44 protein-coding genes, 4 tRNA genes and 2 pseudogenes (2 of these 50 only partly in view) are annotated in these 57,671 nt (G+C 70.1%); 22 read left to right on the forward strand and 28 right to left on the reverse strand.

The genetic code is table 11. From position 1 onward, the window contains the following. Together LIV37_RS21845 and LIV37_RS21855 are read right to left on the reverse strand one after the other, a co-directional pair. On the reverse strand, positions 1–1,694 hold the beginning of the coding sequence (locus tag LIV37_RS21845) for a type I polyketide synthase (RefSeq protein WP_121824651.1). The gene continues 6,397 nt to the left of window position 1, outside the view; 1,694 of the gene's 8,091 nt are visible here — the first part of the coding sequence; it begins with the start codon at positions 1,692–1,694; its stop codon lies beyond the left edge, outside the window. 44 nt (positions 1,695–1,738) lie between these two features. Further along, a complete protein-coding gene (locus LIV37_RS21855) occupies positions 1,739–10,192 on the reverse strand; it encodes a type I polyketide synthase (protein ID WP_121825340.1) in 8,454 nt (2,817 codons plus the stop codon). Between the two features lie 336 nt (positions 10,193–10,528). Here LIV37_RS21855 and LIV37_RS21860 point away from each other — a divergent pair, with 336 nt between their 5' ends. Beyond that, entirely contained in the window at positions 10,529–11,410 is an 882-nt protein-coding gene (locus LIV37_RS21860) for a TIGR03621 family F420-dependent LLM class oxidoreductase (protein ID WP_121824650.1), read from the forward strand. 74 nt (positions 11,411–11,484) lie between these two features. Here the strand turns inward: LIV37_RS21860 and LIV37_RS21865 are convergent, their stop codons facing one another. The 5 genes from LIV37_RS21865 to LIV37_RS21885 form a co-directional block, all read right to left on the reverse strand. Continuing rightward, a complete protein-coding gene (locus LIV37_RS21865; RefSeq protein ID WP_121825339.1) occupies positions 11,485–12,699 on the reverse strand; it encodes a cytochrome P450 in 1,215 nt (404 codons plus the stop codon). Positions 12,700–12,779: 80 nt separating this feature from the next. Next, positions 12,780–16,004 carry a non-ribosomal peptide synthetase gene (locus LIV37_RS21870; protein WP_020869294.1) on the reverse strand — a complete coding sequence of 1,075 codons (3,225 nt, stop codon included), beginning with the start codon at positions 16,002–16,004 and terminating at the stop codon, positions 12,780–12,782. Positions 16,005–16,017: 13 nt separating this feature from the next. Continuing rightward, positions 16,018–16,830, reverse strand: coding sequence for a hypothetical protein (locus tag LIV37_RS21875; protein WP_020869295.1), 813 nt, complete (start codon positions 16,828–16,830; stop codon positions 16,018–16,020). A gap of 43 nt (positions 16,831–16,873) precedes the next feature. Then, positions 16,874–17,467: a hypothetical protein gene (locus LIV37_RS21880; protein WP_020869296.1), complete on the reverse strand. Its 594-nt coding sequence runs from the start codon at positions 17,465–17,467 to the stop codon at positions 16,874–16,876. 92 nt (positions 17,468–17,559) lie between these two features. Continuing rightward, positions 17,560–19,092, reverse strand: a complete 1,533-nt coding sequence (locus LIV37_RS21885) for an FAD-dependent monooxygenase (protein WP_020869297.1) — start codon at positions 19,090–19,092, stop codon at positions 17,560–17,562. 330 nt (positions 19,093–19,422) lie between these two features. Between LIV37_RS21885 and LIV37_RS21890 the strand changes: the two genes are divergently transcribed. Continuing rightward, positions 19,423–21,003, forward strand: a complete 1,581-nt coding sequence (locus LIV37_RS21890) for an FAD-dependent oxidoreductase (protein WP_121824648.1) — start codon at positions 19,423–19,425, stop codon at positions 21,001–21,003. Positions 21,004–21,105: 102 nt separating this feature from the next. Here LIV37_RS21890 and LIV37_RS21895 read toward each other — a convergent pair whose 3' ends face one another. From LIV37_RS21895 to LIV37_RS21940, 10 genes are all read right to left on the reverse strand, one after another. Then, positions 21,106–25,005 carry a DNA-directed RNA polymerase subunit beta' gene (locus LIV37_RS21895; RefSeq protein WP_020869299.1) on the reverse strand — a complete coding sequence of 1,300 codons (3,900 nt, stop codon included), beginning with the start codon at positions 25,003–25,005 and terminating at the stop codon, positions 21,106–21,108. Positions 25,006–25,105: 100 nt separating this feature from the next. Continuing rightward, positions 25,106–28,588, reverse strand: a complete 3,483-nt coding sequence (gene rpoB / locus LIV37_RS21900) for a DNA-directed RNA polymerase subunit beta (RefSeq protein WP_020869300.1) — start codon at positions 28,586–28,588, stop codon at positions 25,106–25,108. 608 nt (positions 28,589–29,196) lie between these two features. Next, positions 29,197–29,586, reverse strand: coding sequence for a 50S ribosomal protein L7/L12 (gene rplL, locus LIV37_RS21905; RefSeq protein WP_020869301.1), 390 nt, complete (start codon positions 29,584–29,586; stop codon positions 29,197–29,199). 84 nt (positions 29,587–29,670) lie between these two features. Further along, a complete protein-coding gene (rplJ, locus tag LIV37_RS21910; protein WP_020869302.1) occupies positions 29,671–30,234 on the reverse strand; it encodes a 50S ribosomal protein L10 in 564 nt (187 codons plus the stop codon). Positions 30,235–30,509: 275 nt separating this feature from the next. Next, positions 30,510–31,400 (reverse strand): SCO4651 family lipoprotein, encoded by an 891-nt coding sequence (locus LIV37_RS21915; RefSeq protein WP_476718414.1) that lies wholly within the window; start codon positions 31,398–31,400, stop codon positions 30,510–30,512. Positions 31,401–31,548: 148 nt separating this feature from the next. After that, the gene (rplA, locus tag LIV37_RS21920) at positions 31,549–32,268 is read right to left on the reverse strand and encodes a 50S ribosomal protein L1 (protein ID WP_020869304.1); all 720 of its coding nucleotides are present in this window, start codon (positions 32,266–32,268) and stop codon (positions 31,549–31,551) included. Between the two features lie 95 nt (positions 32,269–32,363). Next, on the reverse strand, positions 32,364–32,798 hold the full coding sequence (gene rplK, locus LIV37_RS21925) for a 50S ribosomal protein L11 (protein ID WP_020869305.1): 435 nt from the start codon (positions 32,796–32,798) through the stop codon (positions 32,364–32,366). A 180-nt stretch (positions 32,799–32,978) separates the two neighbouring features. Further along, on the reverse strand, positions 32,979–33,821 hold the full coding sequence (nusG, locus tag LIV37_RS21930) for a transcription termination/antitermination protein NusG (RefSeq protein WP_020869306.1): 843 nt from the start codon (positions 33,819–33,821) through the stop codon (positions 32,979–32,981). Between the two features lie 84 nt (positions 33,822–33,905). Continuing rightward, positions 33,906–34,196 (reverse strand): preprotein translocase subunit SecE, encoded by a 291-nt coding sequence (gene secE, locus LIV37_RS21935; protein WP_020869307.1) that lies wholly within the window; start codon positions 34,194–34,196, stop codon positions 33,906–33,908. 107 nt (positions 34,197–34,303) lie between these two features. Beyond that, positions 34,304–34,376: transfer RNA gene (locus tag LIV37_RS21940), tRNA-Trp, on the reverse strand. 181 nt (positions 34,377–34,557) lie between these two features. Here LIV37_RS21940 and LIV37_RS21945 point away from each other — a divergent pair. Continuing rightward, on the forward strand, positions 34,558–35,820 hold the full coding sequence (locus LIV37_RS21945; RefSeq protein ID WP_020869308.1) for a pyridoxal phosphate-dependent aminotransferase: 1,263 nt from the start codon (positions 34,558–34,560) through the stop codon (positions 35,818–35,820). 232 nt (positions 35,821–36,052) lie between these two features. Further along, positions 36,053–37,072 carry an adenosine deaminase gene (locus LIV37_RS21950; RefSeq protein ID WP_121824647.1) on the forward strand — a complete coding sequence of 340 codons (1,020 nt, stop codon included), beginning with the start codon at positions 36,053–36,055 and terminating at the stop codon, positions 37,070–37,072. A gap of 21 nt (positions 37,073–37,093) precedes the next feature. On the opposite strand, the gene LIV37_RS21955 is transcribed toward LIV37_RS21950, so the two are convergent. From LIV37_RS21955 to LIV37_RS21980, 6 genes are all read right to left on the reverse strand, one after another. Then, positions 37,094–38,149 carry a UDP-N-acetylmuramate dehydrogenase gene (locus LIV37_RS21955; RefSeq protein ID WP_020869310.1) on the reverse strand — a complete coding sequence of 352 codons (1,056 nt, stop codon included), beginning with the start codon at positions 38,147–38,149 and terminating at the stop codon, positions 37,094–37,096. A gap of 166 nt (positions 38,150–38,315) precedes the next feature. Then, positions 38,316–38,750 (reverse strand): MaoC family dehydratase, encoded by a 435-nt coding sequence (locus LIV37_RS21960; RefSeq protein ID WP_020869311.1) that lies wholly within the window; start codon positions 38,748–38,750, stop codon positions 38,316–38,318. Next, positions 38,747–39,217 (reverse strand): MaoC family dehydratase N-terminal domain-containing protein, encoded by a 471-nt coding sequence (locus LIV37_RS21965; protein ID WP_020869312.1) that lies wholly within the window; start codon positions 39,215–39,217, stop codon positions 38,747–38,749. Before LIV37_RS21965 ends, LIV37_RS21960 begins: the two co-directional genes overlap by 4 nt. An 84-nt stretch (positions 39,218–39,301) precedes the next feature. Continuing rightward, the gene (rpmG, locus tag LIV37_RS21970; RefSeq protein ID WP_009715907.1) at positions 39,302–39,466 is read right to left on the reverse strand and encodes a 50S ribosomal protein L33; all 165 of its coding nucleotides are present in this window, start codon (positions 39,464–39,466) and stop codon (positions 39,302–39,304) included. An 87-nt stretch (positions 39,467–39,553) separates the two neighbouring features. Beyond that, positions 39,554–39,626, reverse strand: a tRNA-Met gene (locus tag LIV37_RS21975). 59 nt (positions 39,627–39,685) lie between these two features. Next, positions 39,686–39,758, reverse strand: a tRNA-Thr gene (locus LIV37_RS21980). 228 nt (positions 39,759–39,986) lie between these two features. Between LIV37_RS21980 and LIV37_RS21985 the strand changes: the two genes are divergently transcribed. Together LIV37_RS21985 and LIV37_RS21990 are read left to right on the forward strand one after the other, a co-directional pair. Continuing rightward, the gene (locus tag LIV37_RS21985; RefSeq protein ID WP_020869313.1) at positions 39,987–41,267 is read left to right on the forward strand and encodes an amidohydrolase family protein; all 1,281 of its coding nucleotides are present in this window, start codon (positions 39,987–39,989) and stop codon (positions 41,265–41,267) included. 24 nt (positions 41,268–41,291) lie between these two features. Continuing rightward, on the forward strand, positions 41,292–41,957 hold the full coding sequence (locus LIV37_RS21990; protein ID WP_020869314.1) for an NAD(P)H-binding protein: 666 nt from the start codon (positions 41,292–41,294) through the stop codon (positions 41,955–41,957). Positions 41,958–42,013: 56 nt separating this feature from the next. Here the strand turns inward: LIV37_RS21990 and LIV37_RS21995 are convergent, their stop codons facing one another. Then, the gene (locus LIV37_RS21995) at positions 42,014–42,481 is read right to left on the reverse strand and encodes a DUF3574 domain-containing protein (RefSeq protein WP_020869315.1); all 468 of its coding nucleotides are present in this window, start codon (positions 42,479–42,481) and stop codon (positions 42,014–42,016) included. A gap of 690 nt (positions 42,482–43,171) precedes the next feature. After that, a complete protein-coding gene (locus LIV37_RS22000; RefSeq protein ID WP_373920641.1) occupies positions 43,172–44,017 on the reverse strand; it encodes a DUF1206 domain-containing protein in 846 nt (281 codons plus the stop codon). Positions 44,018–44,190: 173 nt separating this feature from the next. Here LIV37_RS22000 and LIV37_RS22005 point away from each other — a divergent pair, with 173 nt between their 5' ends. Further along, positions 44,191–45,429, forward strand: a complete 1,239-nt coding sequence (locus LIV37_RS22005) for an amidohydrolase family protein (protein WP_121824646.1) — start codon at positions 44,191–44,193, stop codon at positions 45,427–45,429. 145 nt (positions 45,430–45,574) lie between these two features. Here the strand turns inward: LIV37_RS22005 and LIV37_RS22010 are convergent, their stop codons facing one another. Beyond that, positions 45,575–46,021 carry an MscL family protein gene (locus LIV37_RS22010; RefSeq protein WP_020869318.1) on the reverse strand — a complete coding sequence of 149 codons (447 nt, stop codon included), beginning with the start codon at positions 46,019–46,021 and terminating at the stop codon, positions 45,575–45,577. Between the two features lie 363 nt (positions 46,022–46,384). On the opposite strand from LIV37_RS22010, the pseudogene LIV37_RS22015 reads away from it, so the two are divergent. From LIV37_RS22015 to LIV37_RS22025, 3 genes and pseudogenes are all read left to right on the forward strand, one after another. Further along, a pseudogene (locus LIV37_RS22015) lies at positions 46,385–47,914 on the forward strand (glycoside hydrolase family 30 protein); the annotation flags it as partial. Positions 47,915–48,134: 220 nt separating this feature from the next. After that, entirely contained in the window at positions 48,135–49,088 is a 954-nt protein-coding gene (locus tag LIV37_RS22020) for a helix-turn-helix transcriptional regulator (protein ID WP_020869320.1), read from the forward strand. 153 nt (positions 49,089–49,241) lie between these two features. Continuing rightward, positions 49,242–49,532: an ANTAR domain-containing protein gene (locus LIV37_RS22025; RefSeq protein WP_121825338.1), complete on the forward strand. Its 291-nt coding sequence runs from the start codon at positions 49,242–49,244 to the stop codon at positions 49,530–49,532. 94 nt (positions 49,533–49,626) lie between these two features. Here LIV37_RS22025 and LIV37_RS22030 read toward each other — a convergent pair. Next, a tRNA-Tyr gene (locus LIV37_RS22030) sits at positions 49,627–49,697 on the reverse strand. Between the two features lie 301 nt (positions 49,698–49,998). Between LIV37_RS22030 and LIV37_RS22035 the strand changes: the two genes are divergently transcribed. After that, a complete protein-coding gene (locus LIV37_RS22035) occupies positions 49,999–50,622 on the forward strand; it encodes a DUF4145 domain-containing protein (protein WP_158634894.1) in 624 nt (207 codons plus the stop codon). A 212-nt stretch (positions 50,623–50,834) separates the two neighbouring features. On the opposite strand, the gene LIV37_RS22040 is transcribed toward LIV37_RS22035, so the two are convergent. Then, positions 50,835–51,647 carry a class I SAM-dependent methyltransferase gene (locus LIV37_RS22040; RefSeq protein WP_020869322.1) on the reverse strand — a complete coding sequence of 271 codons (813 nt, stop codon included), beginning with the start codon at positions 51,645–51,647 and terminating at the stop codon, positions 50,835–50,837. A gap of 58 nt (positions 51,648–51,705) precedes the next feature. Here LIV37_RS22040 and LIV37_RS22045 point away from each other — a divergent pair, with 58 nt between their 5' ends. From LIV37_RS22045 to traB, 11 genes and pseudogenes are all read left to right on the forward strand, one after another. Then, on the forward strand, positions 51,706–52,422 hold the full coding sequence (locus tag LIV37_RS22045) for a GntR family transcriptional regulator (RefSeq protein ID WP_020869323.1): 717 nt from the start codon (positions 51,706–51,708) through the stop codon (positions 52,420–52,422). Between the two features lie 687 nt (positions 52,423–53,109). Next, positions 53,110–53,373, forward strand: a complete 264-nt coding sequence (locus LIV37_RS22050; RefSeq protein WP_020869324.1) for a DUF6284 family protein — start codon at positions 53,110–53,112, stop codon at positions 53,371–53,373. Beyond that, complete coding sequence (locus LIV37_RS22055; protein WP_020869325.1) at positions 53,370–53,732, forward strand: hypothetical protein; 363 nt, start codon at positions 53,370–53,372, stop codon at positions 53,730–53,732. Before LIV37_RS22050 ends, LIV37_RS22055 begins: the two co-directional genes overlap by 4 nt. Next, positions 53,729–54,607: a hypothetical protein gene (locus tag LIV37_RS22060; RefSeq protein WP_020869326.1), complete on the forward strand. Its 879-nt coding sequence runs from the start codon at positions 53,729–53,731 to the stop codon at positions 54,605–54,607. The genes LIV37_RS22055 and LIV37_RS22060 overlap by 4 nt, the downstream gene beginning before the upstream one ends. Then, positions 54,604–55,026, forward strand: a pseudogene (locus tag LIV37_RS52105) (DNA cytosine methyltransferase); the annotation flags it as partial. The gene LIV37_RS22060 and the pseudogene LIV37_RS52105, both read left to right, overlap by 4 nt. 58 nt (positions 55,027–55,084) lie before the next feature. Beyond that, entirely contained in the window at positions 55,085–55,657 is a 573-nt protein-coding gene (locus LIV37_RS52110) for a hypothetical protein (protein WP_309471213.1), read from the forward strand. A gap of 23 nt (positions 55,658–55,680) precedes the next feature. Further along, a complete protein-coding gene (locus LIV37_RS52115; protein ID WP_309471214.1) occupies positions 55,681–55,848 on the forward strand; it encodes a hypothetical protein in 168 nt (55 codons plus the stop codon). Then, a complete protein-coding gene (locus LIV37_RS22070) occupies positions 55,845–56,174 on the forward strand; it encodes a hypothetical protein (protein WP_020869328.1) in 330 nt (109 codons plus the stop codon). Before LIV37_RS52115 ends, LIV37_RS22070 begins: the two co-directional genes overlap by 4 nt. 55 nt (positions 56,175–56,229) lie before the next feature. Next, positions 56,230–56,736, forward strand: coding sequence for a hypothetical protein (locus LIV37_RS22075; RefSeq protein ID WP_020869329.1), 507 nt, complete (start codon positions 56,230–56,232; stop codon positions 56,734–56,736). Positions 56,737–56,753: 17 nt separating this feature from the next. Beyond that, positions 56,754–57,311 (forward strand): plasmid transfer protein TraA, encoded by a 558-nt coding sequence (gene traA / locus LIV37_RS22080; protein WP_020869330.1) that lies wholly within the window; start codon positions 56,754–56,756, stop codon positions 57,309–57,311. A 57-nt stretch (positions 57,312–57,368) separates the two neighbouring features. Further along, positions 57,369–57,671, forward strand: partial view of a plasmid transfer protein TraB gene (traB, locus tag LIV37_RS22085; RefSeq protein ID WP_121825336.1) — the start only. It continues 1,725 nt past the right edge of the window; the window shows 303 of its 2,028 coding nt (coding positions 1–303); the start codon lies at positions 57,369–57,371; the stop codon falls past the right edge of the window.

Genomic DNA, 57,671 nt, shown 5'->3' on the forward strand with positions numbered 1-57,671 from the left:
CCCTGGACGAGCTGGGGTGCGGGCCGGTCGTCGGCCAGGGCGGTGAGCCCGTCGCGCAGCTCGGCGGTGGTCGCGCCGGTCACCACGGCCCGGTGTTCGCGGACGGCGCGGGTGGTGGCCAGCGAGAACCCCACGTCGAGCGGGCGGGGCGCGGTGTCCCCGGACATCGCGGTCAGCAGGCTCCGGGCCTGTGCCCGCAGGGCGTCCGGGGTGTCGCCGGAGACCACCCAGGGCACCGCGGCGAGGGTGGCCGACGGCTCCTCGGGTGCGGTGGTCGGCCGGCCGGCCGGGGCTTCCTCCACGATGACGTGCGCGTTGGTGCCACTGATACCGAAGGACGACACGGCGGCCCGGCGCGGGCGGCCGTCCGCCCGGGGCCACTCGCGGGCCTCCGTCAGCAGCGACATCGCACCGGAGGACCAGTCCACATGCGGTGTCGGCTCGTCCACGTGCAGCGTCTTCGGCAGCACCCCGTGGCGCATCGCCATGACCATCTTGATGACGCCACCGACACCGGCGGCGGCCTGCGCATGACCGATGTTGGACTTCAGCGACCCCAGCCCCAGGGGCCGGTCGGCCGCACGCCCCTGCCCGTACGTCGCCAGCAGCGCCTGCGCCTCGATCGGATCGCCCAGCGTCGTCCCGGTGCCGTGCGCCTCCACCGCGTCCACCTCGTCGGCGGACAGTCCGGCACTCTCCAGGGCCTGCTGGATCACCCGCTGCTGGGAGGGGCCGTTGGGCGCCGTGAGCCCGTTGCTCGCACCGTCCTGGTTCACGGCGCTGCCCCGCACCACGGCCAGCACGGGGTGACCGAGCCGTAGGGCATCGGACAGCCGCTCGATCAGCAGCACCCCGGCCCCCTCGGACCAGCCGGTGCCGTCGGCGCCGGCCGCGAACGCCCGGCACCGCCCGTCGGGGGACAGCGCCCGCTGGCGGCTGAACTCCACGAAACCGGCCGGTGTGGACATCACCGTCACCCCGCCGGCCAGCGCCATCGAGCACTCGCCGCGCCGCAGCGCCTGGCCGGCCAGGTGCAGCGCCACCAGCGAGGACGAGCACGCGGTGTCCACCGTGATGGCCGGGCCCACGAGCCCGAAGGTGTAGGCCAGCCGGCCGGACGCGACGCTCGCCGCGCTGCCGTTGCCCAGATACGCCTCGAACTCCTCCGGGACCACCCGGAGCCGGGAGGCGTAGTCGTTGTACATGACTCCGGTGAACACTCCGGTGTCGCTGCCCCGCAGCCGCGCGGGGTCGATCCCGGCGTGTTCGAACGCCTCCCAGGACGTCTCCAGCAGCAGCCGCTGCTGCGGATCGATGGCCAGGGCCTCCCGGGGCGAGATCCCGAAGAACCCCGGGTCGAAGTCGGCGGCGTCGTGCAGGAAGCCGCCGTGGCGGACGTACGACGTCCCCGGCCGGTCCGGATCCGGGTCGTACAGCGAGTCCACGTCCCAGCCACGGTCCGACGGGAAGTCCGATACGGCGTCGACGCCGTCGCGCACCAGCTCCCACAGCGCCTCCGGCGACCGCACCCCGCCGGGGAAGCGGCAGCCGATGCCGATGACCGCGATGGGCTCGTGCTCCCGCTCCTCGTACTGGCGCAGTCGGCGGTTGGCCTTCTTCAGATCGGCGGTCACCCGCCTGAGATAGTCGCGCAGCTTCTCTTCGTTGGACAGCGGCTTCTCTTCGTTGGACATCTGACATCACCCCTGCGGTGGCCGGGCGGCGGGCGCGTGGCGGATCACTGGAGCCCCAGCTCCTTGTCGATCAGCTGGAACATGGCCTCGTCAGTGGCCGCGCCGAGGTCCCCGTCCCCGTCCTCGTCGAGGTCCCCGTCCCCGGAACCGTCCGGGCCGTCGAGGTCCGGGCCGACGGCTTCGTCCCATGTGCGCAGCATCGCGCGCAGCCGCGCGGTGACCGCCGCGCGGCGGCCGTCGCCGGACGGCACCCCGGCGAACGCCCGCTCCGCCCGGTCTAGTTCGGCCAGTACCAGATCGGCCCCCGTGCCCTCCTCCGCGCACAGCTCATCGAGGAGGTGGCGGGCGAGCGCCGCGGGCGTGGGATGGTTGAAGACCACCGTGACCGGCAGCGCCAGCCCGCTCGCCGCGGTGACGCGGTTGCGCAGGTCGACCGCGGTCAGCGAGTCGAACCCCAGCTTCTTGAACGCCTGCTCCTCGTCGACCGCCTCCGGTGTGTCATGCCCCAGCACGGCGGCGGTCTGGGCGCGTACGAACTCCAGCACCACGCGCTCCCGCTCCTCCGGTGCCAGCCCGGCCACCCGCCCGGCGAGCGATTGGTCCGGTGCGGGCGCGGCGGTCACCGCCGCGCCCGGCACCACCCCCGCCACCAGCGGCGACGGATGGGTGCGCAGGGCCCCGGCCACCAGATGCGCCGGTACGGTCAAGGGGCGGCCACTCGCCCGCGCGAGGTCGAACAGCTCCAGGCCGTCGCGGCGGGACAACGGGATCATGCCGTGGCGTTCGATCCGACGCCGATCGGCCTCGTCCAGGTGTCCCGTCATGCCGCCGACCTCCTCCCACAGCCCCCAGGCCAGGGACTGCCCGGCCCGCCCGGTAGCGCTCCGATGGTGCGCGAGGGCGTCCAGGAACGTGTTGGCCGCCGCGTAATTGCCCTGGCCCGCGCCGCCGAGCGTGCCGACGACGGAGGAGAACAGGACGAACCCGGCCAGATCCTGGCCCGCCGTCAGCTCATGGAGGTGCCAGGCCGCGTCCACCTTGGGGCGCAGCACGGCGTGCAGCCGCTCGGGGGTGAGCGCGGTGACGACGGCGTCGTCGAGTACGCCCGCGGCGTGCACGACGGCGGTCAGTGGGTGGGACGGCGGGACCCCGGCCAGTACGGTGGCCAGGGCGTCCCGGTCGGCCACATCACAGGCCACGGCCCGTGCCTCGGCGCCCAGTTCGGCGAGCTCGGCCACCAGCTCCGCCGCGCCGGGTGCCTGCGCGCCGCGACGGCCGGTGAGCAGCAGGCGGCGGACTCCGTGGCGGGTGACCAGATGGCGGGCGACCAGCGCGCCGAGGGCCCCGGTGCCGCCGGTGATCAGGACCGTGCCCTGGGGGTCCAGAGGCGCTGCCGCACCGGTACCGGCCGCTGCGACCCTGGTCAGCCGGGGTCCGTAGGCCACGCCGGAGCGCAGGGCCAGCTGCGGCTCACCGGAGGCGATCGCGGCGGCCAGGGCCGACTCGGACTCCTCGGCGCCATCCACGTCGATCAGGACGAAGCGGCCGGGGTGCTCGGACTGCGCCGAGCGGACGAGACCCCATACGGCGGCCCCGGCGAGGTCGGCGATCTCCTCGTCCGCGCGGACGCCCACCGCCCGGCGGGTGACCATCACCAGCCGCGAGGCGGCGGGCCGTTCCTCGTCCACGAGCCACTGCCGCACCAGCTCCAGTGCCCGTTCGGTCAGGTCGTGCACGGCCCGCGGGCCGCCCTGGCCGGCGCCGGTCAGGGCGGCGGTCACCACCGATGGCGTGTGTGCCGCGGCGGGCAGCTCACCGCCGTCGGGCACGGCGTACGGGGAGTCGCCGAACGGCCCGGTGGGCAGGGCCGCCGACGACCACTCCACCCCGTACAGCGACTCGGCCGGATCCCTCCGGTCGGCGCGCAGCTCCTCGGACGACACGGGGCGCAGCGCCAGGGACTCGACGGTGGCGATGTGCTCGCCCGCCTCGTCGGTGACGACCAGCCTGACCGCTTCCGGACCGGCCGGTGACATCCGTACCCGCAGGGCGGTCGCGGCCGTGGGCCGCAGTGAGACACCGGTCCAGGCAAAGGGCAGCCGGACGTCCGGTGCCCGGTCCGCGGGGTCGCCGGTGAGGTCGCTTGCGGGGGCGCCTGCGGGGTCGCTTGCGGGGGCGCCTGCGGGGTCGCCTGCGGGGTCGAGGAGGACCGCGTGCAGCGCGGCGTCCAACAACGCGGGATGGAGGCCGAAGGAGGCCGGTTCCAGGCCCTGGGGCAGCCGCGTCTCGGCGAACACCTCATCCCCGGCCCGCCACACCGCGCTCAGCCCCTGGAAGGCGGGTCCGTAGTGGTAGCCGGTCTCGCTCAGGGCGTCGTACAGGCCCGCCACGTCCACCGGCGCGCGGTCGGCGGGTGGCGGCCAGGCGTCCGCCGGAGGGGCCGTGGCCATCTGAACCATGTCCGCCGGGTCCGTGGAGACCGCCAGCACACCGGCCGCGTGCCGGGTCCAGGGCGTCTCGGGCGGGGCCTCCTGTGACCTGCTGTGGATCTCCACCGACCGGCGGCCCTCGTCGTCCGGCGCCGACACCCGTACGTGCAGCGCCAGACCGCCGGTCGCGGAGAGCACAAGGGGCGCTTCGAGGGTCAGCTCCTCAAGCAGAGCGCATCCGGCCTTCCGCCCGGCGTGCGCGGCGAGCTCCAGGAAGGCGGTGCCCGGGAACAGCGCACTGCCGAGTACCGCATGGTCGGCCAGCCACGGATGGGACGACAGCGACAGCCGCCCGGTGAGGACGAGACCACCGTCACCGGGCAGATCGACGGCGGCCCCCAGGAACGGATGGTCCGCCCGCGCGAGCCCCAGGCTGCCGGCGTCCTGGCGCCCACCGTGCGCGTCGAGCCAGTAGCGCTGCCGCTGGAAGGCATACGTCGGCAACTCGACCCGCCGCGCACCCCCGAACAACGAGGACCAGTCCACCGCCACACCATGGACATACGCCTCCCCCACAGACCGCAGGAACCGATCCAGCCCGCCATCGTCACGGCGCAGCGACCCCAAAACCACAGCCCCCGCACCCGCCGCGTCAATGCTCTCCTGCACCCCGACCGCGAGCACCGGATGCGCACTGGCCTCGATGAACACATCGAAACCGTCATCGAGGAGCGTCTTGGTCGCGGTCGCGAAACGCACCGTCTCCCGCAGATTCCGATACCAGTACTCCGCATCCAGCTGCTCGGTGTCGATCCAGTCGCCCGTCACCGTGGAGAAGAACGGCACCCGGGACGGCCGAGGCTTCAGCCCACGCAACCGGTCCAGCAATTCCTCATGGAGCTGATCCACATGCGCCGAATGGGAGGCGTAATCCACCTCGATCCGCCGCGCCCGCACCCGCCGCCGCCGGCACTCGGCCACCACCTCATCCAACGCCTCCCCATCCCCGGACACCACAACCGAGGACGGCCCATTGACAGCCGCCACCCCCACCCGGCCACCCCACCGCTCCAACAGCAAACCAACCTCATCAGCGGAAACCGCCACCGACACCATGCCCCCACCACCCGCCAACACCCTCAACGCCCGACTCCGCAAAGCCACCACACGCGCCCCGTCCTCCAACGACAACGCACCCGCCACACACGCCGCCGCAATCTCCCCCTGCGAATGCCCCACCACCGCACCCGGCACCACACCAAAGGACTCCCACAACGCCCCCAACGACACCATCACCGCCCACAACACCGGCTGCACCACATCCACCCGCCCCAACGCAGACCCGTCCTCCAACACCCCCACCAACGACCAATCCACATACACCGACAAAGCCCGCTCACACTCCGCCATCCGCCCCGCAAACACCGACGAAACCCCCAACAACTCCACCGCCATCCCCACCCACTGCGACCCCTGCCCCGGAAACACCACCACCGACCGCCTGTCAGCCCGCACCCCACCCGGGGTCCCGGACGGCGAAAGGCCACGCAACTGATCGAGGAAGTCCGCCCGGCCCCGCCCGACGAGCACGGCACGGCAGTCCAGCGCCGCCCGCGTGGTGACCAGCGACCAGCCCACATCGACGGGCCGAAGCTCCGGCTCACCCTCCACGAACGCGGCCAGCCGTACGGCCTGAGCACGCAACGCCTCAGCGCTCCTCGCCGACACGGCCCAGACCACCGGCCCGTCCGGCGTCGGTCCCTCCACGGCCTCGGCATCATCAGCCGGCGCATGCTCGAGAACCACATGCGCGTTGGTCCCGCTGACCCCGAACGAGGACACCCCGGCCCGGCGCGGACGGCCGTCCACCTCCGGCCACTCCCGGGCCTCCGTCAACAGCGACACCCCACCCGACGACCAGTCCACATGCGGCGACGGCTCATCCACATGCAACGTCCTCGGCAACACCCCATGCCCCATCGCCAACACCATCTTGATCACACCCGCCACACCCGCCGCCGCCTGCGCATGCCCGATATTCGACTTCAACGACCCCAACCACAACGGCCGATCAACCGCACGCCCCTGCCCATACGTCGCCAACAACGCCTGCGCCTCGATCGGATCACCCAGCGACGTCCCCGTCCCATGCCCCTCGACCGCGTCCACCTCACCCGGCGACAGCCCCGCACCCGCAAGGGCATCGCGGATCACCCGCTGCTGCGACGGACCATTCGGCGCCGTCAAACCATTCGACGCACCATCCTGATTCACCGCACTACCCCGCACCACCGCCAACACCCGAAGCCCACGCCGCCGCGCCTCCGACAACCGCGTCACCAACAACACACCCACACCCTCCGCCCACCCCGTACCGTCCGCCGACGCCGAGAACGCCTTGCACCGCCCATCGGCAGCCAACCCCCGCTGCCTGCTGAACTCCACGAACATGCCCGGCGCCGCCATGGCGGTGACTCCACCGGCCAGCGCCAGCTCGCATTCGCCGTTCGCCAGTGCCCGGCTCGCCAGGTGCAGGGCCGCCAGCGACGACGAGCAGGCGGTGTCCACCGTCAGCGCCGGGCCCTCGAGGCCGAAGGTGTAGGCGACCCTGCCCGAGGCCACGCTGGTGGTGGTCCCGGTCAGCAGATACCCGGCGGCGTCCTCGTCGGACTCGTACAGGCGCGGCCCGTACTCCTGGGCGGTGGCGCCGATGAACACGCCCGTCCGGCTGCCCCGGAGCGAGGACGGATCGATCCCGGCCCGTTCGAACGTCTCCCAGGCCACCTCCAGCAGCAGCCGCTGCTGCGGGTCCATGGCCAGCGCCTCACGCGGGCTGATCCCGAAGAACTCCGCGTCGAAGTCGCCGAGCCCGGTCAGGAAACCGCCTTCCCGCACATACGACGTGCCCAGCCCGCCGCCCTCGGGGTCGTACAGCTCGTCGGGGCTCCATCCGCGATCGGCCGGAAGGCCGCTGATGGCGTCGACCTCGTCGGCTACGAGCTTCCACAGGTCCTCCGGGGAGCTCACCCCGCCCGGGAACCGGCAGCCCATCGCGGTGATCACCACCGGGTCCCCGTCCACCGGGTTGCCGCCCGCCGGGGCCACGGCGGCCTGGGGGGACGGCACACCGCCTGGCGCGCCGAGGAGCTGGTCGCGGATGTGCCGGGCCAGGACGAGTGGGGTGGGCTGGTCGAAGAGCAGGCTGCTCGGCAGGGTGAGGGCGGTGGCCTCGTTGACGGCGTTGCGCAGTTCGACGGAGGTGCCCGAGGTGAAGCCGTGGTCCTTGAAGGACAGTCCCGGGTCGATGTCCTGGGGTGTGCTGTGTCCGAGCACCGCGGCGGCATGGGCGCGCACCAAGTCCAGGACGATCCGTTCCTGCTCATCCGCCGACCTGCCATGGAGCCTCCTGGCGAGCGAGGCGGGCTCCACGGCCGACTCGGCGGGGGCCTCGCTTTCGGCGGGATCGCCCAGCCAGTAGCGCTCGCGTTGGAAGGCGTAGGTGGGCAGGGGAACGCGGCGGGCCCCACTACCGGCGAAGACCGCGTACCAGTCGACGGGCACACCCCGCACATAGGCCGTGGCCACCGCCCGCCACAACGTCTCCGGCTCAGGCCGGTCGCGGCGCAGCACGGGAACGCTCACCCCGGCCCCGGACACACCGTCCTGGACCATCCCCGACAAGGTCCCGTCCGGACCCAACTCCACGAACGTGGTCACGCCCTCGGCCTCCAGAGCACGGACACCGTCGTGGAACCGCACCGCTTCCCGTACGTGCCGGACCCAGTACTCCGCACCCCCCGGAACACCCACCCGACCCGACACATTCAGCACCAACGGAATCCTCGGTGCCTCGTACTCCACCGACTCCGCCACCCGCCGGAAATCCTCCAGCACCCCCTCCATCAGGCACGAATGGAACGCATGCGAAACCCGCAGCCGACGCACCCGCCGACCCCGCGCCTCCCACTCAGCCGCCACCACATCCACCACCGACGCCACACCCGACACCACCGTGGACACCGGACCATTGACCGCCGCCACATCCACACCCTCCGGCAAGCCCTCCAACACCTCCGCCTCAGACGCCTCCACCGCCACCATCGCCCCACCCGACGGCAACCCCTGCATCAACCGACCCCGCGCCTCCACCAACCCACACGCATCCCGCAGCGAAAACACCCCCGCCACATACGCCGCCGCCAACTCACCCACCGAATGCCCCAACACCACATCCGGCACCACACCCCACGACTCCACCAACCGGAACAACGCCACCTCAACCGCAAACAACGCAGGCTGAGCAAACTCCGTACGATCCAGAACCCCCTGATCCCCGCCGAACACCACATCCCTCACCGGCAGCGAAAACCCCGCACACACCTCATCAAACGCCTCCGCGAACACCGGATACACCTCATACAACCCCCGCCCCATCCCCACCCGCTGCGACCCCTGACCCGCGAACAGGAAAGCCAGCGGCCCCTCGTCCGCGACGCCCCGGACCACCTCCGCGGAGGGCTCATCCGCCGCGAGCAGCCCGAGCCCATGGGCGGCTTCCCTGGTTCCACCGGGGCTGATCAGCACAGCGCGGTGTTCCAGCGCGGCCCGTGTGGTGGCCAGCGAACTGGCCACGTCCACCGGGCGCAGCTCCGGGTGGTCGGCCAGGTGGGTGCGGAGCCGCTCGGCCTGGGCGCGAAGGGCCGGTGCGGTCCGGCCGGAGAGGATCCAGGGCAGGACGGGGGGCCGTACGTCCGCCGGCTCCTCCGGGGGTTCGGCTTCCCGCCGGGCGGCCGCCCCGCCGGGGGGCTCGGCCAGGACGACATGGCAGTTGGTGCCGCCCATGCCGAAGGAGTTGACGCCCGCGATCCGTGGGCGGCGCGGGTCCGGCCAGGGCCCCAGGGCGGTCTGGACTCGGAGGTTCAGCTCGTCCAGCGGGATGTCGGGGTGCGGGCGTTCGAAGTTGAGGGTGGGCGGCAGTACACCGTGTGCGATGGCCAGGGTGGTCTTGATCAGGCCGACGATGCCCGCTGCCGCTTCCAGGTGTCCGACGTTCGTCTTCGCCGAGCCAACGGGCAGCGGGGAAGTGGCCGGGCGGGCGGTGCCGAGGACCGTGCCCACGGACCGGGCCTCGATCGGGTCGCCGACCCTCGTGCCGGTGCCGTGCAGTTCGACGTACTGCAGGTCAAGGGGGCGCACACCGGCATCGAGGCAGGCCCCGCGCAGGGCCTCCTGCTGACCGCGGGTCGTGGGAGTGGTCAGTCCGGCGCCGGGGCCGTCGTTGTTGACCGCGCTGCCGCGGATGAGGCAGTAGACGTGGTCGCCGTCGGCCCGGGCGGCCGCGTACGGCTTGAGCACCACCATGCCGCCGCCCTCACCGCGCACATAGCCGTTGGCCCGGTGGTCGAAGGTGAAGCACCGGCCGTCCGGTGAGAGGGCCCCGAACTTCTCGGTGGCGTCCGAACTCTCCGGGGCGAGGATGAGGTTGACCCCGCCCGCCAATGCCAGGTCCGTCTCGCCCCGGCGCAGGCTCTGGCAGGCGAGGTGGACGGCGACCAGGGAGGAGGACTGCCCGGTGTCGACCACCAGACTGGGGCCGCTGAGTCCCAGGACGTAGGAGATCCGGTTGGCGACGATCCCCCGGCTCAGCCCGGTGAGGGTGTGTTCCCCGGCCTCGTGCGGACCCCGGTGGAACAGGGTCGCGTAGTCGTCCGAGAAGGCGCCCAGGTAGACACCGGTCCGTCCGGCGGCGGCCAGGTCCGGGACGATTCCGGCGTCCTCCAGCGCCTCCCAGCCCAGCTCCAGCATCAGCCGCTGCTGGGGGTCCATCGCGGTGGCCTCGCGGGGGGAGATCCGGAAGAAGCCCGCGTCGAACCGGTCGGGGTGGTCGAGGAAGCCTCCCCGCCGCACCCGGTCGGCCGGCGCCGCCGGGGAGCGGCGCTCGGGGGGAGTCTCGGTGATCGCGTCGGTGCCCTCGCGCAACAGCCGCCAGAAGGCCGAGGGGTCCGGGGCCTGCGGCAGGCGGCAGGCGAGGCCGACCACGGCTATGGCCTCGGGTGTCCCGTCGGCTATGGCGTCGGGTGTGCCGTCAGGTGTGGTGTCGGTTGTGCCGTCAGGTGTGCCGTCGGGTGTGGTGTCCTCGCCCGACGCGTGCTCGCTGTTCACGCCTCACGGCCCCCTTCGTCCACGGCTGCTGCCGAATGCCGATGCGAGTTGTCCTCACTCATCACTGCCGGGCCACTGCCTTCTTCCCCATCGCATCGGAAATTAGTGAGGTGTGGGAAACGCTCCAACCCCAAGGCCGCCCCCTATTCACCCCTAGATCTTTTTCCGGCGCTTCCTGGGCGGACCGCCTTCCTCCACGCTGGCCCTTAAAACGAACGTCCGTGGCCGCAAGAGGAGGAATGCATGGGATCTTTTCGTTTCGGTGTCGCGATGCACTCGGTGGGCGGACGCGAGGAATGGAACAAGAAATGCCGCCAGGCGGAGCGTCTCGGGTACGACGTGATTCTGGTGCCGGACCACCTCGGATTTCCCGCGCCGTTCTCCGCGATGGTCGCGGCGGCCGGAGCGACGGAGCGGCCACGGATCGGCTCCTTCGTCCTCAACACCTCCTTCTGGAACCCGACACTGCTGGGCCGGGACGTCGTGACCGCTGATCAGCTCACCGACGGGCGGCTGGAGGTCGGGCTCGGCGCGGGCCACCGGAAGGAGGAGTTCGAGGCGACGGGCTTCCCCTGGCGGCCGCTGGCCGAGCGGATCGACCACCTGGAGCGGACGATCGACGCCCTGTCCGGCGCGTACGAGGAGGCGGTGCGGGCGGACGCCCTGATCCAGCGCCCTCGTCCGCCGCTGTTCCTCGGCGGCAACAGCGACCGGCTGCTACGGCTGGCCGCCCGGCACGCGGACATCGTGGGGTTCTCCGCGCTGACGAAGGGCCCCGCGCCGCAGGGGTTCCGGATCCTGACCGCCGAGGCCCTCGACGAGCGGGTGGCCTTCTTCCGCTCGGCGGCCGGTGCGCGGGCGGCCGAGGTGGAACTGAACATCCTGGTCCGGGACGTCGTGATCACCGATGACCGGGACGGCCAGACCCGCCGCTGGCACGAGCGGACGCCGGATCTGACCCTGGAGGAGTTCCGCGCCGCGCCGGCCGTGCTGCTCGGCAGCGTGGACCAGATCGCCGCCCAGGTGCGGTCCTGGGCCGACCGGTTCGGCTTCCGCTATCTCACCGTGCACGAGCCGTGGCTGGAGACCTTCGCCCCGGTGATCGAGGCGCTCGGCGGGGAATGAGCCGCGCGGCCCGCTCGTGACGGAGGTGGCCCCCGCCGGTCCCGGCGGGGGCCACCTCCGTCACGAGCGGGGAGTCACCAGGTGACCGGCAGTTCGTAGACACCCTGCATATCGGCCGCCTCGCGGACCCGCAGCTCCTTCAGCGGCTTCTTCAGACGCAGGGAGGGGACCCTGCGCAGCAGCGCCCGGAAGGTCACTTCCAGTTCCATCCGGGCCAGGCCCTGCGCCAGGCAGTTGTGCGGCCCGAAGCCGAAGGCGAAGTGCTGGTGGGGTTCTCGGTGCACATCGAAGCGGTCCGGTTCGGGATACGTCTCGGGGTCGTGGTCGAGCAGGGCGTAGGGCATGATGAGGCCGCTGCCGGCCGGGATGACCCGGCCGTGGAACTCGATGTCCTCGGTGACGACGCGCAGGCCCGCCATGTCCGCGATGGTCAGATAGCGCAGCAGCTCGTCGACCGCGGCGGGGATCGTGTCCGGGTCGGCGCGCACCGAGGCGAGCTGGTCGGGGTGGTCCAGGAGGGTCGCCATGCCGAGGGCGATCATCTGCGCGGTGGTGCCCTGACCGGTGACCAGGAGCTGCACGGCCATCCGTATGAGGTCGCCGCGGTCCAGTTCACCCTTGGCGACCTCCTCAACGGACAGCCGGTCCAGCAGCCAGGTGCCGGTCCCGGCGCCCCTGGAGGAGACCAGCTGGTCCATGTAGGCGACGAGTTCGCCCAGCGGGCCCTCGGACTCCTCGGAGTCGGCGGCGCGCAGCAGCCGGACGCTGCGTTCCTGGAAGGTGGCCTGGTCCTCGGTGGGGACACCGAGCAGATGGAAGATGACCCGGGAGGACAGCTCCGAGGCGAAGTCCTGGATGAGGTCGACGGGCGGGGTGGCCGCCAGCAGGCGGTCGACACAGTCGTCGACGATCCGTTCGACGTCGGGCTGCATGGCCTTGGTCCGCTTGGCCGTGAAGTCGGGGATCAGCATGCGGCGGTACATGCTGTGCTCCTCGCCGTCCATGGTGACCAGGGTGCGGAACCAGCGGGCACCCAGCAGACGGGGGGTGATGATCGGGAATCCGTCGCTGGCCCGCTCCGAGGACACCCGGGGATCGGTGAGCAGACGACGGGCGTCCGCGTGCCGGGTGACCAGCCAGGCGGTGTTGCCGTCGTAGAGGGTCACCTCGGCCAGGGGCCCGTGGTCCCGCAGCGCCGAGTAGCCGGCGGGCGGCCGGTAGGGACAGGTGCGCTGCTGGGGAAAGGAAAAGGTTTCCTCTTCGGTGGCTGCCGTTACGGTCTCGCTCATCATGGTGTCCTGACGTCGGTGGAACGAATCGGCGCTCCGCGGGGACGCATTCCCCACCGCGGAGGGGATGTCCGGCCCGGTCATTCACCGCCGGACCGCAGGAATTCCGCCAATTGGGCCGGGCTGGGCCTCGTGAAGATTTCGGCGAGCTGGAGACGTACGCCGAGCCGTTCCTCGACGGACTGGGCGAGCTTCGCCGCCAGCAGGGAATGGCCGCCACTGGTGAAGAAATTGGAATGGGCGTGCAGATCGGTACGGCCGAGCACGTCCTGCCACAGGTCGATGAGTTTCCCCACGAGTTTGTCCTCCGGTTCGACCGCGGACGGCTCGGCCCGTTCCTGGTCGCGGTCCCGTATCCGGCGGGCCAGCGCCAAATAGTCGACCTTGTGGTTCCCGGTGGTGGGCAGGGCGCCGACGAGGAGGAATTCCCCGGGGACCGCGGGGGCCGGGAGGCTGCTGCGGGCGTGCTCCCAGACCTGGTTGACCAGGCCGGGGACGTCCTCGGCGAGGAGGAACGCCACCAGCCGGGCGTCGCCCGCCTCACCCGTGACGACCAGGGCGGCCGCCGCCCGGACGGCGGGGTGGCCGAGGAGCACGCTCTCCACCTCGCCCAGCTCGATCCGGTTGCCCCGCAGCTTCACCTGCCGGTCGACGCGGCCGAGCACCTCCAGCGTTCCGTCTCCCCGCCACCGGGCGAGATCACCGGTGCGGTAGTAGCGCCCGTGGCGGGGGTGCTCCCGGAACCGGTCGGCGGTCAGCTCCGGGCGGCGGTGGTAGCCGATGGCCACTCCCCCGCCGGCGACGCACAACTCGCCCCGCACGCCCACCGGCAGTTCCGCACCGTCGGGGGTGGCGACGAACACCCGGGTGTCACGGATCGGCCGGCCGACGTGCACCGGGCCCCCGGGGCCCGGCTCGACCAGGCCGGATGTCGACCAGATGGTGGTCTCCGTCGGTCCGTAGACATTGCGCAGCTCACAGCCGGTCGCGGCCAGCCGGGCGGCCAGCGCCGACGGGAGCGGTTCGCCGCCGCACAGGACGCGCCGCCCGTCCAGTTGGTCCGCGCAGTCGTCGGTCACCAGCCGCCAGGTGGTCGGGGTGGCCTGGACGATGTCGACCCGGTGGTCCCGCAGCAGATCGGCCAGGACGCGGCCGTCGGACCGTGCGGCGTCCGGCGCGGCCACCAGGCGCCCGCCGGTGACCAGCGGCAGGAACAGTTCCAGGGCGGAGATGTCGAAGCTGAAGGTGGTCAGCCACAGCGTGGTCTCACCCGGCCGGGCCCGGAGTTCATCGGCGAAGTGCCCCACCACGTTGGTGAGGTTGCCGTGGGAAACCAGGGTTCCCTTCGGCCGTCCGGTCGAGCCTGAGGTGTAGATCAGGTAGGCGGCGCGGGCCGGATCGGGATCGGCGCCCAGGTCGGAGCCGGTACGAGGGTCGGGGTCAGTGCGAGGGTCGGGGTCAGTGCGAGGGTCGGAGCCGGTGCGGGGGTCGGAGCCGGTGCCGAGCGCGGAGTCGGCGCCGGAAGCAGGGTCACTGCCGGTGGCGGGCCGGGTGTTCAGGTCGGCCAGGCGCAGCACCGGAACCCCTTCGGGTGCGGGCACGGACCCGTCCCCGGCCAGAACCGCCTTCGCCCCGGAGTCCGCGAGCTGGTACGCGAGGCGGTGCGCGGGGTGGTCGGGGTCCAGGGGGAGGTAGACCGCGCCGGTGAGCCATACGCCGAGCACGGCCGCGGCCAGCGCGGCCGAGCGTGGTGCGATCAGCGCGACCACATCGCCGTCGCCGATGCCGTGGTCGCGCAGCGCACTCCTGACGGCGAGGGCCGAGTCCCACAGCTCCCGGTAGGTCCGGGGACCGTCCGCGTCCTCGACGGCCACCGCGTCCGGTGTCCTCGCGACGGTCCGCCGCACTCCGGCGAGCACGGAGGGCGCGGGCCGGTCCGGCGGGGGCTGACCGGCGGCGTCGATCACGGCGTGGTCGCGTTCGCTCCAGGCCACGGCCCCGCCGAGGGGCTGCCCGGGGTCCTCGGCCAGGGACGACAGCAGCACCTCGTAGCGCCCCAGCAGCGCGGCGACCTCGTCACGCGTGAACACATCGTCGCTGTAGACGATGCGCAAGCGCAGTTCCTCGTCGGTCGACATGACGAAGAACTCCAGGTCAAACTTGCTGTACGGGATCTCGACGACCATGGGGGCGGCGGCCAGGCCGCCGATCTCGAAGTCGGGCAGGCCCAGACCCGGCACGTAGTTGAAGACGTGCCGGAAGAGGCTGTTGCGCCACGCGCCGCCCTCTCGGGCTACTTCGTTGTAGAGGCTGTCCACCGGCACGTCGGCGTGGGCGATGCCGTCGAGGAAGACCCGCCCGGCCTTCAGGGCCAGTTCCCGGAAGCTGTCGTCGGGGTCCACCGTGAGCCGCAGGGGCACCACGTTGACGTGGTAGCCGATCGCGCCGGGCGCGGAGCGGCCCCGTACATTCACCATCGTGCCCACGGCCAGGTCCGGCCCGGCCCCGTGCTGGGCGAGCAACAGACCGTAGGCGGCGAGCAGGACGACGGCCTCGGAGGTGTTCAGTTCGGTGCGCAGCCGGTCCACCGCCGCCCGGACCCGGCGGGGCACGGTGACGGTCAGCTGGCCACCGGCCAGGGTCGAACCGGCGGCCTCCTGCCTGCCGTAGGCCAGCTCGAGCCTGGAGGGATCGAAGCCCTGGAGCTGCCGGTGCCAGTAGCTGAGGCTCTCGGCGGTCGGCTCCGCCTCCCGCAACGCCGGCACCGGCTCCAGCAGAGCGGGGTCGGGCGGCCGGTTCGCGGCGAGCGCGGTGTACACCTCGACCAGCTCGCCGAGGAGGATGCCCGCGGAGATGGTGTCGAAGACCAGGTGGTGCAGGACCAGGCAGACGATGTCCTCACCGTCGCCCGGCAGGTGCCCGACGCGCGTCAGCGGCCGGCCGTCGAAGGTGAACGGCATGGCCACGAAGGAGGTCAGCGCCTGCTCGGGATCGCCCGAGGCCGGTACGGTGAGCACCTCCGCACCGGCCTCATCGACGTCGAGGACGACCTTGGTCAGCCCCGTGTCGCCGGCGTGGAACACGGTGCGCAGCGTCTCGTGGCGTCGCACGAGCAGCGTCACGGACGCCCGCAGGATGGACCGGTCCAGGCCGCCGCGCACCCTGAAGGTGAAGGACAGGTTGTTCACGGCGGCGCCGGGGACCAGCCGTTCCAGCAGCCACAGCGCCTCCTCCTTCCGGGTGACCGGTTCCGGCCGCGGCGCCCTTCCGGTGCCGCTGGGGCCCGGGTCCGTCCGTGTCCGCATCAGGTGTGTCCTCTCAACGGAGCAGATCCGCCACGGTCTTCGCCACGTCGGCGGACCGCAGCAGATCGGCATGGGCCAGGTCGAAGCGGATCTCGCGCGCCACCTTCGCCGGCCGCTCGGCCTCGGGCAGCAGGTTCAGCCCGTTGGTGGACGTGGTGGAGCTGATCGCCGTGGCACCGGGCCAGCCCTCCCGGGTGTCGATCCCGGCGGCGGCCACCAGATAGGTCATGAACGCGGTGACCGTCGCGGTGAACTCCGCACGGCGGACCTCGTCGAGACCCGCCCGGTCGAAGGCGACCCCGGCCCATTCGCCGAACACGCCCAGCAGCTGGTCCCGCAGGCGTCCCAGGTCCGTGGCACCGTCGCTGACGCGCTGGCCCGCCTGCTGGGCCTCGGCCACCTCCTCGGGCCGCAGCACCACCCCCAGCCCCTCGATCACCTTGTGGAACTGCCAGTAGACGGTGACCGCGTTCGGCGACTCGGGGTCGAACAGGATGACCCGCGGCGCCTCGGGCTGTTCGGCGGTGATCCGGTCGGCGAGGGCCGCCGCGTAGACGCTGCCCGCGCAGAAGCCGAACACGGCCCGCACGGGGAGGCCGCCCGTGCGGACGTCCGCGTGCCATCGGTCCAGATAGCCGTCCGCGGTCAGCGCCGTCTCGTTCCCCGTGCCCGGGGGCACGGACTCCCAGAGCGCGTAGTCGATGTCGAGCTGCGGGGCCAGCTCGGGGAAACCGGCCTCCGGCCGGCCGGTGAAGGGGTAGTCGATGGCCAGGACGAGGCCGTCGGCCCCCTCCTTGAGCGTTCGCCAGCTGTTGGTTGCCGCCATGAGGCACTCCCGAGCCGAAGGTCAGTGGAAGGCGGAGATCGGATCAGTAGAGGGAGGACGGGCCCTCGCCCAGCCGGAAGCTGGCCTGCTGTAGCCGGCCGAAGACATTGCCGAACAGACCGGGGATGATCGACTTGTCGCCGGGGGCGTCCAGCATGCCCGGCAGGGCGAAGATGCCCGCGTGCTCGGAGGTGACCCCTTTGCGGAAGGCCAGCCGCACATGCGCGGTGACCGACTCGACCTCCGGCAGCGGGACCGTACCGTCGGGCTTGCTGAGGATCCCGCCGTCGGGCCCGCTGAGCCGGCAGGCGATGTGGACGCCGCCCTCGGCGGGGAACTGCGGGTCCCAGCAGTTCGCGGGGTCCTGCTCCTGCCAATCGGCGCGGCTGACCTTGTAGAAGAGCTTGAAGTCCTCCCGGCGCAGATCGTCCCGGTCCGAGAACCAGATGACCAGGTTGAGCCCGGTGTCCGGGTAGGCGAAACGGCCCCGGTTCGTGTAGAAGACCGAGAATTCGATCGTCTCACCCGGGGTGATCACCGCCGGTACGCCGATGAAATCCGCGACGATGTCGTCATTGACCCGGAAACCCTTGTACTCACGGTAGACCGGCCCGTCGGTGGAAACCGTGGACGTCATTTTCCATGTCCTTTCGGAAGGCGGGGAATTGCGGAACGAATACGGTGGGATCGTGGTCGGGGTATTCCTCGTGGTCTGCCGCCGGGCGTGCCTCAGCGCGGTGCGCCGAACCACCGGCCCAGCGCTTCGGCCAGCCGCTCGCGGTCGTCGGCCCAGCACACATGGCCGTCCGGCCGCACCAGCACCTGCCGGGCACCGATGTCCTCGGCCGTGGTCGCCGCCCGGATGTCCACCCGGTGCGCCCACGCGCCGACGACGTCCTCGTCCGCCGGGGCCCCCGAGAGGTCGAGGAAGACCCCACGGCCGCCGCCCAGCAGCCGGTGGGCGGGCAGCGGCCCGTCCGCGGTGCGCAGGTCGAGGTCCGGCAGCCGGCGGCCGACGAGGGGGTGCGCGTCGACGGGCGCGGGGTGGCGCAGTCCGAGGCCGGAGACGACACCGGCGAGGTGCCGGTTGGTCTCGGGCAGGCCCAGCAGCTCGATCAGGACCTCCCGCAGCGGCGTCAGCTCCGGTCCGCCGTCCAGCAGCGAGAACTGGGCCCGTGCCTCCCTGAGCAGGACGGCCGCGGCGGGGTGCCGTTCGGTGTGGTACGTGTCCAGCAGACCGGCTGGGGCCCACCCGCCCACTTCGGCGGCCAGCTTCCAGCCCAGGTTGAACGCGTCCTGGAGACCGAGGTTCAGCCCCTGGCCGCCCAGCGGCACGATGATGTGCGCCGCGTCGCCGGCCAGCAGCACCCGGCCGTGCCGGTAGTGCTCCACCTGACGGCAGGCGTCGCTGAACCGGGACGCCCAGCGGACCTCCTTCAGCTCGCTGTCCAGTCCGCAGGCCGTACGGATCGCCTCCCGGATCTCCGCCTCGGCGACCGGCTCCTCGCGCGGGACGCGCTGGACGGCCGGGCCGGAGAAGCTCAGCCGGTGGACGCCGTCCTCCAGTGCCCGCAGGGAGAACATCAGCCGGCCACCGGGCACCGGGACCACCCCGGCCATGCTGTTGCCCGGCAGCAGCCGCAGGTGGCGCTGGCGCTCGGGGTCCAGCTCCGCGTGCCACCGCTCGGGCGGACGGGCCAGGACCACATCGGCGGCGACGAACAGCTGGGTACCGTCCGTGCCGGGGAAGTCGGCGGCCAGCGCCTTCCGTACCGGGCTCCGGCCGCCGTCGCAGCCCACCAGGTAGCGCGCCCGGAACCGGCGCCCGCCCCCGGCCGTGCGCACCGTGGCGGTGACACCGTCGGGGTCCTGCTCCACGGCGGTCACCTCGTGGCCCCGGGACACCGTGACGCCGAGCTCGGCCAGGCGCCCCTCCAGCCGCTCCTCGACCCGGGTCTGCAGGACCCCGATCTGGTACGGGTGGCGGGTGCGCCACGGATGGCAGTCCAGCGGCACGGGCAGCGCCCCGAAGAAGCTGTGGGCCGGGGTGCCGAGCACGATCTGATGTTCCAGCAGGTCCGCCAGCAGCCCGCGGGCCTCCAGGATCTCCGAGGTACGAGGGTGCAGGTTGAGCGCCCGGGACTGCGTACTGCGGGCGCCGAGGGTCTCCAGGACCACGGGGCGGACGCCGGCCAGCGCGAGTTCCGCCGCCACCATCAGCCCGGTGGCCCCCGCCCCCACCACGATCACGTCGGTGTCCATACGCTTCCTTGCTGCTCGTGAGTCGGCATGTCCGCGAATCGGCGCCCTGGTGAATCGCCCTGGTGAATCGCGCTGGCGAATCAACCGCGCAACGCGAATTCCACGGCCCGTGTCAGGTAATTCACGGGGAATGAGAGATGCTTCGAGCGGCCCTTACGCTATGGACCGGGCGGGGTCCCGATCAACCCCCTACCGTTACCCTTACCGCCCCTAACTATCCGATCACCGGGGCGAGTTGAAGGACATCGTCTTGCCGTTTCACACCGGTGGAGAAATATAGTGCTCGGCAGTATTGGCGGATATTCTCAGCGATGCGTCGAGGAGCCGATGATGAGCACAGCACAGTCCACGGACGTCGTGGTGGTCGGCAGCGGCCCCACCGGGCTCACACTGGCCCATGAACTCGCCCTCGCCGGTGTGCGCGTCATCGTGATCGACAAACTGGCCGACCCCAATGAGCACTCCAAGGCCCTGGGCCTGCAGCCGCGCACGGTCGAGGTGCTCGACATGCGCGGACTGCTCGGCGCCGTGCTGGAACGCTCCCTGACCCAGGTGCCCGACGCCCACTTCGCCGGACTGCCGGTCGTGATGAACTACCTCGGCTGGGGCAGCCGCCACCCCTACGGCGTGATCATCCCGCAGGACCGGGTGGAAGGCGTGCTGGAGGAGACGCTGGCCGCCCGTTACGGCATCGAGGTGCGCCGCTCCCACGAACTGGTGGACCTCGAGCAGGACGCCGATGGGGTCACCTCCACGGTGGCCACCCCGGACGGTGCCGTCCGGCTGCGCTCCCGCTATGTGGTCGGATGCGACGGCAGCCGCAGCGCCGTGCGCAAACGGCTGGGCGTGGCCTTCCCCGGCACCAGGACCGCCTTCTCCGGCGTGGTCGCCGATGTGACCCTGAAGAAGGGCGCCGACGCGCTGGGCGAACGCCCCAAGTCCATCCGGGACCTGCTGGGCGTGGACAAGGCGCACCAGGACCGGATGACCTGGCCCCTGGTCCCGCTGCAGAACGGGCTCTACCGCGTGGTGTGGGGGATCTACGGGCGCGGCGAGACCGACGCGGACCAGCCGGTGACCGCGGCCGAGGTCCGTGACTCGGTGCGGCTGCGGTACGGCGACGCGGTGGAGGTCGACGAGATCCGCTGGCTCTCCCGGTTCACCGACTCCGCCTACCAGGCCGAGCACTACCGGCGGGGCCGGGTGCTGCTGGCCGGCGACGCCGCCCATGTGCATCTGCCCGCCGCCGGACAGGGCCTCAACCTCGGTGTGCAGGACGCCATGAACCTGGGCTGGAAACTCGCCGCCGAGGTGGCCGGCTGGGCCCCGGCCGGCCTGCTGGACAGCTACCACGGCGAACGGCACCCCATCGGGGAGAGCGTCGTGGAGAACACCCGCGCCCAGGCCGTGCTGACCAACCCGTCCGAGGAGTACGACGGACTGCGCGCGATCTTCGTCCGGCTGCTGCGGATGGGACCGGTCAGCCACTACCTCGCCGGGATGGTCTCCGGTCTCGACATCCGCTACCCGATGCCCGGAGGCGGCACGGACGAGCTGACCGGTGCCCGGATGCCGGACCCCGACCTCTCGGTGGACGGCGCCGAACGGCCGATGAGCACGCTGCTCCGGTCCGGCCGGGGCCTGCTGCTCACCACCGACGCCACCCGGCGGTGGGCCACGCAGGCCACCGCATGGACGGGCCGCGTCGACGCGGTGACCGCCGCCGCGTTGCCGGACGTCCCGGCCGACGCGGTCCTCGTACGCCCCGACGGCTATGTGTGCTGGGCGGCCGCGGCCTCCGACGACACCGCGCCGGAGCGCCTGACGGATGCCCTGGAGACCTGGTTCGGCGCGCCGGGGCCGACGCCGCCGCAGCCCGAGGCCGCCCCGGAAGCCGCCGTCTCCCACTGAGGCCCCGCCCCACGACCGTCCCGCGCGAGAGCCGGAAACCGCCGGAAACGCCGCAGGGCGGCCACCCCGCGAAGGGTGACCGCCCTGTGAGCGATACCAGCCTTACTGGTTGTACGGACCGTAGTCGTAGTCCTCCAGCGGAACGGCCTGGCCGGAGCCCGTACCGAAGGGCGAGTAGTCGATGTCGTCGTAGCCGACGGCCGAGTACATCGCGGCCTTCGCCTCCTCGGTCGGCTCGACCCGGATGTTGCGGTAGCGGGACAGGCCCGTACCGGCCGGGATGAGCTTACCGATGATCACGTTCTCCTTGAGGCCGATCAGGGAGTCCGACTTGGCGTTGATCGCCGCGTCGGTGAGCACCCGGGTCGTCTCCTGGAAGGACGCCGCCGACAGCCAGGACTCGGTCGCCAGCGAGGCCTTGGTGATACCCATCAGCTGCGGCCGGCCGGAGGCCGGGTGGCCGCCTTCCTGGACCACACGACGGTTCTCACCCTCGAAGCGCGAGCGCTCCACGAGCTCGCCCGGCAGCAGCTCCGCGTCGCCGGACTCGATGATCGTCACACGGCGCAGCATCTGCCGGATGATGATCTCGATGTGCTTGTCGTGGATCGACACACCCTGCGAGTTGTAGACCTTCTGGACCTCGCCCACCAGGTGCACCTGGACGGCGCGCTGGCCGAGGATGCGCAGCACGTCGTGCGGGTTGATGGCACCCACGGTCAGCGGCTGGCCGACCTCGACGTGGTCGCCCTCGCCCACCATCAGACGGGATCGCTTGGAGACGCCGTACGACGTCTCGTCGGACCCGTCGTCCGGGGTGACGACGAGCTTCTTGGTCTTCTCGGTCTCCTCGATCCGGACGCGGCCGGCCGCCTCCGAGATCGGGGCGACGCCCTTGGGCGTACGGGCCTCGAAGAGCTCGACGACACGCGGCAGACCCTGGGTGATGTCCTCACCGGCCACACCACCGGTGTGGAAGGTACGCATCGTCAGCTGGGTGCCGGGCTCACCGATGGACTGCGCGGCGATGATGCCGACCGCCTCGCCGATGTCCACCAGCTTGCCGGTCGCCAGCGAGCGGCCGTAGCACATGGCGCAGGTGCCGACGGCGGACTCGCAGGTGAGCACCGAGCGGGTCTTGACCGTCTCCACGTTGTGGCGGACCAGCTCGTCGATGAGCACGTCGCCCAGGTCGGTACCGGCCGGGGCCAGGACCTTCCCGTCCACGACGATGTCCTCGGCGAGGCAGCGCGCGTACACGCTGGTCTCGACGTCTTCCGTCTTGCGGAGCACGCCGTCCGCGCCCTTGGACGCGATCGCCAGCTTGAGGCCGCGGTCGGTGCCGCAGTCCTCCTCGCGGATGATGACGTCCTGCGAGACGTCCACCAGACGACGGGTCAGGTAACCCGAGTCGGCGGTACGCAGGGCGGTGTCGGCGAGACCCTTACGGGCACCGTGGGTGGAGATGAAGTACTCCAGCACGGAGAGACCCTCACGGAACGACGCCTTGATGGGCCGCGGGATGGTCTCGTTCTTCGCGTTGGACACCAGACCACGCATACCGGCGATCTGACGCATCTGCATCATGTTTCCGCGCGCGCCCGAGTTGACCATCATGAAGATCGGGTTGGTCTTCGGGAAGTTCGCGTTCATCGCCTCGGCGACCTCGTTGGTCGCCTTGGTCCAGATCGCGATCAGCTCCTGGGTGCGCTCGTCCTTGGTGATCAGACCGCGCTCGTACTGCTTCTGGACCTTCTCGTCCTGCGCCTCGTAGCCCTCGATGATGGCCTTCTTGGCCTCGGGCACGACCACGTCGGAGATGGCGACGGTGACACCGGAGCGGGTGGCCCAGTGGAAACCGGCCGCCTTCAGGTTGTCCAGGGTCGCCGCGACGATGACCTTGGGGTAGCGCTCGGCGAGGTCGTTGACGATCTCGGAGAGCTGCTTCTTGCCCACCGAGTAGTCGACGAACGGGTAGTCCTCGGGCAGCAGCTCGTTGAAGAGCGCGCGGCCCAGCGTGGTGCGCAGCCGGAAGCTGTCACCGGGCTGCCAGTCGGGCTCGCCCTCCTCGGCCACCGGCGGGGTCCAGCCGCGGGGCGGAACCGTGCCGATCGGGAAGCGGATGTCGACCTTCGCCTGGAGCGACAGCTCCCGGGTGTCGAACGCCATGATCGCCTCGGCGGCCGAGCCGAAGGACCGGCCCTCACCGCGGACCTCGCGCTCCTCCTCGTCGGTGGTGAGGAAGAACAGGCCCAGCACCATGTCCTGGGTCGGCATGGTCACCGGACGGCCGTCGGCCGGCTTGAGGATGTTGTTCGAGGACAGCATCAGGATGCGGGCCTCGGCCTGCGCCTCCGCGGACAGCGGCAGGTGCACGGCCATCTGGTCACCGTCGAAGTCCGCGTTGAACGCGGTGCAGACGAGCGGGTGAATCTGAATGGCCTTGCCCTCGACCAGCTGCGGCTCGAACGCCTGGATACCGAGGCGGTGCAGGGTGGGCGCACGGTTCAGCAGCACCGGGTGCTCGGCGATGACCTCTTCGAGCACGTCGTACACGACCGTGCGGCCGCGCTCGACCATGCGCTTGGCCGACTTGATGTTCTGCGCGTGGTTCAGGTCCACCAGGCGCTTCATCACGAACGGCTTGAAGAGCTCCAGCGCCATGGCCTTGGGCAGACCGCACTGGTGCAGCTTGAGCTGCGGGCCGACGACGATGACCGAACGGGCCGAGTAGTCGACGCGCTTACCGAGCAGGTTCTGACGGAACCGGCCCTGCTTGCCCTTCAGCATGTCGCTGAGGGACTTCAGCGGACGGTTACCGGGGCCGGTGACCGGGCGGCCGCGGCGGCCGTTGTCGAACAGCGCGTCGACGGCCTCCTGAAGCATCCGCTTCTCGTTGTTCACGATGATCTCGGGGGCACCGAGGTCGAGGAGACGCTTGAGGCGGTTGTTCCGGTTGATCACACGGCGGTACAGGTCGTTCAGGTCGGAGGTCGCGAAGCGGCCACCGTCCAGCTGCACCATCGGACGCAGGTCCGGCGGGATCACCGGGATGCAGTCCAGCACCATGCCGTTGGGGCTGTTCCGGGTCTGCAGGAAGGCGGAGACGACCTTCAGGCGCTTGAGCGCACGGGTCTTCTTCTGGCCCTTGCCGGTCCGGATGATCTCGCGGAGCTTCTCGGCCTCCTCGTCGAGGTCGAAGGACTCCAGGCGCTTCTGCAGCGCCGCGGCACCCATGCCGCCCATGAAGTACGTGCCGAAGCGGTCACGCAGCTCGCGGTAGAGCAGCTCATCGCCCTCCAGGTCCTGGACCTTGAGGCTCTTGAAGCGGTTCCACACCTCGTCGAGACGGTCGATCTCGCGCTGGGCACGGTCGCGCAGCTGCTTCATCTCGCGCTCGGCGCCCTCGCGCACCTTACGGCGCACATCGGCCTTGGCGCCCTCGGCCTCGAGCTCGGCGAGGTCCGCCTCCAGCTTCTTGGCGCGGGCCTCGAGGTCCGCGTCGCGGCGCTGCTCGATCTGCTGGCGCTCGACGGAGACGTGGGCCTCCAGCGAGGGCAGGTCGCGCGTGCGGCGCTCCTCGTCCACCCACGTGATCATGTAGGCGGCGAAGTAGATGACCTTCTCGAGGTCCTTCGGGGCGAGGTCGAGCAGGTAGCCCAGACGGCTGGGGACGCCCTTGAAGTACCAGATGTGGGTGACGGGAGCGGCCAGCTCAATGTGGCCCATCCGCTCACGGCGCACCTTGGCGCGGGTGACCTCGACACCGCAGCGCTCACAGATGATGCCCTTGAAGCGGACGCGCTTGTACTTCCCGCAGTAGCACTCCCAGTCCCGGGTCGGGCCGAAGATCTTCTCGCAGAAGAGTCCGTCCTTTTCGGGCTTCAGGGTGCGGTAGTTGATGGTTTCCGGCTTCTTGACCTCACCGTGGGACCACTGACGGATGTCGTCAGCAGTGGCGAGGCCGATCCGCAGCTCGTCGAAGAAGTTGACGTCGAGCACTTGTCGTCAATCCCTCTTTCAGGGTCGTGTCTTCGGGTCTGACTGGGGGTCCGGGGAGAGGCCGGGGCAGTCGCGGTACGAACCGCCCCGGCCAGACCCGTCAGACCTCTTCGACGCTGGTCGGCTCGCGCCGGGACAGGTCGATACCGAGCTCTTCCGCAGCGCGGAAGACGTCCTCGTCGGTGTCGCGCATCTCGATGGACATGCCGTCGGACGACAGCACCTCCACGTTGAGGCACAGGGACTGCATCTCCTTGATGAGCACCTTGAAGGACTCGGGGATGCCGGGCTCGGGAATGTTCTCGCCCTTGACGATGGCCTCGTAGACCTTCACGCGGCCGGTCACGTCGTCGGACTTGATGGTCAGCAGCTCCTGGAGGGCGTACGCGGCGCCGTAAGCCTCCAGCGCCCACACCTCCATCTCGCCGAATCGCTGGCCACCGAACTGAGCCTTACCGCCCAGCGGCTGCTGGGTGATCATCGAGTACGGACCGGTGGACCGGGCGTGCAGCTTGTCGTCCACCAGGTGGTGCAGCTTGAGGATGTACATGTAGCCGACCGAGATCGGGTCCGGGAACGGCTCGCCGGAGCGGCCGTCGAACAGCCGGGCCTTGCCGGACGACTGGACCAGACGGTCGCCGTCGCGGTTCGGGATCGTCGAATCGAAGAGACCGGCGATCTCGTCCTCACGGGCGCCGTCGAAGACCGGGGTCGCGACGTTGGTACCGGGCTGGACCTCGTCCGCGCCGATCGCCTGCAGCCGCTGCATCCACTCCTCGGAGCCCTCGACCTTCCAGCCCCGGGAGGCCAGCCAGCCGAGGTGGATCTCCAGGACCTGTCCCGGGTTCATTCGGGACGGGACACCCAGCGGGTTGAGGATGATGTCGACCGGGGTGCCGTCCTCCAGGAACGGCATGTCCTCGACCGGGAGGATCTTGGAGATGACGCCCTTGTTGCCGTGGCGGCCGGCGAGCTTGTCACCGTCGGTGATCTTGCGCTTCTGCGCCACGTAGACGCGGACCAGCTGGTTCACGCCCGGCGGCAGCTCGTCGCCCTCCTCGCGGTCGAAGACGCGCACGCCGATGACCTTGCCGGTCTCACCGTGCGGCACCTTCAGCGAGGTGTCACGGACCTCACGGGCCTTCTCACCGAAGATCGCCCGCAGCAGGCGCTCCTCCGGGGTCAGCTCGGTCTCACCCTTCGGGGTGACCTTGCCGCAGAGGATGTCGCCGTCGCGGACCTCGGCGCCGATGCGGATGATGCCGCGCTCGTCGAGGTCGGCCAGGACCTCCTCGGAGACGTTCGGGATGTCCCGGGTGATCTCCTCGGGGCCCAGCTTGGTGTCCCGGGCGTCGACCTCGTGCTCCTCGATGTGGATCGAGGAGAGGACGTCGTCCTGCACCAGACGCTGGCTGAGGATGATCGCGTCCTCGTAGTTGTGGCCCTCCCACGGCATGAACGCCACCAGGAGGTTCTTGCCGAGCGCCATCTCGCCGTCCTCGGTGGACGGGCCGTCGGCCAGCACCTGGCCGGCGATCACCCGGGCGCCCTCGTCCACGACGACCTTCTGGTTGAAGGAGGTGCCCTGGTTGGAGCGGGAGAACTTGGCCACCCGGTAGGTGGTGTAGGTGCCGTCGTCGTTGGCCACCGTCACGTAGTCGGCGGAGACCTCCTGGACGACACCGTCCTTCTCGGCCTTGATGACGTCGCCGGCGTCGACCGCGCAGCGGTACTCCATGCCGGTGCCGACCAGCGGGGACTCCGCCTTGATCAGCGGCACGGCCTGGCGCATCATGTTCGAGCCCATGAGCGCGCGGTTGGCGTCGTCGTGCTCCAGGAACGGGATCATCGCGGTCGCGACCGACACCATCTGGCGCGGCGAGACGTCCATGTAGTCGACGTCGTCGCCGGGGATGTAGTCGACCTCACCGCCACGGCGGCGGACCAGGACGCGGTTCTCGGCGAAGTGCAGATCGTCCGTCAGCGGCGCGTTGGCCTGCGCGATGACGAAGCGGTCCTCCTCGTCGGCCGTCAGGTAGTGCACCTCGTCGGTGACGACACCGTCGACCACCTTGCGGTACGGGGTCTCGATGAAACCGAACGCGTTGACCCGGCCGTACGAGGCGAGCGAGCCGATCAGACCGATGTTCGGGCCTTCGGGCGTCTCGATCGGGCACATGCGGCCGTAGTGCGAGGGGTGCACGTCACGGACCTCGAAGCCCGCCCGCTCACGGGAGAGACCACCGGGGCCGAGCGCGTTCAGACGGCGCTTGTGGGTCAGGCCCGACAGCGGGTTCGTCTGGTCCATGAACTGCGACAGCTGGCTGGTGCCGAAGAACTCCTTGATGGAGGCGACGACCGGCCGGATGTTGATCAGGGTCTGCGGCGTGATCGCCTCGACGTCCTGCGTGGTCATGCGCTCGCGGACGACACGCTCCATACGCGCCAGACCCGTGCGGACCTGGTTCTGGATCAGCTCGCCGACGTTACGGATGCGGCGGTTGCCGAAGTGGTCGATGTCGTCGGTCTCGACGACCACGGCCTGGCCGTTGTCCCCGACGGTCTCGGTCTCACCGGCGTGCAGCTTCACCAGGTACTTGATCGAGGCGATGACGTCCTCGACCGTCAGGACGCCCGCGTCCAGCGGAGCGGCCGAACCCAGCTTCTTGTTGACCTTGTAGCGGCCGACCTTCGCGAGGTCGTAGCGCTTGGGGTTGAAGTAGAGGTTCTCCAGCAGCGTCTGCGCGGCCTCCCGCGTGGGGGGCTCGCCCGGGCGCAGCTTGCGGTAGATGTCGAGCAGCGCGTCGTCCTGGCCCTGGGTGTGGTCCTTCTCCAGGGTGGCGCGCATGGACTCGTACTCGCCGAACTCCTCGAGGATCTGCTCGGTGGTCCAGCCGAGCGCCTTCAGGAGGACGGTGACGGACTGCTTGCGCTTGCGGTCGATGCGGACACCGACCATGTCGCGCTTGTCGATCTCCATCTCCAGCCAGGCACCACGCGAGGGGATGACCTTGACCGAGAAGATGTCCTTGTCGGACGTCTTGTCGATGGAGGAATCGAAGTAAACACCCGGTGAGCGGACCAGCTGCGAGACGACGACACGCTCGGTGCCGTTGATGCAGAAGGTGCCCTTGTCGGTCATGAGCGGGAAGTCGCCCATGAAGACCGTCTGGGACTTGATCTCGCCGGTCTCATTGTTGGTGAACTCCGCCGTGACGAAGAGCGGAGCGGCGTAGGTGAAGTCACGCTCCTTGCACTCGTCGATCGAGTTCTTCGGCGGCTCGAAACGGTGATCACGGAAGGTCAGGGACATCGACCCGGAGAAGTCCTCGATCGGGGAGATCTCCTCGAAGATCTCTTCCAGACCGGACTTGGTGGGGACGTCCTGACCGCTGTCCAGCGCAGCCTCGACGCGAGCCTTCCACGCGGCATTGCCGAGCAGCCAATCGAAGCTCTCGGTCTGCAGCGCGAGGAGGTTCGGAACCTCGAGAGGCTCCTTGATCTTCGCAAAGGAGATGCGCAGCGGGGCGGTGCTGGCGCCATTGTTCGTATTGGCAGTCGAGGCGTTGCGCGAGGCGGCCAAGAGGGGGTCCTTCCGAGGGCTCGGACTCACTACGCGCGTACCGGTCCCACCGAGAGCCCATGGATGAAATCCCTGGTCAGGGAGTCTTCATCGGTAGTGCTCGAAGGTAGGTATGCCCCTGGTGACGGGCAGGGAGCAGCTAACAGGCAGCGCAAAGGGTCAGTGTAGCCACTTGGCACACTGATGTCCAGCGCCGAGTTTCTGAGACCGGCAGTGCCAATCTCTCCCTCCGGTGAGGGGGCCCGCCCCTCGTTGTCTTCTCACGCCCTATCGGCAGCCCGCGCTGTCGATGCGCATATCGATACTGCCCGCTTCGCCGACGATCCATGCCTCGGACTTTTGGATCGGTGTGACGTCGCGTCCTGAGAATTGCGCGCTGCGTGCCGTTCGTCAAGGCCCCCCACTCCGGCGAGATCGTCACAGGGCGTGGCGGCGGGCAACGAAGATCACCCTACCTCCACAAACCCATAAGGCAATGTAACCGTCACGGGAACGCCGAAGGGCGACCACCCGAACGGGTGATCGCCCCTGGCTTGGAACCGGGCCGCGCCGCCGGACGTCCTACCGGCGTGTGGCGGCGGGCCGCGAGGTCATCCGACCTCGAGGGGTCACTTGACCTCGACGGAGGCGCCGGCGCCCTTGAGGGACTCGGCGGCCTTCTCGGCCTGCTCCTTGTTGACCTTCTCGAGGACCGGCTTCGGGGTGCCGTCGACGAGGTCCTTGGCCTCCTTCAGACCCAGGGAGGTCAGTTCACGCACGACCTTGATGACCTGGATCTTCTTGTCGCCGGCGCCGGTGAGGACGACGTCGAACTCGTCCTGCTCCTCCTCGGCCGGGGCAGCGGCGCCCGGGGCACCCGGGGCGGCGGCGACCACGGCGGCCGGGGCGGCGGCGGTGACGTCGAACTTCTCCTCGAAGGCCTTCACGAACTCGGAGAGCTCGATGAGGGTCATCTCCTCGAACTGCGCGAGCAGGTCGTCCTGGCTGAGCTTCGCCATGGTGGCGGTCCTTCCACTAATTCGGCAGGTGGTGCCGGATGTACATGTCGGCGGGCTTCCGGGCCCGCTGCGACCGGGGCCTGACTACTCGGCGGCCTCGGCCTCGGCGGGAGCCGGGGTGTCGGCACCGCCCTGCTCGGCCTGCTTCTGCCGGAGCGCCTCGGCGGTCCGGACGAACTTCGACAGCGGGGCCTGGAAGAGCGCGGCAGCCTGGGACTGCTTGGCCTTCATCGCACCCGCCAGCTTGGCGAGCAGCACCTCACGGGACTCGAGGTCCGCGAGCTTCTTGATCTCGTCGGCGGACAGCGCCTTGCCGTCAAGGACACCGCCCTTGATCACGAGAGCGGGGTTGTCCTTGGCGAAGTCACGGAGACCCTTCGCCGCCTCGACCGGGTCACCGGTCACGAAGGCGACGGCCGACGAACCCGAGAACAGGTCGTCGAGCTGGTTGATCCCGGCCTCGTTGGCCGCGATCTTGGTCAGCGTGTTCTTCACCACACGGTACTGAGCGTTCTCACCGAGCGAACGGCGCAGCTCCTTCAGCTGCGCAACGGTGAGACCGGTGTACGCGGTCACAACGGCCGCGTTCGCGTTGCGGAACTTCTCCCGCATCTCGTCGACGGCTGCGACCTTGTCAGGACTCGCCATGAGCCTCGGCCTCCTTCCGGGTGATGAGGACCGCTTCGGTCTGAAGGAAGGAGACTGGACTAATGCGAAAACGCCCCGGCGCAGGCGCTCGGGGCGTAACTCGACCGGCACGGACCCACGGCCCGTTCGGGAGTGCAACCTCAGTCACCTACGCGGGTCGCCCGCAGCTAGCGGATCCTTCAGCCACCGGATCCCTTGCGGGACACGGCGACAACCAGCGGTCTTTGGCTTCTCCATGAGATTACGCGAACGGGCCGCGGCCAGGCAAATCGGCTCTACTGCTGGAGCATGTCCTGGAAGTCCACGGTGTCCGAGGAGGACGGCTCGGTGACGGTCACGCTGGTGCCGTAGTCCGAGTAGAAGACCGTGGAGTCGTAGGCGCCGTTGTTGCTCTGCGCCTGCTCACGCTTCTTGACCAGCAGGTTCTCCCCGTCCACCCACAGGTCGATGGTCTCGGTGTCCATACCGGAGGACTCCAGCTGCTTCTGCAGCGCGTCCAGGTCGGACTGGCTGAGCTCCTTGGACTGCATCTTGGCGATCTCGGAGACCTTGACCGTGCCCGTGTAGTGGGTGGCCTTGACGCCCTTCACGTCCTCGCTGCCCACGCTCTTGACCTTGCCCGTGGCGAGCAGCAGCTCCACCGAGCGCGACGGGTTGTTGTTCTGCATCTGGTCCTTCAGGAAGGCGCCCGAGGGGCCCGCCTTCTGGGCCAGCACGTCGTAGTCGTACTTCACCCAGTGCTTGCCGCTGCCCGCCTGGGCGGCGAACTCGTCGCCCATGTTCAGGAACATGGCGTCCGGGGTGTACTTGGCGTCCATCGGCTTGCCCGCGATCGGGGAGTTGGCGACGGCGCCGCCGTTCTGCGTGATGGACATGTTGGCCCGGATGCCGTTGGCCCAGTCCATGTCGCCGGACATCTGCGAGTTCTGCTCGCCCATCTTGGTGGTGCCCTCGACCTTGGCCGAGTTCTTCTTGTCCGTCTGCTGCGAGGCGAGCTTGAGCGCCGCCAGGGGGCTCATCGCGGACTGCCCGGACTTGTCGCCGCCGGTCTTGTCGCCGGCCTTGTCCTCATCGGACTTCTCGCTCCCGCACGCGGTGAGGCCGACCATCAGAACGAGGCTTCCAGCGGCTATCGCCCATCGCGCACCGACATGAGTACCGCGCACGGCTCCCCCTAGTTTTTATTTCTCTTTTACGTCTGCGGAGTGACTCTAGCGGAGGGGGCCGACGACGGAAGACGCCGGGCCCCCGCACCTTCGACGCGGTGCGGGGGCCCGGCGGTTGCACACCAAAGTGCGCCGATCAGGGACTGCCTCAGACGGCGTCTTCCTCGACCAGCAGGTTGCGGGTGCGGTTGGCGTCCAGCGGGATGCCGGGGCCCATCGTGGTGGTCAGGGTCGCCTTCTTGATGTAGCGGCCCTTCGCGGCGGACGGCTTGAGACGGTTGATCTCCTCGAGCGCCGCGGCGTAGTTCTCCACCAGCTTCGTCTCGTCGAACGAGAGCTTGCCGATGATGAAGTGCAGGTTCGAGTGCTTGTCGACGCGGAACTCGATCTTGCCGCCCTTGATGTCCGTGACGGCCTTGGCCACGTCCGGGGTGACGGTGCCGGTCTTCGGGTTCGGCATCAGACCACGCGGACCGAGCACCCGGCCGAGGCGGCCGACCTTGCCCATGAGGTCCGGGGTGGCGACGACGGCGTCGAAGTCCAGGCGGCCCTTGGACACCTCGTCGATGAGCTCGTCGGAGCCGACGATGTCGGCGCCCGCGGCCTCCGCGGCCGCAGCACGGTCACCGGTCGCGAAGACCAGGACCCGGGCGGTCTTACCGGTGCCGTGCGGCAGGTTCACGGTGCCACGGACCATCTGGTCGGCCTTGCGCGGGTCGACGCCCAGGCGCATGGCGACCTCGACGGTCGCGTCGAACTTGGTGGCGGAGGTGTCCTTCGCCAGACGGACGGCCTCGAGCGGGGCGTATGCGCGCTCCCGGTCGATCTTGGCGTCCGCAGCGCGGAGGGTCTTGCTGCGCTTGCTCACTCTTGCTCCTGATGTCTGTGGAGTTCGTGGTCCGGGCCAGCGCTTGGCCCTGCCACAGGTGGCCGCGGGGGCTGTCGGCCCCCACTCGGGAGGTGTCAGCCCTCGACCGTGATGCCCATGGAGCGGGCGGTGCCGGCGATGATCTTCTCGGCGGCGTCCAGGTCGTTGGCGTTCAGGTCGGGCATCTTGGTGGTGGCGATCTCACGCACCTGGTCGCGGGTGATCTTGGCGACCTTGGTCTTGTGCGGCTCGCCGGAGCCCTTCTCCACGCCCGCGGCCTTGAGGATCAGCTTGGCGGCCGGCGGGGTCTTGGTCACGAAGGTGAAGGAGCGGTCCTCGTAGACCGTGATCTCCACCGGCACGACCATGCCGCGCTGCGACTCGGTCGCGGCGTTGTAGGCCTTGCAGAACTCCATGATGTTGACGCCGTGCTGGCCCAGCGCGGGGCCGACCGGCGGGGCCGGGTTCGCGGCGCCGGCCTGGATCTGGAGCTTGATCAGCCCCGTGACCTTCTTCTTCTTGGGAGGCATGCTCTCTCCGGGTCCTAGTGAGAGGTTGTTCGCCTCCGAACCGGATCATCCGGATGGAGGCATACCGCACAACGATAACGGGTATAGCTGTGCGCCTTAAAACCGAGCAGGTCAGACCGGCTGCGAAAGCCCGTCTGACCTGTCGGAAGTTCTCGTGAAGAGACTCAGTTCTGAAGAGACTCAGTTCTTCTGGATCTGGTCGAAGCTCAGCTCGACCGGGGTCTCCCGGCCGAAGATCTCCACCAGGCCCTTGACCTTCTTCGAGTCGGCGTTGATCTCGTTGATCGTCGCCTGCAGCGTCGCGAACGGGCCGTCGGTGACCGTGACCGAGTCGCCCACCTCGAAGTCCAGCACCTGGACCTCGACCTTGCGGCTCGGCGCCGGCATACCGCTCTCCTCGGCGGCGGCCTTGGCGGCCTTCTCCTCGGCCTCGGGGGCGAGCATCTTGACGATCTCGTCCAGGGTCAGTGGGTACGGGTCGTAGGCGTTGCCCACGAAGCCGGTGACGCCCGGGGTGTTGCGGACGACGCCCCACGACTCGTTCGTCAGATCCATACGGACGAGCACATAGCCGGGCAGCTTGTTCTGCCGGACGTTCTTGCGCTCGCCGTTCTTGATCTGAACGATCTCTTCCTCGGGGACCTCGGCCTGGTAGATGAAGTCCTCGACGTTCAGCGAGACGGCACGCTGCTCCAGGTTGGCCTTCACGCGCTTCTCATAGCCCGCGTAGGTGTGGATCACGTACCACTCACCGGGCAGCCCGCGCAGCTCCTCGCGGAGCGCCTCGACCGGGTCGACCTCAGCCTCAGCCTCGGCCTCGGTCTCGACCGCGTCCTCCGCCTGGGCCGTCTCCGTCTCGAGGGCGTCCTCGTCCTCGACGCGCAGCGCGTCCTCCTCGGCGGGGACGCCCGCCGAGGCGTCGGCCGCTTCAGCCTGGTCGGAGTCCGCCGCCTCGACGATGTCGAGCTCGTCCTCACGGGACTCGACGGGCTCGGCGGCGTCGTTCAGGTTCGGGTCAGACACTGTGGCTGCTTCTTCCTGGCTTTAATGGGGGTGGAACGTGCGAAAGAGGCGACGCCGGGACGGCGGCCGCCTTTCGCGAGGGTCTCAGCCAAAGACGTACTTGATGGCGTTGTTGAACCCATAGTCAATCACGGTCACGATGCCAATCATGATGAGGACGAAAACGATCACCACGCTGGTGTACGTCGACAGCTGGTTGCGGGTGGGCCAGACGACCTTCCGCAGCTCAGCGACGATCTGGCGGTAGAAGAGCGCGAGCCGGCCGAAGGGCCCCTTCTTCGCGCGTTTGCCACCACGACGACCCCGCTTGGCCGTCTCCTCATCCTCGGGACGACCGCTCTCAGGCGTCGCGGTGGAGCCAAGGGCTTCCGTCACTCGTCCTCACCTGAATCCGGGTCGTGGCCGTGCCGCGTCCGGCCCGGCCGCACAGCGGTGCTTGTCCTTGCGTACGCATGCACGCACCCTCATCACAGTGCGTGTAGCAGGGCCGGAGGGACTTGAACCCCCAACCGCTGGTTTTGGAGACCAGTGCTCTACCAATTGAGCTACGACCCTTTGCGGCACTCCCAACCTACCGCATACACCCGGCTGCACGGAGTGTGCGGTCGGATCCGGCTGTTGATCGGCCAACGACGAGTGAGTGTACGTGCTTGACGGCCGGGCGTCGAACGAGAAGCGCGCGAAGTCTCCGCAAACCCGTGTGCCACCCATTTCGCCCGTCTGCGACGATGCATCTATGACCGCTGCTACTCCCCCCGTACAGTCCCCGACCGACCGGCGGGTATCGGCCCGGATCGGCTCGATCTCCGAGTCCGCGACCCTCGCCGTCGACGCCAAGGCCAAGGCCCTCAAGGCCGCGGGCCGTCCGGTGATCGGCTTCGGCGCCGGTGAGCCCGACTTCGCCACGCCCGACTACATCGTCGACGCCGCGGCCGCGGCGTGCCGCGACCCGAAGTACCACCGCTACACCCCGGCCGGCGGCCTCCCCGAGCTCAAGGCCGCGATCGCCGCGAAGACGCTGCGTGACAGCGGGTACGAGGTCGAGGCGGCCCAGATCCTGGTGACCAACGGCGGCAAGCAGGCGATCTACGAGGCGTTCGCCGCGATCCTGGACCCGGGCGACGAGGTCATCGTCCCCGCGCCCTACTGGACCACCTACCCGGAGTCGATCCGGCTGGCCGGCGGTGTCCCGGTGGAGGTCGTCGCCGACGAGACGACCGGCTACCGGGTCTCCGTCGAGCAGCTGGAGGCGGCCCGCACCAAGAACACCAAGGTGCTGCTCTTCGTCTCCCCCTCGAACCCCACCGGCGCGGTCTACAGCCGTGAGCAGGTCGAGGCGATCGGCCGCTGGGCCGCCGACAACGGGCTGTGGGTGCTGACCGACGAGATCTACGAGCACCTGGTCTACGGCGACGCGGCCGCGCGCGCCAGCGCTGAAGGACTCAGCCACTCGCTGCCGGTCGTGGTGCCCGAGCTGCGCGACAAGTGCATTGTGGTCAACGGTGTCGCCAAGACGTACGCGATGACCGGCTGGCGGGTGGGCTGGGTCATCGGCCCCAAGGACGTCGTCAAGGCCGCGACCAACCTCCAGTCGCACGCCACCTCCAATGTGAGCAATGTCGCTCAGGTCGCCGCGCTGACCGCCGTCTCGGGCGACCTGGACGCCGTGGCCGCGATGCGCGAGGCGTTCGACCGCCGCCGCCGCACCATCGTGCGGATGCTGAACGAGATCGACGGCGTCGAGTGCCCGGAGCCGGAGGGCGCCTTCTACGCCTACCCCTCGGTCAAGGGGCTGCTCGGCAAGGAGATCCGCGGCAAGCGGCCGCGGACCACCGTGGAGCTGGCCGAGATCATCCTGGAGGAGGCCGAGGTGGCGGTGGTGCCGGGTGAGGCGTTCGGCACCCCGGGCTATCTGCGGCTGTCCTACGCACTGGGCGACGAGGATCTCGTCGAGGGCGTCTCCCGGCTGCAGAAGCTGCTGGGCGAGGCGGCCGCGTAAGGCGCGAGGCACATAAGCGGGTTCCCGGCCATGGCCGGGAACCCGCTTATGTGTTCAGGCCAGTCCTCGTTCGGAGAACGGGCTGCCTGTCCGCAGACCTGTGCGGCAGTATCTGCAGGTGACTCCTCCCCCGAAGGGGCTTCTCACTCGACCGCTGTGTGGTCTCATGACGGACAAGCCCTGCCCGGCGCCCTACGGCACGGAGTGAAGCCTAGCAGTAACGGAGAGTTGATTGGAACGCGTTCGTGATGTCCGCCGCTTGCCCAAAGCGCATCTCCACCTCCACTTCACCGGCTCCATGCGCCCCGCAACCCTCCTCGAACTCGCCGACAAGTACGGCGTCCATCTCCCCGAGGCGCTGAGCGGCGGTGAGCCGCCGAAGCTGCGCGCCACCGATGAGCGCGGCTGGTTCCGCTTCCAGCGGCTGTACGACATCGCACGCTCCTGTCTGCGGGAGGCCGACGACATCCGGCGGCTGGTGCGCGAGGCGGCCGAGGAGGACGTGCGGGACGGGGCCCAGTGGCTGGAGATCCAGGTGGACCCCACCTCGTACGCCCCGCGTCTGGGCGGGCTGATCCCGGCGATGGAGGTCATCCTGGACGCGGTCGAGAGCGCCTCCGCGGACACCGGTCTCGGGATCAGGGTGCTGGTCGCCGCCAACCGCATGAAGCATCCGCTGGAGGCCCGCACCCTGGCCCGGCTCGCCGTGCGCCACGCGGACCGCGGCGTGGTCGGTTTCGGCCTCTCCAACGACGAACGGCGCGGATTCGCCCGCGACTTCGACCGGGCCTTCGCCATCGCCCGGGAGGGCGGGCTGCTGGCTGCGCCGCACGGCGGCGAGCTGTCGGGCCCCGGCAGCGTGCGGGACTGCCTGGACGACCTCGGCGCGGCCCGGGTCGGCCACGGGGTGCGCGCGGCGGAGGACCCACGGCTGCTCGCCAAGCTCGCCGAGCGCCAGGTGACCTGCGAGGTGTGCCCGTCGTCGAACGTGGCGCTCGGCGTCTACGAGAAGCCGGAGGACGTCCCGCTGCGCACGCTGTACGACGCGGGGGTGCCGATGGCGCTCGGGGCGGACGACCCGCTGCTCTTCGGCTCACGGCTGGCGGCGCAGTACGAGCTGGTGCGCGAGCACCACGGCTTCACGGACGCCGAACTGGCCGAGCTGGCGCGTCAGTCGGTGCGCGGCTCGGCCGCGCCGGAGGAGGTCCGGACGCGGATGCTGGCGGATATCGACGGCTGGCTGGCGGGCTGAGCACTCATGTGAGTACTCACATCAGATGCTCACGCCGACCGTCACCGGCTCGTTGACCAGCCGGATCCCGAACGCCTCCTCGACCCCGGCCACCACCTCGCGGGCCAGCGCCAGCAGGTCCTCGGTCGTGGCCTGGCCGCGGTTGGTGAGGGCGAGGGTGTGCTTGGTGGAGATCCGGGCCGGACCGGTGCCGTAGCCCTTGGTGAAGCCCGCCCGGTCGATCAGCCAGGCCGCGGAGGTCTTGATCAGGCCGTCGCCCGCCGGGAAGGCGGGCGGCGCGGTGTCCGGGCCCAGGCGTTCGGCGACGCGGGCCAGGAAGGCGGCGTGGGCGTCCTGGTCGAGGACCGGGTTGGTGAAGAACGACCCGGCGGACCAGGTGTCGTGGTCCCCGGGGTCGAGCACCATGCCCTTGCCCGCGCGCAGCCCCAGGACGGTCTCGCGGGCGACGGCGGCCGGCACCCGGTCCCCCACCTCGACGCCGAGCACCCGCGCGGTCTCGGCGTACCGGACGGGTGCGGAGAGCCCGTCCGTGTCCTCCAGTTCGAAGCGGACCCGGAGCACCACATGGCGGTCGGGGTCGGCCTTGAAGCGGCTGTGGCGGTAGGAGAAGGCGCAGTCGGCGTTCGGGATCGTGACGACCTCGTCGGCGCGGCGGTCGTAGGCGATCACCTCGGTGATCGTGGCGGAGACCTCCTGGCCGTAGGCGCCGACGTTCTGTATCGGCGTCGCGCCCGCGGAGCCGGGGATTCCGGCGAGGCATTCGATGCCCGCGAGCCCCGCCCGGACCGTACGGGCCACGGCGGCCGACCAGTTCTCACCCGCGGCGAGCTCCAGGCGGGTGTCGTCGAGCGTGAAGCCGCTGGTGGCGATGTGCAGGGCGGTGCCGTCGAAGCCCTTGTCGGCGATGACCAGATTGCTGCCGCCGCCGATCACCAGCAGTGGGGTCCCGGCCGCGTCGGCCGCACGGACCGCGGCGACGACCTCGTCGTCGGTGGTGGCCGTGAGCAGCCGGTTGGCCGGTCCGCCGAGACGGAAGGTGGTGAGGGGCGCGAGAGGGGCGTCGTGGAGTTCCTGCACGCGCTCAAGAGTACGGGGGCGCCCCCTGGCCCCCTGGAGGAGGCCGCCCCCGGTGTGGGGAATCCGGGGGCCGGCGGACCTGCGGGCCGTAAGGGGCTCGGACGGGCCGCACGCGCTCCGGCGTGCTCTCATCCGCCCGGGGGCCGCATCGGGCGCGGTCGGGGGCTCAGACGAGCCGTACCACGGCGCGGGCCCGGCCCAGCACCTTCTGGCCGGCGCTGGTCGCCGTGATGTCGAGGCGCACCGTACGGGCCTCGTCGTCCAGCTTGGCGGTCACCTTGGCGCCGATCTCGATGACCGCGCCCTTGTCGTCGTTGGGGACCACGACCGGCCGGGTGAAGCGGACGCCGTACTCGACGAGGGCGCCGGGGTCGCCGGCCCACTCGGTCACCACGCGGGCCGCCTCGGCCATGGTGTAGGCGCCGTGCGCGATGACGTCGGGGAGGCCGACCTCCTTGGCGAACTTCTCGTTCCAGTGGATCGGGTTGAAGTCGCCCGACGCGCCCGCGTAGCGCACGAGGTCGGCGCGGTTCACCCGGAACTCGCGCGTCGGCACCTCGGTGCCGACCTCCACGGCGTCATACGAGATCTTGGCCGTCATCTGCTCTCCTCCACCTCTGCGTCAGCGGCGCGGGCCACCAGCGTCGTGAACGACGTCGCTACATGATCACCCGCCTCGTCGTGGACCTCGCCGCGGACGGACAGGATGTCGTTGCCTGCCAGCGACTTGATCGAGTCGATGATCGAGGTGACCTTCAGGCGGTCCCCCGCGCGGACCGGGCGGGTGTACTCGAACCGCTGGTCGCCGTGGACCACCCGGCTGTAGTCCAGCCCCAGCTGCGGGTCCTCGACAACCTGCTTCCCGGCCGCCTTGAAGGTGATCGTGAAGATGAACGTCGGCGGGGCGATCACATCGGGGTAGCCGAGGTCCCGGGCCGCGTCGGGGTCGGTGTAGACCGGATTGGCGTCACCGAGGGACTCGGCGAATTCCCGGATCTTCTCCCGGCCGACCTCGTACGCGGCGGTGGGCGGGTAGGTCCGCCCCACGAAGGACTGGTCGAGCGCCATCGGCGCACACCTCCTGCGATTGAATTACCAACGAAACGAGGCCGCCCCCCGCGAGTGGGGGCGGCCTCGAATGAGAGTTTATTGCTATCGCGTCTCACGGTGCGCGGTGTGCGCGTTGCAACGCGGGCAGTGCTTCTTGATCTCAAGACGATCCGGGTCGTTGCGCCGGTTCTTCTTGGTGATGTAGTTCCGCTCCTTGCACTCCACGCAGGCCAGCGTGATCTTCGGGCGGACGTCGGTGGCAGCCACGTGAGTGCTCCTTGACGAACAGGCTAGGGGATTAACGCAGAAAGAGTAGCCGATCGAAGGACCGACCCCACAATCGGCTACTGTCAGTAGCGGTGACCGGACTTGAACCGGTGACACAGCGATTATGAGCCGCTTGCTCTACCGACTGAGCTACACCGCTGTGATGCGAGTGACTCCCCGCTCAACCAGCGTAGCTGAACGAGAAGCCTCACACATCAGAGCCCCAATACGGAATCGAACCGTAGACCTTCTCCTTACCATGGAGACGCTCTGCCGACTGAGCTATTGGGGCGAGCGATGAAGACATTACACGGTCGGCCGCCGAAGGTGAAATCCGTATCGGCCCCTCGTCACCCTGGACTCATGCACCACACCGGTACGACTATTCGGCTCCTCCGCGAAGCCGCCCCCACCTCGTCCTAGGCTTCGCTTCGCACCCACGTGATCTTGGCTGCGCACGCATCCGACGCGTGCCCGGCGCGTCACCCGTCGCGTGCTCGGCGCGAATCCCAGGAGCGCGATGCCCGAGAGCCAGCAGCAGCCGCAACAGCCGCCCAGGAACGGCGGAGCGGCCCCCGGCGAGCCCACCGCCCTGGTGCTCGGCGGCGTCCGGCTCGCCGACGGACGCACCGTGGACGTCCGGCTCAGCGGCGGGCGGATCGAGGCCGTCGGCACGGCGGGCAGTCTCGTCCCCGGCACCCGGCTGGACCTCGGCGGCTATCTGCTGCTGCCCGCCCCCGCCGAACCCCACGCCCACTGCGACACCGCCCTTACGGCCGACACGGCGGGTCCGGTCCCGTACGCCCCCGGGGACGTCCAGCGCCGCACTGTCGAGGCCGCCCTGCTCCAACTCGGCCACGGCGCGACGGCGCTGCGCACCCATGTCCGCATCGGCGGGGTGCACGGGCTGCGCTCCCTGGACGCGGTCCTGGAGGCCGGCCGGGTGCTGCGCGGGCTCACGGAGCTGAGCGCGGTGGCGGTGCCCCGGGTGCTGACCGGCGCCGCCGGGGCGGACGGTCTGGCGATGCTGCGGGACGCGGTGAGGATGGGCGCGTCGGTCATCGGCGGCTGCCCCGACCTCGACCCGGATCCGACCGGCCACGCCGAGGCCGTCCTCGACCTCGCCGCGCGCCACGGGTGCGCCGTCGATCTGCACACGGACGGTGACGACCCGGCCCGCCTCGCCCGGCTCGCGGCGATGGCCGGGGGTCTGCGGCCGGGCGTCACCATCGGACCCTGCGGCGGGCTGTCCCGGCTGCCCGCGGAGACGGCGGGGAGGATCGCCGAGCGGCTGGCGGCGGCCGGGGTGGCCGTCGTCTGTCTCCCCCAGGGCGACTGCGCCGGGCTGGAGCACCAGGGCATGCGGGGAGCGCGCACCCGCGCCTGCGCGCCGGTGCGGCTGCTGCGCGCCGCGGGCGTCCGGGTGGCCGCGGGCAGCGGGGCGCTGCGGGACGCGGTGAACCCCGTGGGGCGCGGCGACCCCCTCGAGGCCGCCTTTCTGCTGGCGTCCCGGGGCGAGTCGCGCCCTGATGAGGCGTACGAGGCGGTGTGCGCGCGGGCGCGGGCCGCGATGGGGCTCGCCGAGGTGCGGGTGGAGGCCGGGTTCCCGGCTGAGCTGCTCGCGGTGCGCGGTGACGGCCTCGCGGGGGTGCTTTCGCTCGCGTACAGCAGGGTCGTGGTGCACCGGGGGCGGGTGGTGGCCCGTACCAGCGCGGTGCGGGAGTACTGCGACTCGGCGGCCGCGGCGGCGCTGGACCTGCCCCGGCAGGCACGGCCGCAGAGCGGCGGCGAGCAACAGTAGGCCGCACGGCGTACGGTCGGGATCATGCGCATTGTCATCGCTGGTGGACATGGACAGATCGCGCTGCGGCTGGAGCGGCTGCTCACCGCGCGCGGAGACGAAGTGGCGGGCATCGTCCGCAAGCCGGAACAGGCGGGCGACCTGCTGGCGTCGGGCACCGAACCGGTCGTCTGCGACCTGGAGTCGGCCTCGCTGGAGGACGTGGTCAAGCACCTGGAGGATGCGGACGCGGCCGTCTTCGCGGCCGGAGCGGGCCCCGGCAGCGGTGCCGCCCGTAAGGACACCGTCGACCACCGGTCCGCGGTGCTCTTCGCGGACGCGGCCGAACGGGCCGGGGCCCGGCGGTTCCTGATCGTCTCCTCGACCGGCGCCTCCCACGAGCCGCCGCCGGACACCGACCCGGTCTTCGCCGCCTACCTGCGCGCCAAGGCCGCGGCGGACGACGACATCCGCGCCCGGGCCGGCCTCGACTGGACCGTGCTGCGCCCGGGCCGGCTGACGAACGACCCGGGCACCGGCCGGGTGAAGCTGGCCGAACGCACCGGCCGCGCCGAGATCACCCGCGACGATGTGGCCGCGGTCCTGGTCGCCCTCCTGGACGAGCCCCGCACGGCGGGCCGCACGCTGGAGCTGATCAACGGCGACACGGCGGTGGCGGACGCGGTGGGAGCGGTCGCCGAGCAGGGGTGAGCGTAGGGCGGCCGCCGAGCGGGGGTGATGGGGCCGGGTCGGCCCGGCCCGACCGCTCAGAAGTCCACCCGGGCCGGGGCGTCGGCCCGGGCCACGGACTCCTGGGCGTACTGGCGCTCGTACGCCGTCCGGATCCGTTCGATCCGCGGGTCCTGCGCCCCCGCCTCGGAGGCCGGGTAGAGCAGGACCACCTCGTACGAGCGCTCCCGCTCGATCGTCCCGTTCTGGTCCCGCCACTGCCCCCGGCCGTCGTGGATCGTCAGGCCGGAGGGGAAGCGCGGGGTGATCCGCCGGTCCACGAAGGCCAGGAACTGCTTCTCGGTGACGGGCGGCCCGCCGTCGGGGCGCTCGGTACCGAAGAAGAGCCGGGTCTCGACGTACGGCTTGCCCCGGCCCACGGCGCCGGAGCCCGCCGCGTCGGGCGGGTCGTCCAGCGCGGCGTAGGCGGCGACGGGGGTGGCGGCGGCGAGAGCGAAGGCCGCCCCGACGGCGGCGAGACGGACGCGTGGCTTCATGGTCGGCATCGTCCGATCGTCCCGACGCCGGAGACCCTCGGGAAGGGCGCCTTACGGGGCGCATCCGCGCGAGACGCGAGGCACATCCGTGCGAGGCGCGGGGGACGTCCGCGCAGGGCCCGAGGCACATCCGCACGGGGCGCGGAGCACCTCCGCTCGGGGCGCCGGGCACATCCCCGCGAGACGCCAGGCACATCCCCGCGAGACGCGGAGCACATCCGCGCGAGGCGCCGGGCACGTCCGTGCAGGACCCGAGGCACATCCGCACGAGACGCCAGGCACGTCCGTGCAGGACCCGAGGCACATCCGCACGAGACGCCAGGCACGTCCGTGCAGGACCCGAGGCACATCCGCACGAGACGCCAGGCACGTCCGTGCAGGACCCGAGGCACATCCGCGCGAGGCGCCGGGCACGTCCGTGCAGGACCCGAGGCACATCCGCACGAGACGCCAGGCACGTCCGTGCAGGACCCGAGGCACATCCGCACGAGGCGCCAGGCACGTCCGTGCAGGACCCGAGGCACATCCGCACGAGGCGCCAGGCACGTCCGTGCAGGACCCGAGGCACATCCGCACGAGGCGCCGAGGATCTCGGCAAGGGCGCCTAACGGGGCGCATCCGCGCGGGGCGCGGGGGCTGGGCCGGTTCGGCGTCAGGCGGCAGCGGCCCCGGCCGGGACCGCCCGGCCCAGGGCGTCGCTCAGACCTTGCGCCACCGGGCCATCGCGAACGAGAACACCCCGAAGAGCGCCAGCCCCAGGGCCACCGCCATCAGCAGCCAGGGCCCCGCCGCCGTCCCGGCGAAGGTCCGCAGGGTGTCGTCGATGCCCTTCGCCTTGGCCGGGTCGTAGCGCACCGCGGCCGTGAGCGCGAAGCCGCCCGCCACCGCGAACACCGCCCCGCGGGCCACCCCGCCGCAGATCCCGAGCGCCTCCACGGCCCGGCGTGTCCGCCGGGACATCGCGCTCACCTTGAGGTGCTTGCGGAAGCCGCACCGGATGGCCCGTACCGCGATCCACATCCCCGCCACGGCCACCGCGGTTCCGGCGGCGGCGACCAGCCACCGGCCGTACGGCAGGTCGAGCGCGCGGGCCGTCACGTCCTTCGACTGCCGGTCGCTGGAACCGCTGCCCTGCTCGCCGGTGGCGAAGGAGAGCACCGAGTACGCGACGACGCCGTAGAAGACCGCGCGGGCCGCCCCCGCCAGCCGCTTCCTTGCCGCGCGCCCGTCCGGGCCCGCGGCCCCGAAGACCGCCTCGGACAGCCGCCACAGCGCCATGCAGACCAGCCCGATGCCGACCGCCCAGACCAGCGCCGCGCCGAACGGCTGTTTGGCGAGGATCTGGAGCGCCCCGCCCCGGTCGGCCTGTTCGGCGTGGTCACCCGAGGCGATGCGCAGCGCCAGGACGCCGATGAGCAGATAGAGCACGCCCCGGGTGGCCAGCCCCCAGCGGGCCGCCGCCTCGATGGCCCGGGTGCCCGCCTCGCGCGGGGTGCGTGTGCGCGTTGCCGAACCCAATCCGCGTGCGATCGACGATGCGTTCACCGTTTCCTCCCCAGTTGTCGCTCATCGTTTGCCCTGGACGTACATGTGGAAACGGGACCTTCTCTTGTTGGTTGAAGCGATCCGCCCTACGCTGCCGCCACCGAATCTGACGAACCGTCAGATCGAAGGGAACGGACAGGACCACCACGAGGCGACCGGGGAGAGATGGCGAGATGACCGGCGAGACGAACGGCACCACCGAGCTGCCCCTGGTCATCAGCGTCGATGACCACGTGATCGAGCCCGCGCACCTCTTCGAGACCTGGCTCCCGGCGAAGTACCGGGACCGCGGCCCCAAGCCCCTTACGGCCGGGATCGGCGAACTCGCCTACATCGGCGGCAAGTACAAGTTCACCACCGACCCGGAAGGCCAGCTGACCGACTGGTGGAGGTACGAGGACGACCTCTTCCCCTACAAGCGGATCATCGCCGCCGTCGGCTTCTCGCGCGACGAGATGACCCTCGACGGCATCACCCGCGAGCAGATGCGCCGCGGCTGCTGGGACCCCAAGGACCGGCTCGCCGACATGGACCTCAACCATGTCGAGGCGTCACTGTGCTTCCCGACCTTCCCCCGCTTCTGCGGCCAGACCTTCGCCGAGGCGAAGGACAAGGAGGTCGGGCTCGCGTGCGTCCGCGCGTACAACGACTGGATGGTCGAGGAGTGGTGCGGCGACAGCGGCGGCCGCCTCATCCCGCTCTGCCTGATCCCCCTGTGGGACGTCGACCTCGCCGTGCGGGAGATCCGCCGCAACGCGGCCCGCGGCGTCCGCGCGGTGACCTTCAGCGAGATCCCCACCTACCTCGGGCTCCCCAGCATCCACAGCGGCTACTGGGACCCGTTCTTCGCCGAGTGCGAGGCCACGGGGACGGTCGTGTGCATGCACATCGGCTCCTCCTCCCAGATGCCCGCCGCCTCCCCCGACGCCCCGCCGGCCGTCCAGGCCGCGCTGAGCTTCAACAACGCCATGGCGTCGATGATGGACTTCCTCTTCAGCGGCGTCCTGGTCTCCTTCCCGCGCCTGAAGCTGGCCTACGCCGAGGGCCAGATGGGCTGGATCCCCTACGCCCTGGAGCGCGCCGACGACGTCTGGGAGGAGCACCGCGCCTGGGGCGGCGTCCGCGACCTCATCCCCGAGCCGCCGTCCACGTACTACTACCGGCAGATCTTCTGCTGCTTCTTCCGCGACAAGCACGGGGTCGCCTCGCTGGACACGGTCGGCGTGGACAACGCCACCTTCGAGACCGACTACCCCCACGTCGACTCCACCTGGCCGCACACCCGCCGCATCGCCGCCGAGCATGTGGCCGACCTCTCCCCCGAGACCACGTACAAGATCCTCCGCGGCAACGCGATCCGCATGCTGGAGCTGGACCTCGACCGGGGGCGGCGGGCGGGGGCGGGCGGCTAGCCCCGCCAGGCCGCGCGCGGCGACCGGGTCCTGCGGGCGGCCAGGCCGCGCGCGGCGACCGGGCCCCGCGGGAGGCCAGGCCACGCGCGGCGACCGGGCCCCGCGGGAGGCCAGGCCACGCGCCGCGACCGGGCCCCGCGGGCGGCTAGGCCGTACGCGGCGGCTCGCTCGTGCGCGGCTGGTCCGAGCCGCAGTAGCGGCATTTGCGCGCCGCCGCGGGGAGGTCCTCGGCGAGGCACTCCGGGCAGGTCTTGAGCGGGCCCGGCTCCCCGAAGACCTCCGCGCCGCGGCGGCGCTGGGTGTACTTGTACGGCACGACGATCAGGAAGTAGATGACGCCCATGAAGATGATGAAGTAGATCAGGGCGGAGATGAACGACCCGATGTTGAGGTAGGTCGAGGTGTTCCCCTGGTCGCCGAGCTGCCAGCCGAGCCCGGCCGATTTGCCGCCCTGGAGCCGGGCGATGACCGGGTTGATCACGGAGTCGGTGAACGCCTTGATCAGCGTCGAGAACGCCAGCGCTGTGACCAGGCCGACGGCGACAACGATGACATCACCGCGCATGAGGAAGTTCTTGAAGCCCCTGAGCACGATCCGCCCTCTCTGTTCTGATACGGGGGAATCACCACCCTAGGAGCGGTCTTACGGACCCCGCGGTGCGCCACGACGGACGGCCGCCCGTACGGCGGCAGGTCCCCGCGCACGATGCCGGAACCGGACCTCGACCGCCGAGGCTTTCCGAGACGACTTAAGTCATGCAATGAAATAAGCTGTGCCGCGAGGATTGACGTCCTTCGCCCGGCCTTGAATCATTCAGTCACCGAGCACCGTGACCACGCCGGCGCTCCGGTGCGACGTGGCCGTGAACACACCGGCCACCGGGCTCGCTCTTCCCCCTTACGGCCGTGACCGCACCGGCCGCCCCTGTCCCGCCACAGGAAGGCATGGACTCTCATGAGACCCAGACCTGTCAGGGCCCTGACAAGACTCACGACAAGACCCATCACTCTCCGCTCCACGCTGGTGGGCGCTCTCGCGGCGGTCGCGGTGGCCGTCGGCCCCTGGCCGACCGCTCCGGCAGGCGCCCAGGCGGCCCGCACCGGCTCGGCATCGGCGGGCGAGACCGTCAACGTCTACCTGACCACCACCTCCGGCTCCGACGGCCGTAACGTCGTCAAGGGCCTGGAGCGGCAGACGCCCATCACGTTCACGACTGGCGGCGGGGGCAACGTCACGGTCGACGAGACCCGGACGTACCAGGAGTTCTCGGGCGCGGGCGCATCGTTCACGGACACCGCGGCATGGCTGTTCAACAGCAGCGGCGCGCTGAGCCAGGGCACCCGCGACGAGGTGATGCGCAAGCTCTTCTCCCCCACCGACGGCATCGGTGTGAGCTTCCTGCGAAACCCGATGGGCGGCTCCGACCTCGCCCGTTTCGGCTACACCTTCGACGACGTACCGGCCGGACAGACCGACCCCGGCCTCGCCAGCTTCTCGATCAGCCACGACCTGGCCGATGTCCTGCCACTGACCCAGCGGGCCAAGCAGCTCAACCCGGCTCTGAAGGTCATGGCCTCGCCGTGGACCGCCCCCGCCTGGATGAAGGACAACGACCAGCTCAACCAGGGTTGGCTGGAGGCTCAGTACTACGGCACCTACGCGAACTACTTCGTGAGGTACCTCCAGGAGTACAAGAACCGCGGGGTGCCGATCGACTACGTGACCGTGCAGAACGAGCCCACCTGCTGCGGCGGCTACCCGTCGATGCAGTGGAACGGTTCCGGACTCAACTACTTCACCAAAAGCGAGCTGCTGCCCAAGCTGGCGAACGCGGGCCTGAACACCAAGGTGCTCGCCCTCGACTGGAACTGGGACCAGTGGTCGGGTTACGGCGCGCCCGTCGTGGACGACGCCGCCATCCGCAACCACCCCAACTTCGGCGGTATCGCCTGGCACGGCTACGGCGGCGACGTCCGCGAGCAGACGACCGTCCACAACCAGTACCCCGACGTGGACGCCTTCGACACCGAACACTCCGGCGGCACCTGGATCGCCAACCAGCAGAAGGAGGACATGCACAACCTGATCGACTACACCCGCAACTGGGGCAAGAGCTGGATCAAGTGGAGCCTCGCGGTCGATCAGAACAAGGGCCCCCACAACGGCGGCTGCTCCACCTGCACCGGCCTGGTCACCGTGCACAACGGCGACAGCCAGAGCGGCAAGGTCGACTACACCGTCGAGTACTACACGATGGGCCACCTCACGAAGTTCGTGAAGCCGGGCGCCCACCGCATCGACTCCACCGCCGGCTCGGCCGTCCCGAACGTGGCCTGGAAGAACCCTGACGGCTCCAAAGCGCTGATCGCCTACAACGACACCGGCGGCCAGCAGACGCTGAAGGTCAACTGGGGCAGCCAGTCCTTCACCCACCAGCTCCCCGCCGGGGCCTCCGCCACCTTCACCTGGACCGGCAACCAGTCGTAAGCGCGGCGCCGGTACCGGCCCTGCCCGCACGCCAATGGCCCCTGACCACGTTCCGGAGCTCAGGGGCCATTTCTTCGGCGTGGCTGCGCCAGGATTCGAGCCTGGACGCGCCACCGCGGACGGCCGCCCGTACGGCGGCAGTGCGAGACTCGGCGTCAGCAGCCCGTAATGTGTGCTCCAGGACGATATCGCTTGATCACCGGAGGGCGAGGTCGCCATGAGCACGCTGGTCTTCGACAGTGACGACCTGGAGAGAACCGAGGACTTCCTCAGCAAGGCCTACGCCAAAATGCGCATCGGCAGCAGCACCCCGAGCGCGAACCGGGCACGGATCCGGCGCGACACCATCGAATCGATCACCGTGGACGAGCTCGATCTCGACTTCGAGATGAGCTACTCCGTCAGCCCGCGCGGCAGGATCTGCCTGTGCGTCGTCCACACCGGCACCATCGAGGACCATGTCTTCCCCGGTACCGAGGACTCCTTCGGCTGCGGTGACGTGGTGTCCTTCGCCCCGCCGGACCTTCCCTACTCGGGCCGGATCCGCAACGCCCGCTACAACATCACCATGCTCGACCCCACCCTGCTCAGCCAGGTCGCCGCCACCGTCGACCAGCGCACCCCGCAGCCGGTCCGGCTGACCGGGCACCGGCCGCACTCCGCGGCCGCCGCCGGACACCTGCGGCGCACCATCAGCTATGTGCGCGACCACGCCCTGGCCGACCCCGCCATCGCCGGCCAGCCGCTGATCAGGGCCACCGTCAGCCAGCTCCTGGCCGGCAGCGTGCTGACGGCCTTCCCCAACACCGCGCTCACCGACCCCACCGCGTCCGACCGCAACGACGCCCACCCCGGCACGCTCCAGCGCGCCCTCAGCCACATCGACGACCACGCCGATGAGCCCCTCACCGTCGCCGACATCGTGGCCGCCGCGCACGTCAGCATCCGCGCCCTGCAGCACGCCTTCCGCAGACACCTCGGCACCACGCCGATGGCATACGTCCGCCGGGTACGCCTGGCATACGCGCACCACGACCTGGTGACCGCCGCCCCCGAGACCGCCACGGTGACGGACATCGCCACCCGCTGGGGCTTCTTCCACCCGGCCCGCTTCGCCGCCCTGTACCGCGAGACCTACCGCACCACCCCGAGCGCCACGCTGCGCGGCTGACCACCCGCGCCGCCCTCGCCTTCGTTTTCTGTCCCGCGAGGCGCCGGGACGTGCGTTTGCCGGATCGCCACGGACCGGCCGACCTCTGGAGAGTGGACAGCTGCGGCATTGCCCATTGACGCCGCGGCCCACTTCCCGATCGAAAGGCAGTACGTGGCGATCGAGAGGGATGACCTGCTCAAGAAGATCGCCGGTCTGGAGAAGGAGGTCGGGCAGCTGCGGCAGGCGCTGGTCTCCCACGCCGTCATCGACCAGGCGATCGGCATGGTCATCACTCACGGCCGTCTGCTTCCGGACCAGGGCTGGGACGTCCTCAGGACGGTGTCCCAGAACACCAACACCAAGGTGCGGCTGATCGCCGAGCAGATCGTCCAGTGGCCGTACTCCGGCCGGCTCCCCCAGGACATCCAGCAGGCCCTGGAAGCGGCCCTGGCCCGCGCCTGACGCAGGCCGCCGACCCCGTCCGCCCCCGAACCCGCCCCTGAACGAAAACGGCCCCCGACCGCGTCTCCGCAGTTCAGGGGCCGTTTCTTTGGCGTGGCGGCGCCAGGATTCGAACCTGGGTAGGCTAAGCCGACGGATTTACAGACCGCGCGTCTGTACGCCTCCCACCAGTGGAAACGCCACATGTAAACCAGACAGCCCCACGCCCGTCCCACAGCTACTCGGGGCAGAAGGATCCCTGTCGGCTCTACCGGTAGTCACGCACTCCGGTGTTCGCCTCGCACCTACGCGGTGAGGGTTGCTGAAATCACGTGACTGAAGAAGGACGGTGGGCTACTGTCCGACTGTGCGTGCATTACCTGATCAGCTCCCAGAAATCGAGCTCCCGGCCGAAAGAGGATATGCATTTCGGCTCGGCAAGCGCCAAGTCTATTTACGCTGCCCCCACTGCGCGATGAATACATCAATGCAGATAGTCGAGCGACAGAATCTTCAAGATTTGACCCAAACGTTCGAAAGCGGCAAAAAGCGAAAACTCACACTCTTCACCGTCAAGCTAACCTGCGACTACTGTTCGGGTAACTGCCTATTCTTGTGGGAAGTAGTGAATCCGGCGAAGATAGATTCCAACTCCCGTTACGAGACCACCGAACTAATACAGGTATACCCGGAGCCAGAGCCGCAGCCGCGCCGGATGTCTTCGGATGCGCCGCCATTGGTACGCGAGATATTCAGAGAAGCGGCACTCGCCGAGACGTCGGGAGCTTACCGGCTAGCAGGTGTCGGCTATCGGGCAGTCGTGGAGCAGATCACTAAAGAGCAAGGCGCTACGGGAAATAACCTGCATGCCCGGATAACCTCCCTAGCCGCCCAGGGCGTACCACAGAACATCGTGGACGCCTTCCATGAGGCAAGAGTCGTCGGAAACGATGCCGTTCATGATGGCTTGGCGTATTCCTCAGAGGAGATCGCGGACATTGCCGAGCTGATCAACGAGGCCGTGTTTGTTCTTTACGTGCAACCAACACAGCGTGCACGTATGGCGGCGGCCCGCGCCGCCAGGCGTCAGGCTGCCAAAGCCTCCTCATGAGGTCTTCACCAGAGCTTTAACTGCTGGGACAAAGCTCAATTACGAAGCGAGGCAGCTCTGCTCCACCCACTAACGAGTACGGCCCCCTGCTGCGTTTCGCAACCCAGGGGCCGTTTCGCTCGCGGGGCGACACCCAAGCATTCAAGACTGGGTAGTCGGGGCGACCGTATCACTATGCCCAGAAAGAAAGAAGGACCGTCGGGCAGCCCGGATTACATCGGCGCTTTCCCGACCGCCAGTAGGTGGGAGCTGGCGGCCAATAGCTCAGGGTAGGGCTCAGCCATTCGCGCGGCTGTCAGCGCGGAGGCGAACAGCTCGTCCGTAGGCCCTTCCCCGGGCTGCTGCTCTACTGCCTTGAGCAACGACCACGCGGGGCCCTCGATCCCGAACACCTCGACGTCGGTCAGTCCCGCCGCACGCAGTTCGTCGGCGAGTTCTTCGGCACGGTGGAAGTAGGCCAGGGTGAAGCCTTTACCGTCATGCACGGCGGTGCTGAGGATCTTGGAGATGGCCGCCTTTAGCCGGTCGGTGTGCAGGTGGGCATAGCTGACGTGCTCGAAGAGCGAGGCGTACCGGTTGATGCCCGCCGCGGCGACCAGCCCCCCGGGCTTCACCACGCGCCGAGCCTCCGAGAGGGCCTGGCGCCGGTCTTCCGGATCGGGCAGATGGTAGAGCGGGCCGAGGAGCTGCACGACGTCATAACTGGCGTCTGCCGCGTCCAGTGCACGCGCGTCGCCCTGCGATGCGGGACAGATGGCCGCCGCCTGCTCGACGTGCCGGGCCACGGGGTCGATGAGCTCGACCTTGTAGCCGTCTTCGACAAGCCACCGTGCGTGCACCCCCGTCCCTCCCCCCACGTCGAAGACGCGCGCCGGGGCCGGTGGGAGGAAACGGCGCAGGATCTCCTGGGTGCGGATGAGTTCCAGTCGCCCGTCTGCCGACATGCTCAGCCGGACGTTCTCGTCGATGACCTGTGAGTAGAAGTGTTCGATCTCCGGTGCTAGGGCCAGCTCTGGTTTCGGCATAAGGGCAGTATCCTGTGTACCGGTGGACCAGTCCAGTACGGACCTGACAAGGGGAGCCATGGCGCTGCTGAAGTACGAGGAAATCGCGGAATCACTGCGGTCCCGGATCGCAGCGGGTGAGTTCGAGCCGGGCGAGATCGTCCCATCGGGGCGGGATCTGGCTGAGCAGTGGTCCGTGTCACGGGCTACTGCCATCAAGGCCATGGACGTGCTGCGAAACGACGGCGTGGTGGAGGCCAGGCAGGGCACGGGGTTCATCGTCACCGAGACCCCCAAGGCGCGGCCGGCGGGCGGGCGCCGGGCCGGTTCGGCGCGCGTGACCGGCGGCATGCCGTTCCTTCGCGTGGGCGCCCCTGACTGGGCGGCACCTCCGGCGCACGTGGCCGAGGCGCTTCGGATGGACGGCGACGCGGAGGCACTTCGCCGTGTGCGCGTGATGCAGCTTCCCGACGGGAGCCCCCACAGCTACGCGGTGGCGTGGTTCCCGCCCGAGGTGGCGGAGGCGGCGCCCCGCCTCGCCCAGACTGCCCCCATCGCGGAGGGAACGACGCGGTACGTGCGTCGGCAGACCGGCCGGTTCCCCGTGGAGGGGGCGGACGTCACCACCGTGCGCCTGGCGACGGAGGTCGAAGCGGAGCACTTGGGGCTGTCGGACCCAACCCCGGTGGCCGTTGTGCTGCACACGGCATACGACCAAGAGGGGCGCCCGCTGGTCTGCGAGGAAGGGGTCACGCCGGGCCCTCTCTATGAGCGGGAAGAGACCTACGAGATGTAGCCGTCACGCACCACAGAAGGAGCTGGACCGGTCCGCCGGTCCAGCTTTTTTCTTCCCCAAAAAGTGGCTCTCACCAGCGCAGATGCGATAAGCCGTGACCGAATCTCACCCGAAGAGGTTGACTGGACCGGTCCACCGGTCCAGTCTATGGATGTGGCCGCAAGCCAGCCCGAACCCCCTCGGGGCGGGGCTGCTTCGCCATGCACGACCAGGAGCCCCGCGTTGGACGGGGGGAGGCGACCCGGCGCCTTGTCATTAACCGGAGGGCTTAGACCGAAAGGTCATGTCTCCATACGCCTACACGAGGTCATGGCCGCGCTACCTGATACGGGCGCGGCCCACCTCGAAGGAGACCTGTCCACGTCCGCTTCCGCGCAAGGAGGCGCCGTGCACAGCCAACGACATACCTGGGCGCCGCCGTGATCGACCGGCACGGCGGCGCCTGTGCGTCACCCCGGTTCGCGGCGTCTTCCGCCGACGAACAATCCGGTCCCCCTTCTTCCTGCCATCGCAGCGGCTAGCGCTGCGGCCGGTTGCCTCCTCCGTCCGTCCGGGCCGCCGCGTGCGGCGCCGCACGGGCGGGGCGTGGGGAGCCGGACCTACCGGACTCCGGGCGGGTGAGCGGCGCCGGTGTTGCAGCACCGGCGCCGCGTTCGGGCCGTCCCACCTTGGAAGGAACCACGACCCATGAAAAACATCGGTGCACTTCAGGCGGTTGTTACCGCCGACCTGTCCGACCGCGAGCCGACCGCCGCGGAGCTGGACGCCATCGCGTACGAAACGCCGCTCATCGAGGCGGAAGTCGAGTTGCTGGACGTGCAGATCAGCCTGCTTGACCGGCCCGCGTCCGAGCTGGACACGCGCCGTCTGCGCCGGGCTCGCCGCAAGGTGCTGGCCGCCCGGCTGGAGCTGACCAACCAGGTCGCCCCGGTGACGGGGGTGGGGGCGTGAACGACGCGCTGACGCTCCACGAGCTGGCCGTGCCGTTGACGCTCGATGAGCTGGCCGTGCCGTTGCGGGCGCTGCGCCTGCTGGCTGCGGACTTCGGGCACCTGCCCGCACCGTGTGCGCACGTGTCCACCATCTACCCGAACCAGTTGAAGCTGTCGTTTCACGACGGCCTGACTGACTTCGAGACATGGCGTGACGCCCTGGGTATCGCCCCGGACGCGGTGGACTGCCGGGAGCAGGGCGGCGGCCAAACCCGTGCCCTGTCCCTGACCACCGACTACGCGGGTGCCGAGCTGCGCCTGGTCGCCTACGGCGATGTCCTCGCCCCGGCTACGGCCGCGGGGAGGGACGTCCGATGAACGGCAGGTCCGCCCCGCCGCGGACCCAGATCGCCGCGCTGAACCGGCTCCAGTCGGGGCTGACGACGGTCCTGGTGCTGGTGGCCCTGGTGGCGCTCGCGTTCACCGCGACCAACGTCACGATGTTCGCCATCCAGCACGAGGTATCACCCTGGATCGCCTGGCTGCTGGACCCCATGGTCGCGGTCGCTCTCGGGGCCGTTCTGATCGTGGACGGCCGGTTGTCCGAGTACGGCGTGAACCCCTCTGGCTGGGCCTCGGGGCTCCGCTGGTTCGCGGGTCTGGGCACGTGGGTCATGAACTGCTGGGGCTCGCTGTGGCCGGAGGAGAGCGCGTTCGGCGTTCCCCGGCAGGTGGATCCGGCGGGGCTGGTGCTCCACTCCATCCCCCCTGTCCTCCTGATCGTCCTGGCCGAAGCGATCACCCACTACCGCCGCGCGATCCTCGGCAAAATCGCGGAACTTCGCGCTGAGGTGGAAGCGGCCAGCACGCAGGTGGAAACCGGCTCCGTCCACCCGCCATCCACCCCGGTCACCACCCCGCTTGCCCCGGCCCCGACTCCCGAACCGGCAGCAGTCGCCGTAGAGTCGTCGCCGCTGGTCATCTGCGGTGACCGCAAGGTCTTCCCCCTCACCGTTCCCCCGGTATCCACCCGAGATGAGGGCGACCACGGGGAAGCGGAGAAACTGACCGCGCAGGAGGCGCTGAGGGTCATCCGCACCTGCTGGATGTTGGGCGACTCGATCCCCGAGGCAGCCCGGAAGTCCACCCGTTCCACCTCCTACGTCCACAAGGTCTACAGCCGACTTCGGGACCAGTCATCCGACCCCGAGACCGCCGGCCACGACCGCGTAGCCGAGGCGGCGGTGGCATGAGCGGGCTGCGAACCGGTTCGGTATGCACCGGCTACGGCGGGCTGGATAAGGCGGTGCAGAAGGTGTTCGGCGGGTCTCTGGCCTGGGTCGCAGACAACGACCCCGGCGCGGCCCGCATCCTGGCCCATCACCACCCCCAGGTGCCGAACCTGGGCGACATCACGGCCGTGCGCTGGGAGGACGTGGAGCCGGTCGACATCCTGTGCGGCGGGTATCCGTGCCAGCCGTTCAGCAGCGCGGGCAAGAGGAAGGGAACCGCTGATGCCCGGCACATCTGGCCCCATATCGCCCGTGCCCTTGGCGTTCTTCGACCCCGTTACGCGGTCTTTGAGAACGTCGCAGGGCACCTTTCCCTTGGATTCGACACCGTCCTCGCCGACCTTGCCGCCATCGGGTTCGATGCGGAGTGGTGCACTCTTCGCGCGGACGAAGTCGGCGCAGCCCACCAGCGCAAGCGGCTGTTCCTCCTCGCCCGGCTTGCCCACACCCCGGGCCAGGGACGCGAAGGGCAGGGGTTACCCGGACAATCTGCCGAACGTCGCTTCCCTGCTGCCCACGCCCTCGACATCGGAGGCGACGGGGCCGGGCAGGCCGGACGGGAACCGCAACGACACGCTACGGGCCCGGATCGCGCTGCTGCCCACCCCGCGGGCCTCGGCGAGCGAGAACCGGCAGACCAAACGCACCCCATCGCAGGAAGCCGGGACCCACGGCAAGTCCCTGGCCGCCGAGGTGGCCAGTCTCCTGGCGACACCGATGGCGGGCGACGCGAAGGGAACCAGGAACGCCACGGCTGGCCGGAAGACGGACAACCCGAACGTGACCCCGGGCTGGACGCTCTCGGATGTGGTCTTCAGCGGGCAGCTGCTGCCGACACCGCGGGCCACGGACGGGACCAAGGGCGGCCCGAACCAACGGGGCAGCAAGGGGGACCTGACGCTCCCTTCAGCAGCGCACCAGATTGGGGCGAGTACGGACCGGCCATCGCACGGTGGGAAGCGGTCATCGGCCGCCCCGCACCCCGGCCAACTGACGCTCTGGGACGGCTGAACCCGCCCTTTGTCGAGTGGCTGATGGGCCTGGCCGCCGGTCACGTCACCGAGGTCCCGGGCCTGTCCCGGACCGCGCAGCTCAAAGCCCTCGGCAACGGCGTCCTCCCGCTCCAGGCCATCACCGGGCTCCGTCACCTCGCCGCCCGGATGGCCGCGGACCAGGACCACAGGGCGGGAGCGGCAGCATGACTGAGCCCATCGTCTACGCCACCATGTGGCGGCCGGTGATGGAAGCGGCCGGTTACCGCTGCCAGTGCACCGGCCAGTGCGGCAACGCCCACGCCAAGGGCAAGGGCCGCTGCCCGCGCGAGCACGACCAGCACGCCAGCAAGCACCGCGGCCCCGTCCACCTGATCGCGGCCCCGGCCGACCCGCTCAGCCCCACTCTCGCCGCGACCAAGCTGCCGCCTGGGGACCTGCGGGCCTGGTGCCCGGACTGCCACACCGCAGCCCGCCGCCGCGCCACCGCAGCAGCACGCAACATCACGCCTCCGCAGCAAGCCGGGCTGTTCTGACCGCCCCGCCTGACCTGCGCAAACCCGGACTTCACTCCGACCAAGGAGATTCGCTGTGTCCAGCCGTACCCGTGCCCGCACCGTGAAGACCGCGGCGGGCGTCACCACCGTTCGTATCCCGCGCCAGCGCGGACGCCGCTCCGCTGACCCGTTCGTGGTCGTGATCCCCGAACGCCCGACCCTGACCCGCCTGGCCCTGGACGCCGCGGCGCGGTGGCTGTGGAAGCACCGCCGCGCCCTCGCCCCGCTCGCCCTCGGCGTGCTGGCCCTGCCCATCACCGCGCTCCTGCACGTGATGGCGTGGTGGTCCGCCCTGGTGCTCGCCCCCGCCGCCGCGGGCCCGCTGCTGTGGCTGGGCATCGCGCAGCGCCGTCGCCCGGCCGCCAACGGGTCGGTGTGGGGCTTGCGCATAGCGGCGGCCCTACTCGGCACCTCCGGGATCGCCTGGGCCGCATCCGCCGCGGGGTTCGGTCCCCTGGCCGGTCCGCTGGAGCTGTGGTGGCTGCTGAACCTGATCGCCGCACAGACCACCTGGCTCATCGTCCGCCGCACCGCCAACTGACATAAGGGGACCGCCTGATGGCTCAGCACACCAACGGCCAGCGCCCGCACCGGCCCACCAACGGCCGCGCGGACAACGGCAAAGGGAACAAGTTCGCCAACGCGGGCGCCGCGGCGGGCGGGTTCGTCGGCGCGATGGGCGGCTCGTTCGTCCCGCCGATCAACGTCACGGTCAACAACAACCGCAGCAAGAACCACGCTGGCGGTGCCCGGCCGCACTCCGAAGCCCTGCTGCCTTCCCCAGAGTTCGGCTCCCCGGCGCAGGTGCGGTTCTACTGCAACAGCATCCGCGCGGCGGCCGTCACGCTGTCCATCGAGGTGGCCATGGGTGCCGAAATCCTCAAGGGCGTGCTGGCCGCGGTGCCGGACCCGGAGGGCAAGACGTTCGGCTCCCGCATCCGGGCGCAGAAGGTGGCCCGGAAGCTCCAGAAGTCGGCGGATGCGCTGCGGGATGCGGCCAAGAACGCCGCGGCCGCCTACGCCACCTTCCAGCAGCAGTACGAGGAAGAGATCAACCGCGTCCGTCACCGTGCCCGGCGCCCCCAGCAGCCGCGCATGGACTTCACCCAGCAGTAAGAAGGAGGTGCGGCCATGACCCGCAACAACAGGGTGACCACCTACCACCACGACGGTATGAGTAGCTACACCATGGACCCGCGCGGCGGATCCGGCGGGGGCAGCATCAGCGGATACCTGCTGCACCGCGTCAAGCCCCACCTCCCCCCGTGGCTCGGCGTCGCCGGTGCGGGCCTGGCCGGGGCCCTCGGACACGAGCGGTGGGCCAACAGCGCAGGGGCCGGGGTCGGGCTGACCCTGGCGTCCGTGGCCCTGACCGGCACCACCTGGTGGGTCGGCCGCACCACCGGCAAACAGCGCCGCCTCCACTCAGCCATCACCGTAGCCGCCGGGTCGGCCTGGCTCACCGCCGCCTGCCTG

Origin of the sequence: Streptomyces rapamycinicus NRRL 5491, from assembly GCF_024298965.1 — a bacterium.
Taxonomy (GTDB): domain Bacteria; phylum Actinomycetota; class Actinomycetes; order Streptomycetales; family Streptomycetaceae; genus Streptomyces; species Streptomyces rapamycinicus.

Excerpts from the sequence above, each read along its gene's own strand:
- LIV37_RS21860 (WP_121824650.1), top strand. The coding sequence starts at position 10,529 with ATGGGATCTTTTCGTTTCGGTGTCGCGATGCACTCGGTGGGCGGACGC.
- LIV37_RS21865 (WP_121825339.1), bottom strand. The coding sequence starts at position 12,699 with ATGAGCGAGACCGTAACGGCAGCCACCGAAGAGGAAACCTTTTCCTTT.
- LIV37_RS21870 (WP_020869294.1), bottom strand. The coding sequence starts at position 16,004 with ATGCGGACACGGACGGACCCGGGCCCCAGCGGCACCGGAAGGGCGCCG.
- LIV37_RS21875 (WP_020869295.1), bottom strand. The coding sequence starts at position 16,830 with ATGGCGGCAACCAACAGCTGGCGAACGCTCAAGGAGGGGGCCGACGGC.
- LIV37_RS21880 (WP_020869296.1), bottom strand. The coding sequence starts at position 17,467 with ATGACGTCCACGGTTTCCACCGACGGGCCGGTCTACCGTGAGTACAAG.
- LIV37_RS21885 (WP_020869297.1), bottom strand. The coding sequence starts at position 19,092 with ATGGACACCGACGTGATCGTGGTGGGGGCGGGGGCCACCGGGCTGATG.
- LIV37_RS21890 (WP_121824648.1), top strand. The coding sequence starts at position 19,423 with ATGAGCACAGCACAGTCCACGGACGTCGTGGTGGTCGGCAGCGGCCCC.
- rplL (WP_020869301.1), bottom strand. The coding sequence starts at position 29,586 with ATGGCGAAGCTCAGCCAGGACGACCTGCTCGCGCAGTTCGAGGAGATG.
- rplJ (WP_020869302.1), bottom strand. The coding sequence starts at position 30,234 with ATGGCGAGTCCTGACAAGGTCGCAGCCGTCGACGAGATGCGGGAGAAG.
- rplK (WP_020869305.1), bottom strand. The coding sequence starts at position 32,798 with ATGCCTCCCAAGAAGAAGAAGGTCACGGGGCTGATCAAGCTCCAGATC.
- LIV37_RS21945 (WP_020869308.1), top strand. The coding sequence starts at position 34,558 with ATGACCGCTGCTACTCCCCCCGTACAGTCCCCGACCGACCGGCGGGTA.
- LIV37_RS21960 (WP_020869311.1), bottom strand. The coding sequence starts at position 38,750 with ATGACGGCCAAGATCTCGTATGACGCCGTGGAGGTCGGCACCGAGGTG.
- LIV37_RS21965 (WP_020869312.1), bottom strand. The coding sequence starts at position 39,217 with ATGGCGCTCGACCAGTCCTTCGTGGGGCGGACCTACCCGCCCACCGCC.
- LIV37_RS21985 (WP_020869313.1), top strand. The coding sequence starts at position 39,987 with ATGCCCGAGAGCCAGCAGCAGCCGCAACAGCCGCCCAGGAACGGCGGA.
- LIV37_RS21990 (WP_020869314.1), top strand. The coding sequence starts at position 41,292 with ATGCGCATTGTCATCGCTGGTGGACATGGACAGATCGCGCTGCGGCTG.
- LIV37_RS21995 (WP_020869315.1), bottom strand. The coding sequence starts at position 42,481 with ATGCCGACCATGAAGCCACGCGTCCGTCTCGCCGCCGTCGGGGCGGCC.
- LIV37_RS22005 (WP_121824646.1), top strand. The coding sequence starts at position 44,191 with ATGACCGGCGAGACGAACGGCACCACCGAGCTGCCCCTGGTCATCAGC.
- LIV37_RS22020 (WP_020869320.1), top strand. The coding sequence starts at position 48,135 with ATGAGCACGCTGGTCTTCGACAGTGACGACCTGGAGAGAACCGAGGAC.
- LIV37_RS22035 (WP_158634894.1), top strand. The coding sequence starts at position 49,999 with ATGCAGATAGTCGAGCGACAGAATCTTCAAGATTTGACCCAAACGTTC.
- LIV37_RS22040 (WP_020869322.1), bottom strand. The coding sequence starts at position 51,647 with ATGCCGAAACCAGAGCTGGCCCTAGCACCGGAGATCGAACACTTCTAC.
- LIV37_RS22045 (WP_020869323.1), top strand. The coding sequence starts at position 51,706 with ATGGCGCTGCTGAAGTACGAGGAAATCGCGGAATCACTGCGGTCCCGG.
- LIV37_RS22050 (WP_020869324.1), top strand. The coding sequence starts at position 53,110 with ATGAAAAACATCGGTGCACTTCAGGCGGTTGTTACCGCCGACCTGTCC.
- LIV37_RS22060 (WP_020869326.1), top strand. The coding sequence starts at position 53,729 with ATGAACGGCAGGTCCGCCCCGCCGCGGACCCAGATCGCCGCGCTGAAC.
- LIV37_RS52115 (WP_309471214.1), top strand. The coding sequence starts at position 55,681 with ATGGGCCTGGCCGCCGGTCACGTCACCGAGGTCCCGGGCCTGTCCCGG.
- LIV37_RS22070 (WP_020869328.1), top strand. The coding sequence starts at position 55,845 with ATGACTGAGCCCATCGTCTACGCCACCATGTGGCGGCCGGTGATGGAA.
- traA (WP_020869330.1), top strand. The coding sequence starts at position 56,754 with ATGGCTCAGCACACCAACGGCCAGCGCCCGCACCGGCCCACCAACGGC.